Here is a 54287-nt window from a genome sequence, read left to right as displayed (position 1 = left end):
TTGTGCCTCCGGGCCGGTCCGGGCGCTTCGTGCGGGCCCGCGGGTCAGGCGGCGGGCGCCCCGCTGCCCGCGACGATCTCGGGGCGCAGCAGGCCGGCCAGCCGGTCGGCGGGCAACAGGCCCTTCTCCAGGACGAGTTCGGCCACGCCCCGGCCGGTGGCGAGGGCTTCCTTGGCGATGTCGGTGGCGGCCGTGTAGCCGATGTACGGGTTGAGGGCGGTGACCAGCCCGATGGAGTTCTCCACGGCGGCCCGCAGCCGCTCGGTGTTGGCGGTGATGCCGGTGACGCACCGCTCGGCGAGTGTCAGGCAGGCGCTGCGCAGGTGGGTGATGCTCTCCGACAGGGAGTGCAGGATGAGCGGCTCGAAGGCGTTGAGCTGGAGCTGTCCCGCCTCGGCGGCCATGGTGATGGCGACGTCGTTGCCGATGACCTCGAAGGCGACCTGGTTGACGACCTCGGGGATGACCGGGTTGACCTTGCCCGGCATGATCGATGAACCGGCCTGCACCGGCGGCAGGTTGATCTCGGCGAGGCCCGCGCGGGGGCCGGAGGACAGCAGGCGCAGGTCGTTGCAGCTCTTGGAGAGCTTGACCGCGATCCGCTTCAGCACACCGGACATCTGCACGAAGGCGCCGCAGTCCTGGGTGGCCTCGACCAGGTTGGCCGCGGTGACCAGGGGCAGTCCGGTGATCCCGGCGAGGTGCCGGCGGGCGGCCTCGGCGTACCCGGCCGGGGCGTTGAGGCCGGTGCCGATGGCGGTGGCGCCGAGGTTGATCTCGTGGATCAGTTCCACGGCCTCGGCGAGCCGGCTGCGGTCCTCGTCGAGCATCACGGCGAACGCCGAGAACTCCTGGCCGAGGGTCATCGGCACGGCGTCCTGGAGCTGGGTGCGGCCCATCTTCAGCACGTCGCGGAACTCGAAGGCCTTCCCCGCGAAGGCGTCCTGGAGGACGGCCATGGCCTTGAGCAGGCCGCGCACCGCGAACACCGTCGCGATCTTGACGGCGGTGGGGTAGACGTCGTTGGTGGACTGGCCGAGGTTGACGTCCTCGTTGGGGTGCAGGTGCGCGTACTCGCCCTTGCCGTGGCCGAGCAGTTCCAGCGCGCGGTTGGCCACGACCTCGTTGGCGTTCATGTTGGTGGACGTGCCGGCGCCGCCCTGGATGACGTCCACGACGAACTGGTCGTGCAGCCCGCCCGCGCGTATCTCCCGGCAGGCGGCGACGATCGCGGCCGCCTTCCGGGGCTTCAGCAGGCCGAGTTCCTCATTGGCGAGGGCCGCGGCCTCCTTGACGGCGGCCAGGGCGTCGATCAGGTGCGGGTAGGCGGAGATGGGGGTGCCGGTGATGGGGAAGTTCTCCGTCGCGCGCAGGGTGTGGATGCCCCAGTACGCGTCGGCGGGTACGTCGCGGTCGCCGAGCAGGTCGTGCTCGCTTCGGGTGGCGGCGGTCATCGGGGTGCGGCCTCTTTCGGAGGTACGGGGGTGGGGGGTGGGGGTCAGGCGCAGGCCGGCTGCGGGGCCGGGTCCAGTGCCGGTACGGGCCGCACCCGGCCGACCTGCTCCCCGCCGCCGAGCAGCGGCTCGCCCTCGAACGCGGTGAGCAGGGCGGGGTCGACGCCGGCGCGGGCCAGGGCCGCCGCGGCCACCGGTATGCGGGCCCGGTTCGCGCCGTCGGCGATCTTGACAGCGACGGCGCGGCCGTCCGGGAGCGCGGCGACCTGGACGCCCTCGAAGCCGTCCTTGGCGAGCAGGCCCGGTACGGCCCGCATCAGCTCGGCCACGTCCCGGCCGGCGCCGGAGGCCATCTCGGCGTGCTCGCGCATCGCGTCGGCCACCCGGGCGCCGGGGGTGCCGGGCGCGGCGGTGGTGAGGCGGGCGGCGGCGCGGGCGAGGCCGTGCAGCGAGACGGAGAACAGCGGCGCGCCGCAGCCGTCCACGGTCACCCGGGCGATCGGCTGGCCGGTGAGTTCCTCGACCGTGTCCGCGACGGCCCGCTGGAGCGGGTGGGCCGGGTCCAGGTAGTCCGCCAGGGACCAGCCGTTGAGCTTCGCGGTCCACAGCATCGCCGCGTGCTTGCCGGAGCAGTTCTGGGCGAGCCGGGAGGGCTCCCGGCCCGCGCGGACCCAGGCGTCCCGGACGGCCGGGCCGTACGGCATGTCGGGCACGTTGCGCAGGTCGTCCTCGCCGAGGCCGGCGAGTTCGAGGATCCGCCGGGTGCCGTCGAGGTGCCGTTCCTCGCCGGAGTGGCTGGCGGCGGCCAGCGAGAGCAGCGCGCCGTCCAGCGGGAGCCCGGCGCGCAGCATGGCCACGGCCTGGAGGGGCTTGAGGGCCGAGCGGGGGTAGAACGCGGCCTCGGTGTCGCCGAGCTGGAGCTGAACACGGCCGTCCTTGCCGAGGACGACGACCGAGCCGTAGTGGACGCCCTCGACGACCCCGCCGCGCACGAGGTGGGCGACGGGGGCGTGCCGGGGTTCACGGACGGCGGGCGCGGACGCGGTGACGGGAGAGCTGCTGTACATCACTGCCTGAATCGGTGGTCGGAGCGGGAATGCGGGAGGGGCGGAGGGCGGGGAGAGCGGTGCGGAGGGCCGGCGTAACGGCCGGGGGTCACGCGCCGGGTCCGCCGCCGGTGGGCGTGTCCGGGCGTCCGGCGCGCACGATGTCGGTGAGGGTCGTCTCGACGCGGTCGAGGTGGTGGCTCATGGCCTCGACGGCGTCGTGTTCGCTGCCGTCCACCAGCGCCTCGAGGATCGCCCGGTGCTCGCGGTTCGACTGCTCGCGGCGCCCGCCCAGTTCGTTGAGGAAGGCGGACTGGCGGGCCAGCGCGTCGCGGATCTCCTCGATGACCCGGCGGAAGACCGGGTTCTGCGCGGCCTCGGCGACGGCGAGGTGGAAGAGGCTGTCCATCGCGACCCACGCGGTGGTGTCCGTCTCCCGCTCCATGCGGTCGAGCAACCGGCCGAGCCGGTCCAGGTTCTCCGGGGTGCGGCGGACCGCCGCGTAGCCGGCGACCGGGATCTCGACGTGGCGGCGGACCTCGAGCAGGTGGCCGGCCGTGTAGTCGCCGAAGGTGGGTTCGTCGGCGGAGTCCGCGACGACGAAGGTGCCCTTGCCGGTCCGGGAGACCGTCAGGCCCATCGTCTGCAGGGCGCGCAGCGCCTCGCGGAGCACGGGCCGGGAGACCTCGAGCGTGCGGCACAGCTCGGCCTCGGAGGGGAGCTTGTCGCCCACGGCGTACTCGCCTCGTTCGATGGCGCCGCGAAGGTGGCCGAGGACCGCCTCCATGGCGCTGACGCGCCGTGGAACGGGACCACCTGTCTGGCTGTCTGACAGGTTCACGGAGCGATCCTGCGGCCTGCGGGACGGCGCTGTCAAGGCGGGGCCTGCCGGGGGAAACGGACACGGGGCGCGGCGCCCGGGCGGGCTGCCGCACCCCGTGGGTGGCCGGTGACTCCGGTCAGCTGCTGAGCGTGCCGGTGGCGAGGAGGCCGAGGAGCGCCACGCCGATCACGATCCGGTAGATCACGAAGGCGTTGAAGGAGTGCTTGGCGACGAACTTCAGCAGCCAGGCGATGGAGGCGTAGGCGACGACGAAGGACACGATCGTGCCGACGGCCAGCGGGGCGGCGCCCACGCCCGCGCCGAGGGCGTCCTTCAGCTCGTAGATGCCGGCGCCGGTCAGGGCCGGGATGCCGAGGAAGAAGGACAGCCGGGTGGCCGCGACCCGGTCCAGGTCGAGGATGAGCGCGGTGGACATGGTGGCGCCGGAGCGGGAGAAGCCGGGGAAGAGCAGCGCGAGGATCTGCGAGCAGCCGACCAGCATCGCGTCCTTGAAGGAGGTGTCGTCCTCACCGCGCTTGTGCCGGCCCATCTGGTCGGCCGCCCACATCACGCCCGACCCGACGATCAGGGAGCCGGCGACCACCCAGAGCGAGGCGAGCGGGCCTTCGATCAGCGGCTTCGCGGCCAGGCCGACCACGACGATCGGGATGGTCGCGGCGATCACCCACCAGGCGAACTTGTAGTCGTGGTGGTAGCGCTCCTCGGGCTTGGTCAGACCGCGGAACCAGGCGGAGACGATCCGCTTGATGTCCTTGAAGAAGTACACGAGCACGGCCGCGATGGCGCCGACCTGGATGACGGCGGAGAAGCCGACGACGGACTTGTCGTCGACGGGGATGTCCATGAGCCCTTCGGCGATCTTGAGGTGGCCGGTCGACGACACGGGGAGGAATTCGGTCACCCCCTCGACGACTCCGAGGACGACGGCCTGACCGACGGAGATGGCGCTCATGGGATCCAGTTCTGAGAAGAGTTGGTCGACAGTGCTGTAGACGTTCCTACCATGCCCGGTCCGGCGGACCGGTCGCTACGCCCACAGGGCGCCGGCGAGCCACACACCGGCGAAGGCCGCCGCCAAGCCGGCCACCACGCTCGCCGCGGCGTTGGCCGCAGCGTAGAGGGCCGCACCGGCCTCGGTCAGCCTGAGCGTCTCGTAGGAGAACGTCGAGTACGTCGTCAGGGCCCCGCACAGGCCGGTGCCCAGCAGCAACTGAAGGTGCTGACCTGCGGCTCCCGCGGCGGCGGCGCCGGTGAGCAGGCCCAGGACCAGGCAGCCGGTGACGTTCACCACGAAGGTGCCCCACGGGAAGAGCGAGTCGTGCCTGGCCTGGACGGCGCGGTCGGTGAGATAGCGCAGGGGCGCGCCGACCACGGCCCCCGCCACGACCAGCAGCCAGTTCACAACGACCTCTTACCCGTCGGGGCCGTTTCGTCCGGGTCCGCGCCCCGCCCCACGTACCGGATGACCTCGCAGTCCTCCAAGGTCACCAGCCCTTCACCGACCAGTTCGTCGAGCTGCGGCAGGAACGCCCGGATCCGCTCCTCGGTGTCCACGACGACGATCGCGACGGGCAGGTCCTCGCTCACCGACAGCAGCCGGGAGGTGTGGATGCGCGAGGAGGCGCCGAAGCCCTCGACGCCCCGGAAGACGCTGGCCCCGGCGAGGCCGGCGGTGTGTGCGCGGTGCACGATCTCGGAGTAGAGGGGCCGGTGGTACCAGGTGTCGTCCTCGCCGATGTACACGGTCAGCCGCAGGGGCCGGCCGGTGAGGGATGTCATCGCTGCCTCCTGGTGAGCAGGGCACGGGCGGCGGCCGAGGCCGCCCACACCGCCGCGAGGGCCGCGAGCAGGGTGACGGCGAGATACGCGAGAGCGGTGCGCGGGTGCCCGCCGTCGGCCAGCTTCTGGATGTCGACGGCGTAGGTGGAGAAGGTGGTGTAGCCGCCGAGCACACCGGTGCCGAAGAACGGGCGCACCAGGCGGTGGGCGGCCCACACGTCGGTGATCAGCACCATGAACACGCCGATCACGGCGCAGCCGGTGACGTTGGTCCAGAAGGTCGCCCAGGGGAAACCGCCGGGCGGGGTGGGCCAGGCCAGGGTGAGCGCGTAGCGGGCCGTCGCGCCGAGGGCACCGCCGGCGGCGACCACCGCGACAACGGGGGCCTGGGCGCGCCAGGCGGGCCGCCGCCGCGCGGGGCGGGCGCGGAGGCTCTCGGCTTCCGTGGCTGTCATGCTCGTGGATCTCCTGTTCGGCCGGACCACGACGGGTGATCACGGCCGGGCACCAGGGTACCGCCGGGTCATCCGGTGGCCGGAGCCGCGCAGACGGCGACGCCCGGCTCCCAGAAGCTGCCGAGGACCAGCAGGGAACCGGTCACGCAGACACTGGTGACCATGCGGAAGCCGGAGCGGCGACGGCTCAGGTGGTGCACGGTGCGGCCGTGGTCGTCGACCGCCACCACACCGATCGTGCCGCCCGGGCGGAACGGGGCGCGGACGGCGGCCCGGGCGGCGGCGCGGCGGGCGCCCGGCGGGGTGCGGTGCAGCAGGTCGAGCGGGGGGACGCGGGGCCCGGCCAGGGCCACCCAGACCGGGCCGTCCGGCCCCTCGCGCCACATGTTGTCGGGCATGCCCGGCAGGTCCGCGAAGAGTTCGGCCTGTCCGGCGCGTGGCCCGGTGAGGTGGTAGCGGGTGAGCCGGCAGGCGCCGGTCTCGGCGATGATCAGGAAGGTGCCGTCACCGCTCACGGCGAGGCCGTTGGCGAACTGGAGGCCGTCCAGCAGTACTTCGGGGGCGCCGCCGCCGGGCGGGAGGCGGAGCAGCCGGCCGGTGCCGGTGTGCTCCACGATGTCGCCGATCCACTGGTCCAGGGGGTACCGGCGGCTGGAAGCGGTGAAGCAGACGCTGCCGTCGTCCAGCGCGACGGCGTTGCTGCACACCCGCAGCGGCTCCCCCGCCACCGAGTCCGCCAGGACCCGCACGGCGCCGTCCGGGTCGACCCGGAGCAGGCCGCGTTCCGCGTCGCACACCAGCAGGCCGCCGTCGGCGAGCGGTTCCAGACCGAGCGGGCGGCCGCCGGTGTCGGCCAGTGTCTCGACCCGGGCCGTGGGCGGGTCGGCGAGATGACGGATCCGCAGGACGCGGCCGTCCGCCGTCCCGGTCAGGACGTGGCCTTCGGCGTCGGTCACCACGTCCTCGGGGCCGCGGCCGCCGAGGCCGACGTAGTGGAGTGGGACGAGTGCGGTGGTCATACGTCTTCACCAGCCCTTCTCGAACATGCGGGCCACCTCGGCGATACGGATCTCGTCACGCCGGTAGTGGGTGCGGCACCGGATCCGCCGGGTGCGCAGCAGGCCCAGGCAGGCCAGCAGGTCGAGGTGGGCGGCGGCGGTCCGGCGGGGCACGCCCAGTTTGGCGGCCACGGCCCGCGCGGTGACGCCCGTCTCGGCCGGGTCACCGCTGCCGCGCCCGGCCGGGAAGTGCGCCGCCGGGTCCTTGAGCCAGTCAAGGATGGTCTGCCGTACGCGGCCCGAGGGAGTTCCCGTCATCCGTCCCGCCTCCGTCCCCGGCCTCCTCGTGCGCGGTCTTCCCACTCTGGCGCAGCCGGACACGTCCCGTAGGGGACTCGCCGGCCCTTGACCGGTACCGAACGGCCTTTGCCACGACAGGATTTCACGGATACGCGGCGGGGCCCGGCCGTCACTCACGGCCGGGCCCCGTCGGGCGTGGTTCAGGGGTGGATCAGCGGTGGCCGAACCAGGTCATCGAGGACAGCGTCCTGTCGTCGTAGCCCAACAGGGCCTGGTTCTCCCAGCCGTTGCCGGAGGAGGCGTCGGCCGGGTCCCAGCCGTTGCCGGTGACGGCCGTCCAGGTCGCCTCCCAGTAGAAGACGCCGAGGCCGCGGCCGCCCGGCACGACCTCCACGATGCTCGCCACGTCGTTCATCCACTTGGTCTGGCCGGCCACGGTCGCCGGGTAGCCGGGGACCAGCCCGCCGGTGGTGTCGATCTGGTCGGTGAGCGGGTCGTCGCTGTCGAGGCGGAAGGGGTAGGCGGTCTCGGCGACGAACACGGGCTTGCCGTAGCGGGCGGCCGCGTCGTCGAGGGTGGTCTGGAGGTCGGCGAGCGGGCCGTGCCAGGAGCCGTAGTACGACAGCCCGATCGCGTCGAACTTCACGCCCTGGGCGACCGCGTTGTCGAACCACCACTCGGTGCCCGCCCTGTCCCCGCCCTTGGCGAGATGCAGCGCGACGGTCGTCGACGGGCTGACCGCCTTGGCGGCGCCGTAGCCGGAGTCGAGCAGTCCGGCGAGCTGGGGCCAGTTGTCCGTGGAGCCCTCGTTCCACAGCATGCCGCCGTTGATCTCGTTGCCGACCTGGACCATGTCGGCGGTGGTGCCCTGCGCCATCAGGGCGTTCAGCACGTCGTACGTGTGGTTGTACACGTCCGTCTTGAGCTGGGCGTAGGAGTGGCCCGCCCAGGCGGCCGGCTTGGCCTGGGCACCGGGGTCGGCCCAGGTGTCCGAGCAGTGGAAGTCGACGAGCAGTTTCATGCCCCGCGCCTTGATCCGCTTGGCCATGGCCAGTACGCGCGCCTTGTTGTTGCAGCCGTCGGCCGGGTTCACCCAGACCTTCAGCCGTGCGTAGTTCATGCCGTACGACGTGAGTACGGAGAGAGCGTCACCGGCGGTGCCGGAACTCGTCCGGTACACCCCGCCGCCGGCCTCGCTCCCCCCGCGGCGACCGCGGCGACCCCGGCGCTCACCACGATCCGCCAGCCGTGGGACCGGATCAGCAACGAGATGGTGCGGGTGCTGCTCGCCAGATAGGCGGCGAGGACCCGGCCGCGGTGATCCTCCCGACGGAACTGGTCCGCCGCGAGTCGGCCTGAGCCGGCGCTCCGTGGCGCGGACGCGGCGCCCGGCCCCCGGTCGGCGCAACCGGTCAGGATCGGAGAAGCGGCGGCGGGCCCGCCCGTCCTAGCGTGGAGGTCACCGGCGGGGAGCCGTCGGGGCAGCCACCTTCGAGGAGTGAGTTCCATGACCGCCGGCGTGCAGACGATCATCTACCCCGTCAAGGACCTGGAGAAGGCCAAGCCGCTGTTCGCGGCGCTGCTGGGGGTCGAGCCGTACGCGGACGAGCCGTACTACGTCGGCTTCAAGGCCGCCGGGCAGGACGTCGGTCTCGATCCGAACGGGCACGCCAAGGGCATGACCGGACCGGTCCCCTACTGGCACGTCACCGATCTGCGGGAGCGGCTGGCCACGCTGGTGGCGGCCGGCGCCGAGCTGCTGCAGGACGCGCAGGACGTCGGCGGCGGCCGGCTGATCGCGTTCGTCCGGGACGCCGACGGCAACCTGGTGGGCCTGCTCCAGGACCCGGCCGCCTGAACCGCCGCCGGCCCCGACACCCGTACTAGTTGCACACTCAACGATTGGCCGGAACGGTGCTACCGTGCGGGTATGGCAGTCAAGACGGCCGATGCCCGGCTCGAGGAACGGTGGCGGGACATCCTCACCGTGCACGCGCGCACGATGTGCGAGATCGACCGCGCCCTGCATCCGCACGGGCTCGGCGCCAGCGACTTCGAGGTGCTGGACATTCTCGCCGCCGAGTCGCCCGCCGAGGGCGACCAGTGCCGGGTGCAGAACCTGGTCGGACGGGTTCATCTCAGCCAGAGCGCGCTGTCCCGGCTGATCGGCCGGCTGGAGAAGGACGGCCTGGTCGAGCGCTCGGTGTGCGCGGAGGACCGGCGCGGGGTGTGGGTCGCGCTGACCCGCAGAGGCCGCGATCTGCACGCCGAGGTACTGCCGCTGCAGCGGGCCGTGCTGGAGCGGATGCTGGCCGAACGGGCCGGATGACCTCACCCGGAGCTGCGGGGCGCCGTCGCGTGCCCCGCGGCTCCGGCGTGCGCACGGGCCGCTCAGCGGGCCAGCAGGGTGCGCACCCCCTGCGAGGTGAGCGTCAGCCCGTGGGCGGAGCTGCCGTCGATGGCGAGGGAGAGGTCCTCCTCGGGCCACTGGGAGGCCAGGGCGCCGAGCGGTATCAGGCGGTAGCGGGAGATGAACGGCAGCAGCTCGGCCATCGTCCCCTCCGAGGTGAAGACCGGGACGACCGGATCGCCACCGCTCTGTTCGAGGACGGGCAGTGCGACGGTCGAGGCGTCGGCGCCCTCCCCGTCCACCGCCTCGTCCGGCACCGGGACGAGCACCTCGCTGTGCGCGAGGGTGTCCAGGGCGATCTGGTCCTCGGCGTTCACGGCCAGCGCGTCGAGCGCCTGCTGGGCCGGCGTGGGCAGTTGGTCGTCGTGCGCGGGTGTCTCCATGGCAGATCCCCAGGTAGCGGCGGTACGGGCACACGGCCGGGACGGGCCCGGGCGTGCTCCCGCCTCGCGTACCCGGTTCGGCTTCGAGCCATGCGTGCGGATTCCGGGGAGGTGCGGCGGCCGGCCGGTGAGGGCCGACCGGCGGGGCGGGCCGCGCGGCTCAGCGGCCGAACTCCTCCTGGATCGGCGTCCTCGGCTCCTCGCGCAGATGCCGGGCCGGTCCGGGCCTGCCGCCTTCGCGTGCCCGTGCGATCCGCTGTGCGGCCTCGGGGTCGAGGTCCGCGGCGGGGTCAACCCGGACCGACCCGGCGACCTCCTCGCGGTCGGCGTACTGCTCGGACGGCATGCCGCGCAGGGCCCTGACCACTTCTTCCGGCGCGCTCGCGGCACGGGCCGCCGTCACCAGCCGGTCCTTCCCGGCGGGGAAGTCGACGCCCCTGATCGCGGCCAGCACGTCGGGAACGCTGGTGCGTGCCATGGGATCTCCTCCTTCAGGTCTCCTCCGCTCGTTCCGGGTTCCGCCGGCCGGTCCGTTCCGCTCGTCGGTGCCGGTGAGTTCCGCTCGTCGGTGCGTTCTGATCGTCGTCACTCGTCGCCGTCGGAGCCGTCGCGGTCGTTGTCGTCGTCGTCCCGATCGCCCTCGGCCTGCGAGGGGGTGGTGCGCGGCGGTCCGGCCGCCGTCGTGTCGTCGTCGCGTTCGCCCTCGGCCTGCGAGGGGGTCTGCTCGGTCATCCCGGCGCCTCCACACCTGTCGTGTGCCTGTGCGGACATCCCGAGTACCCGCCCGCATCGGATCCCATGACGGGAGAAATCAGGATGAATCCGGCACCACGGGTCGGGGTACCTGGACGGTCCGGCACGGTGTGCGCGCCGGACGACCGTAGAACCCTGCCCACCGCTCTGGAGGAACCATGGCGGGTGTCAGCCCCACCGATCTGCAGAAGGCCCTGTCCGGAGCGGAGTATCCGTGCGACTCCGCCGGGCTCCGGAAGGTCGCCGAGGACAACCACGCGCCGAAGGAGGTCACCGAGCGCCTCGCGCACCTCGGGAAGAGGGAGTTCCAGAATCCCGCCGAGGTGAGCAAGGCCGTCTTCCGCGGCGAGTAGCCGATCGAGTGCGCGCGGCGGCCGGCCTTCCGCTCCGGCCGCCGCGTGGTGTGCCGTCCCGGCCGGGGCGCGGCCGGGGCGCGGTACGCCTCGGCCCGGCGATCGGGGTCACTCCCCGTCGCGCGATGCCGCCCGGAGCCTCTCGAAGGCGGTGGGGCGTGGCCGGTCCCCCATGAAGTCGCTGATGCGCAGGGCGCATTCGCGCGCGGACAGGACGCTGGTGTCCACCTCGACGTCGTGCGGCCCGTGCGCGTGGACGTGCTCGTACTGCAGGGCGGCCAGCCCCGGCTGCCGGTCGCCCCGAGCGCGTTCCCGGCGCTCCAGCTCGGGCAGGGGGCAGCGGACCGCGACCAGGACGGTGTCTTCGGGCACCAGGAGGCCCAGCAGGTCGAGCAACCGCCAGCGGCGGCTGAGCGGATGGTCCACGACGAGGTTGTTGCCGCCCGCCGCCATTCCCGCGACGGCCCGGTGGAAGCCCTTGACGGTGCGGTCGATCTCGGCCGGGAGGTCCGCGCCGGCGACCGGCCGGCCGCCGCGCATGGCGTGGAAGGTGTCGACGGGCATGTGGAACCAGGTGCCGTCGAGCACCTCCAGGAGCGCCCGGGCGATGCTCGACTTGCCCGAGCTGGACGTGCCGTTGAGCAGGACGACCGTGCCCCCGGCCGGTGTGCCGGGGATGCGCGCGTGGTCCGGGTCGGCCGGGTGCGGAGCCGCTTCGGTCGCCATGGGTCGTCCTTCCGTCGGCGAGGGCCCTGAGCCGGGCGAGGCGCCGTGATCATCGCATCCCGGCGTGTACGGCGGCGCGCCCGGCGGCTCGTGCGACGGCCCGCACGGGCGGGCGGGGCCGGGTGCGGCTCGCCCCGGCGGCTCGCGGTGACCTAGTCTTCTGCGCTGGTGACGGCCCGGGCAAGGGGGCCGGTTCTTTGAGGGTTGGTGGCATGGTCGCTGGTCGGGTGGTGCGGTTCGACGGTTCCCGGGGGTACGGGTTCATCGCTCCGGAGGACGGCACCGAGGACGTCTTCCTGCACGTGAACGACCTGCTCATTCCCGAGCAGCAGTTGCGTCCGGGGCTGGTGGTGGAGTTCGAGGTCGAGGAGGGCGATCGGGGCCCGAAGGCCTCGGCGGTGAAGCTGGCCCCGGCGTCCGCCGGCGGGCCGGCGCTGGTCAGGGGCGGGGGCGCGGTGCCCTTCCCGGGCGCCGCCAGGCAGCCGGACGGCGACGACTCGCTGTGCGACGTCCTCACCCCGGACGAGTACCTCCACGAGGTCACCGAGATCCTGCTGGCCACCGCGCCGTCCCTGACCGGGGAGCAGATCCTTCAGGTCCGGCTCGGGCTGCTGCGGTTCGGCAGGAACCACGGGTGGACCGAGGACTGAGACGCCACGATGGCGTGGTTCCCGGCCAGGGCCGGGAACCACGCCACCCCCGTGCGGTCGGCGGCCGATGCAGACCGGCGATCTCGCCCGCCCGCGCACTCCGGTGACCAGGGCGGAGGCCGTGGGCGCCGCCGCCAGCAGCACGGCCACCGGATCGGCGGGCAACACCTCACCGGACACCTTCACCTCCGGCTCGCGTGCCCGGACACGTTCGGCGCAGGAGGCGACGATGTGCTGCGCCATGACCTCCTCGGCGGGACGGCCGGTGCCGAAGGACGGCCGGGCACCCTCGTAGCGCTCCCACAGGGACGCGTGGACCAGGCGCAGCGGCAGCCCGCGCCGCTGCGCCTCGGCCGCCGCCCAGTCGACCGCGAGCAGACTGCAGGCCGAGCCGTCCACGCCACGACCAGCGGGAGTTCCATCGCCGCCACCGCCTTCTCCGTCCGGTTGCGGTCCCCCCTTGCCGTGGTCCCCCGTCCTCTCCCCCGCCGTACCGTCGCCCGGTCGCCGCGCCGCCCGGTCAGGGGCCGGGGGTGATGCGGCGGCCGGTGAGCCGGGTGGGCCGGATCGACACCCACAGCTCGCGTTCACCGCCCGCCCACGGCTCGCCGTACGCGCCCCCGGCGAGACGCCGTGCGGCGTCCGGGTCCGTGACGGCGCGCGCGGGGCCCACGGCGAGCACGCTCCAGCCCTGGCTGAGCGCCTCGTCCAGGTGGTCCACCTCGAAGGCGACGTCCGTGCCCACGGCCGCCGCGGGCACCGAACCCGGCGTGGTCCGGAAGGCGATCGCGTCGTCGACGATCTCGTAGTTGACCGGGACGACCGCGGGCCGGCCGTCGGGCGCCGTCACCGCGACGCGGCCGACGCCGTGGGTGGACAGCAGGGCGCGGCACGCCTCCGGACCGAGGTCCCGCAGGTGCGGGTGGAGCAGCGCGTGGCCCTGGCCGGGTGGCAGGTCGGCGCCTCGGCCGCGCAGTACGGCGACGGTGGTGCCGAGCGCGTCGGCCAGCCTGACGAGGGTGGCGAGCGTCGGGTCGGCGGGATGTTCCTCCAGGTGGGCCAGGTAGTCGGGGGACATGCGGGCGCGGCCCGCCGTCTCCTCCCGGCTCAGCCCCCGGCGCCGGCGTTCGACCGCCACGCGCCGGCCGATGTCGCCGGCCGCCGGGGCGGCGAACTCCGGGGCGCCGAATGCCGGGGCGGCACCGGACACGGCACCGGACGCCTGCGAGGCCTCGTGGCCGGACGGTGGTGTGCCGTGCCCGATGTGGCGGAGGTGCGCGTCGGGCCCGGGGAACACCAGCGACACCTGTTCCGTGTCCGACCAGCGCACGTCGTAGGGCGGTGTGCCGTCCTCGTGGTGGAGTCCGACGATCTCGCCGTCGCGTCGGGCAATGCCGGTCGCCGGGCTTTCCACGACGAGCTGGTCGCCGAGGTGAGCTCGCATGGTCGCCGCCCTTCTCCTCAGATCGATGCCGTTTTCAGGGTTCCGGGGCCGGACCCGGGTGCCCCCATGCCCTGGATGTCCCGTTCGGCGGTGGTCAGCAGCTGCTTGGCGAGGTCGACCATGGCCCGGCCCGCCGCCAGTTCGTCACCGATCTCCGGTACGTTCGCGTCCGCCGGGTGGCAGTGCGCCGCCCCTTCGCCGGTGAGCGCCGCGGTGCCGGTGTCCAGCACCACATGCGCCTTCGTCGTCCCCTCGTCGTCCTCGAAGAGGTGGAGGCGGACCTTCCACTCAGCCGTGTGCGACATCGCTTCTCTCCTCACCTGGATACCGGTCGGTGGGCCGTGGGCCGGAGCGCTCCGCGGGCGGCGGGCCCCGCGCCGGGCGGCCGGGGGCCGGCCGCGGACATCCGCTCCTCGATGCGCCGCCGGACATCGGCGGCGAGCGCGGCGAGGCGGCCGGACACCGTCGCGCGGGGCGCGACCGGGGCGCGGACGCGGCGGGCGGCGGGCGGCAGCCCGTCCAGGTCCGCGGCGAAGCGCGCCCGGCCGTCGTCGAGCGTGGGCCGCCCGCCGGTGCGCCGCCCGCCGGCCATCACGGTCTCCAGCAGCGGTGTGCCGTCGCCCGGCGGCCGCTCGTCGGCGAGGGCGATCACATCGGCGTATCCGGGGCGGCGGAACACCTGCTTGGGGCCGGGCGCCGTCACCTTCGCGGACGACAGCTTCATCACCGGCCGGCCGTCGTACTCCACCATCTTGTAGGCGGAGTCCAGATACGGTGCGTCGGCCGAGACGCCGACGCGGGTGCCTACGGCGAAGACGTCGATCGGGGCCCGGGAGCGCACCAGGTCGTCCACGGCGTACTCGTCGAGCCCGCCGCTGGCGATGATCCGTACATCCGGCAGCCCCGCGTCGTCCAGCAGGGCCCGGGCGCGTACCGCCAGGGCCCGGAGGTCGCCGCTGTCGAGCCGTACGGCCGAACCGGGCCCGCGGTCCAGGTCGCGCAGGACGCGGGCCGCGACGCGGACGCCGGCCTCGGTGTCGTAGGTGTCCACCAGCAGGGTCAGCGGCCCCGGGTGGGTCCGGGCGAAGGCGCGGAACGCCTCCTCCTCGCCGGGGAACGCCTCCACGTAGGAGTGGGCCATGGTGCCCACGGCGGGTGTGCCGGTGGCCGTGGCGGCGGCCACGTTGCTGGTCCCGGCGAAGCCGACCAGCGCGCCGAGCCGGGCGGCCTGGAACCCGGCCTGCGGGCCGTGGGTGCGCCGCAGGGAGAAGTCCACGACCGGGTGTCCGTCCGCCGCGAGCGCGCAGCGCGCGGCCTTCGAGGCGATCAGCGTCTGATGGCTGATCCGGTTCAGCACGTACGTCTCGACGAGCTGCGCCTCGGGCAGGGGCGCGGTCACCTCCAGCAGGGGCTCGCCCGCGAGCACGATCCGCCCCTCCGGCACGGCCCGCACCCGGCCGGTGAACTCCAGTCCCAGCAGGGGCCGCAGTTCGTCCGCCGGCCGGTGCAGCGCGGCGGCGAAGTCCTCGACATCCTCGGGGCCGACGTGCAGGCCGGCGAGGTACTCCAGGGCCGACTCGAGACCCGCGGCGACCAGGAAGCCGCGCTCGGGGGGCAGGTCGCGGACGAACAGGCTGAACGTCGCGGGGCCCGCCATGCCCTCCCGCAGGTAGGAAAGGGCCATGGTGACCTCGTACAGGTCGGTGGTCGTCGCCTCGGACATCGGCGTCGCCTCCTCGGCTCCCCCTGTCGTCCCACGATCGGACGGCGCCGGCCCTCGCTCACAGGGCCGAACGGCCCTGCCGTGCCGGCGTCCGGCCCCCGGCGGCCGGACGCCGGGGCAACTCCCGGCCGCCGGCCCCGGTCAGGTCACCGGCCCCGGTCAGGTCCGGGGCACGACCACGACCGGGCACGGCGCGTGGTGGAGCATCGCGTGGCCGGTCAGGCCCAGTTGGAGACCGGGGTGCCCATGCCGCCGCGGAGCGCCGACGATCAGCAGGTCCGCGCCGGACGCGGCGGCGAGCAGTTCCCGGCGGGCCGGCCCCTCGATCACCCTGCGGGTCACCGGGACGTCGCCGTAACGGTCCGTCAGTCCGCGCAGTGCGTCATCGAGCACCTGGGGCGGCGGGCGCCGGTGGGCCTCCAGGGCCCACGAGGGAGCCTGCGCCGTGGCGTGCGCGTCGTGCGGCGCTGTCCAGGCGTGCACCGCCACCAGCCCGCACCGCCGCACCTGCGCCTCACGGAAGGCGAACGCCACCGCCGTGGCACTGCCCTCCCCGTTCTCGACGCCGACGACGACGCTGCCGAACCTGGCCTCCCGGTGTTCGGCGGCGCCGCGCACCACGACGACCGGGCACTCCGCCCGGGCCGCCACGGCCAGGCCGACGGACCCCAGGAGCATCGCGTCGAGGTCCCCGAGTCCCCTGGAGCCGAGGACCAGGGCGAAGGCGTCGTGTCCCTTGCCGACCAGTGCGGTGGCCGGGTCGGCGTGCAGCACCTCACTGGTCAGCGGCACCGTGGGGGCGTCCCGCCGGACACGCTCCGTGGCGGCGCCGATCGGACCGGCGGCGTCCAGGTCCCCCGCCGTCGCGTGCACCAGGTGCAGCGGCACGCCGTGCCGGGCCGCCTCGCCGGCGGCCCAGTCCACCGCCGCCAGGCTCGCCTCGGAGCCGTCGAGGCCGACCACCAGGGGAATCGTCACCGCCGTCGTCTCCTCTCGGGCCGGCCCCGTCCGAGCCGGCGGACCCGGTCACCCGGGTCTCCAGCTTCGTACCTGACGGGTGCGGCCGCCACGCGGCCGTACGAGGGGGCCGGCCGGTCCCCGGCGGGGGTCTCACGGCCCTGGTCGTCACGGGCGGGACGCGGTGTCCTGGAGTTGAGCCGAGGGCCACGAGGAGACACGGTGAAGCGGAGCGAAACGCGCACCGTGCGATCAGGGCCCGCGAGAAGCGGGCGGCCCCGGCTCCACACGCGCCTGAGGCAGTGCCGGGAGGAACACCGAGCTACCCGGAGGTGTGTCATGACGAACCCGGTCGTCGTCGGAGTGGACGGATCGCCGTCGAGCCTGGACGCGGTCGAGGCCGCGGCCCGTGAGGCGGGGCTGCGGGGCGCGGAGCTGCGTCTCGTGCACGCCTTCGGCTGGCCTTCGATGCATCTGCCGCCCGGCGGGCCCCCGTGGAATCCCGCGGCGGCGGGACTGCGCGAGATGGTGGACGGCACCCTGATGAAGGCCGAGGAGCGGGCCCGCGAGGCCGTACCGGAGCTGGCGGTCACCCGCGAAGTGGCCGTCGGTGAGCCGCTGATGGTGCTGGAGATCGAGTCGCACACCGCCTCGCTCGTCGTGGTCGGCAGCCGCGGACTGGGCGGGTTCGGCGGTCTGCTGCTCGGCTCCACCGGCGTGCACCTGGCCGCGCACGGCCGCTGCCCGGTGCTGGTGGTCCGCGGCAGGCCCGATCCGGAGGGTCCCGTGCTGCTCGCGTGCGACGGCTCACCGGCGGGCGAGGCCGCCGTCGGCCTCGCCTTCGCGGAGGCGTCGCTGCGCGGCGCGGACCTGCTGGCGCTGCGGGTGTGGAACGCCTGGAGCGAGGGCGCCGACGAGCCCGCCGTCCATCCGCTGGACGTGGTGGTGGACGCCGAGCGGCTCCAGGCCACGGAGGAGCGGGCGCTGGAGGAGACTCTGCGCCCGTGGCGGGAGCGGCATCCGGAGGTCGTGGTGGAGCGGCGCGTGGTGCGGTCCCGGGTGCGTCCGGCGCTGATCGAGGCCAGCGGCGAGGCGCTGCTGCTCGTCGCCGGTGCCCGCGGCCGCGGCGGCTTCACGGGCCTGCTCCTGGGCTCGGTGAGCCAGGCCCTGCTGCACCACGCGCACTGTCCGGTCGCCGTGGTGCGGGGCACGGGGTCCTGACCCCTGGCCCGGCGCTCCGGACCCAGGAGATTCGAGCAGCCGCGCGAGGGCCGGCGCCGGCGCGGGTCAGCGCCTCGCGGCCCTGGGGGCGTCGCCGGTGTCCTCGCGCAGGACGGCGAGCCGGCGGCGGTACTCCTCCTCGTCGATCTCGCCGCGGGCGAAGCGCTCGGCGAGGAGATGCTCGGCCGCGGGGCCCATGGGCCGGGTTCCGGTGGGGGCACCGCCCCCGCCCGGCCGGGCCAGGGCGCGGTACAGCAGCACGCCGAGGGCGATGATCAGGGCCCAGAAGAGCAGCATGCCGACGGACATGGCGAACCAGACCCACCCGGCATTGTGGTCGTACCAGAACATCACGGCGACTCACTTCCTGGAGGGCACCGGCACAGGCGCTCCGGTGCGCGGGGTCCGACCTGTCTGTGTCCACCGTCCCGCGCGCCCGACGGCACGTCATGAGCCGATGAGGCCCGTCCGCAGGGCCGTTGGACCCTCATCGGGCCGCGTGCCCGTCCCGGCCGGCGAGGACGTCGTCTCCGGTGTCCGCGACACCGTGCCGCCGGCCGGGCTCGAGCGGCTGGACCCGCCTTCGTACCGCCGTCTGCGCGATCACGCGCGGCCCGAGCGGCGCGCACTGGTCGAGGACATGATCCTCGCGTCGTCGGACGCCGCGCGCGAGCGGGCGCCGGCCGCTCTGCTGCCGCTCCAGCGACGGGACTTCGCGGGCATCCTGGAGGCGATGGACGGACTGCCCGTCACCATCCGGCCGCTCGACCCTCCGCTGCACGAGTTCCCTCCGGACCGCACGGCCCTGGCCGTGCGCGTCGCGGCCGCGGAGGCGGCGGGCGGTGGGCGGTGGGCGGCCCGGCGGATTCCCGCGACGCGGAACCGCTGGCGGCGGTGAACCGGATGCACGAGGAGAACCCCATGCTCGGCCTGCGCGGCGTACGGCACGGGTTACCGCGTCCGGTACGCCGCGGTTCGGTTCAGGAGGCCTCGGGTACGACGGCCACCGGGCAGGCCGCGTGGTGCAGGACGCCGTGGACGACCCGGCCGAGGTGGAGCCCGAACGGGCCGTGCCGGTGCCGGGCGCCGACGACGAGCAGACCGGCCTCGTGGGAGGCGGCGACCAGGACGTCCCGGGCGTGCCCCTCGACGGCCCGGCGGGTCACCTCCAGGCCGGCCGGGACCTCCGCGAGGGCCTCCTCGACCGCCTCGGCGGCCCGCTGCTCCTCGAACCGGGCGGGCTCACGGGCGATCAGCGGGTGCGCGGTGGTCGCGTGCGCGGGGTGCCGCCACGCCCGTACGGCCTCCAGGGGCACCCGGCGCAGCACCGCCTCCTCGGCCGCGAAGCGGGCGGCGGCCGAGACCGTCGGCTTCTCACCGACGCCGAGGACGACGGGGCCGCGCGGCGCCGAACCGGCCCGGTTGTCGTGACTGCCGCGCAGCACGATCACCGGGCAGTGCGCCCGCCCGGCGACGGTGAGGCTCACGGAGCCGAGGAGCGCCTCGGTCACCCCGCTGCGGCCGCGGCAGCCCAGCACGACCGCGAGGGCGGTGCGGCTCTCCCGCACCAGCCCGTCCTCCGGCTCCTCGCCCAGTACGTCGGTGCCGACCGGCACTCCGGGACGGCGGCGCTCGGCGCGGAGCCGGGCGGTGCCGACCACGTCCTGCGCCATCACCTCCTCCTTCGGTCTGTCCAGCTCCTGGGCGAGCAGGGCGCCCTCGTACCGGTCCCAGAGCGAGGCGTACACCAGGCGCAGCGGCGCATCGCGCAGGGCCGCCTCGTCGGCCGCCCAGTCGACGGCCCGCAGGCTCGGTCCGGATCCGTCGACGCCGACGACGATCGGCAGGTCCATGGGGCTCTCCTTCGGTCGAGGGTCAGGTGTGCGGGACGACGGCCACGGGGGCCTCGACGTGGTGCAGCACGGCGTGGGTGACGTGGCCGATACGGGCGCCGAGGGGGCCGGTGCGGACCCGGCGGCCGACGACGACCAGGGCGGCGTCGCGGGAGGCGCCGACGAGGACCCGCGCGGCGCTGCCGCACCGGCTCGCCTCGATCACCTGGGCGTCCGGGAACTTCTGCCGCCAGGGACGCAGCAGCTCGGTCAGGACGGTGGCCTGCCCGCGCGCGTGCGAGGCGTGCGTGCCGGCGTCGCCCTGGAGGGGGTGCACGGAGCCGTGCGGCTCGTACCAGCCGTGCACGACCCGCAGGGCGGTGTCCCGGCACGCGGCGGCGTCGAAGGCGAACTCCAGCAGCGTGTCGTCCGGCGCGCCGGTGTCGAGGCCGAGGACGACCGGCCGGAAGGGCCCGCCGGCCGACGGTACGCCCGCCGAGTCCGGCCGGTGCTCGTCGGCGGCCTGCTCACCGGCCCGGACCAGCACAACCGGACGCTCGGCGCGGGCGATGACGGCCAGGCTGACCGAGCCGAGCAGGAACCCGCCGACGGTGCCGAGCCCGTGGGAGCCCAGCACCATCAGCTCTGCGGTGTCGGCCGCCTCGGTCAGGGCCTCGGCCCGGTTGCCGGTGAGCTGGTCGGTGACCACCTCGGCACCCGGGTGGCGCAGCCGGACGCCCTCGGCCGCCTCGCGCGGGACGCCGCCGGTGCCTTCGGCGGAGCCTGGCTCCCTGACGTTGACGATCTTCAGCGGCAGCCGGCGCAGCAGGGCTTCGCGGGCCGCCCATTCGACGGCGGCCCGGCTCTCGGGCGAGCCGTCGAGGCCCGCGGTGATGGTTCGGGTCATGGTCTCCACCTCCGGGGACTGGGGGGCGGTTCGGGCGGTGGGTGTGGGCCCCGCCGGGCTCCGCGTCCGGGGCCCGGCACCCGTGACCGGGCGCTGGGTCAGTCCGCGCGGAGGAGGTTCTTCACCTCGACCACGTCGGTGATCCGCTCGACCTCGGCCAGCAGCCGGGCCCCGGTCGCCGGTGAAACCTCCCCCGCCAGCTCGACGATGCCGTCGTGGACGGTCACGTCCACGGCTCCGCGGTCGTGCGGGGAGCAGACGGCCCGGATCCTGGTCTCCACCTCAGCCTGGATTCCGGCGTCGTCCCTGATCAGGGTCTGCAGCAGGGCGTCCCGGCCGACCGCGCCGACCAGCCGGCCCTCGTGGTCGGCGACCGGCAGCCGCTTCAGCCGGGACAGCGCGGCGAGCCAGGCGGCCTCGGCGACGGTGGTACCCGGCAGCACCGTGATCGCGGGGCTGGTCATCAGGTCGGCCGCCGTCTCGCCGCGGGCCTTGCCGTGCAGGCGCCGTTCCCGGAGCCTGCCGATGGGTCCGGGGCGGTGGCCGGAGGCCTCGAACGCCACCTTGGCCAGCAGATCCGACTCCGAGACGACGCCCAGCACACGGTCCTCCCCGTCCACGACCGGGAGGGCGCCGACCTGTTCGCGCGCGAGCAGCCGGGCGATCTCCCGGTAGGGCAGGTCGTCCCGCACGGACGCGGAGGGCACGTCCATCACGTCCCGCACCAGCGCCGGACCGGCGCCGTGCCGCGGCACGGACGGCCGCGTGGGCGGGGCGGCCCGGGAAGCCGGCCGGGTGGTCTCGCCCGACGGGGGCTCCTCGCCGCCGGCGTGCCAGGCCGCGGCGGCGGCCACGGCGCCCAGGTACCGGACGAGCATGTCCTGCCGGGCGTTCTCACCGGGGCTCCGGGAACGGCCGGGCTGGGTGCGCCGGGCCTCCGCCCCCGTGGAGAAGTTCTCGTGCCTGTTCACGGTGGCCTCCGCGCTCCGTCGGGTTGCCTGTGGTCCCAGTGTCACCGCGCTCCGGTGCTCGCCGCCTAGAGTCGAACGGCCCTGGTGGAGCGGCGTGACGGCCCTATCCGGTGCGGGCCCGGGCGGGGACGGCGAAACTGGATGAGCAGCCGACCGGCAGGAGGCCGGGAGATGAGCCTGCGGGATTTCCTTGAGCGGTTCCGTCCCACCGGTACGCCGGGAGCGGCCGCCGTCGGCGTACCAGCCGACCGGGCGGCGGAACGGGCCGCGGAACTGGAACCCGCGCCGGCCCGGCTGACGGATTCAGCGGGAGGCCGCCCGGATCCGCACGGCGGCGGACGAGGCCGCGGAGGCCCTGTGGCGGAACGCCGCGCGGGAGGCGGAGCGGGTCGTGGCGGACGCGCGGAAGCGGGCGCCGGAGGTACGGCGGCGAGCCGCGGCGCCCGTCATCGAGGACGCGCGGCGGGAGGGCCGAAGCGGTGCGCGCCGCCGGTGAACGGGCCGCCCAGGCGGTCCGGGAGCGGGCCCGCGCGCGCATGCCCGAACTGGTGGACCGGACGGTGGCCGACGCCCCGCGCCCGGCGACCGGGGCGGGCGGGACCCCCATGAGCACCGCATGGGCCGCCGCAACGATCAGGGCCCGAGCCCTCGCCCACGCCGCGCCGGCACCACCGGGACCCGAAAACTCGCGGCCACCGCCGGCCTCGACGACGCCCTGCGGGAACCGGCCGTGACGCCGTACGGGAAGCACGCGGTGCTCGCCAGGCCCTTCTTGCGGGTCCCCGGGTGCTTTCCGCCGGCTGCGCCGGAAGCGGAGGGCCCCTGGCACTGGCAGTCCGGCCGTACCGGGACTTCCATGGAAGGAGCGGTGGTTCTCCCCCGTGCCACCGCGGCGAGGAGGCGAGGACGATGAACGTGCTGCCCCGGCCCCCGGTCCCGGCCACCGCGGAGGGAGGCGGCCATGGCGGGCGCCGCTGACCGCAGGCCGGTCGTGGTGGGCGTCGATCCGGACCCGGACCGGCGGACGGCGCTGGCGTGGGCGGCCGACGAGGCGGTCCGGCGGCGGGTCCCGCTGCGCCCGGTGCACGTGGAGGGGGTGCCGACCAGGGGCACCCGGGAGCCGGATGTCCCGTCGTCCTGGGAGCAGTGGAACGACACGCTGCACCGGGCCGGCAAGCAGGTGCTCGACGACGCCGTGGACTTCGTCACCGCGCGGTGCCCGGACGCCGTCGTCGATCCGCTGCTCGCGGAGGGCGACCCGGTGTGGGTGCTGCGCGAACAGAGCCGCGACGCCACGTCGGTGGTCCTGGGCTCGCGGCATCTGAACCGGACGCGGGAGGTCTTCGGCTCGGCGGCCGTCGCCCTGCCGGTGGCGGCCCACGCGCACTGCCCGGTGGTCGTCGTGCCCGAGCCGGAGCACGTCACGCAGGAGCCCGCGTACTTCGTCGTCGGCGTCGACGGCAGCGAGCGTTCCGCCGCCGCCGTCGACCTGGCGTTCGAGGAGGCCGCGCTGCGCGGGGCCCAGTTGCGGGCGCTGTACGTCTGGCAGCCGGGGCCGCTGCGGATCTTCGACGAGTACGCGGCGCAGCAGGAGTGCCGTCGGCTGCTCTCCGAGACGGTGTCCGGCCGCCGGGCCCGCTACCCGGAGGTGGACCTGCGTCACGAACTGCTGACCGGGCATCCCGTGCGGGCGCTCGCCGACGCCTCGGCGCACGCGCTGGGCCTGGTGGTGGGTACCCGGGGGCATGGCGGCTTCACGGGCATGATGCTGGGCTCGGTCAGTCAGGGTCTGCTGCGCCACGCCCGCTGCCCCGTCCTGGTGGTTCCGTCGCCGCCGGCGTGAACCGGGGCGTACCGGGCCGCGGAGGAGCGCGGTCCCCGACGTCCCGCCGGCCGGCACGGCACAGCGGCCCGCGAAGGAGCGCGGGCGAGTGAACACGGTCCGCCGCACACTCCCGGGAGGAACAGTGAGCAAGCGTGCCCGAAACCTGCCGCGGATCGAGTCCGAGCGCTGCGGCGCCCGGCTGCCGTCCCGCGGAACCGTACGTTCCAAGACCGCACGTTCCAAGACCGTACGTTCCAAGGCCGTGCGCGCCAAGGACGGCCGCGTCACCCGGGCGCCCCGGGGCGCTGCGGGTGAGTGGATGCTGCTGCCCGGCGGCACGTGGCGGCACGTCCGGACGATCCGCGTGCCGAGCCTGTTCGGCTGAGGGCGCCGGCCGCCCGCCGGGAACCCCGGGCTGCCGTGCGGCTCCCCCGGCCCGTCGGGCATCCTGGGGGTGAGTCGGCGAGACGGTGAGGGGAGCCGTGGTGGACGAGCGCGCGCAGGACGGGCGTGAGTCGGAGGCGTTGGGAATGTCCCCGCAGTTGCGTCTGGACGCGCTGCTGGACGATCTCCAGACCCAGGTGGCGCAGGTACGGGGAGCACGGGACCGGGTGCACACCCTGCTCGAAGCCGTCCTGGCCGTCGGTTCGGACCTGGACCTGGAAGTGGTGCTGCGCCGCATCGTGGAGTCGGCCGTCACCCTGGTCGACGCCCAGTACGGCGCGCTCGGCGTGCTGGGTGACGAGGGCACGATCAAGCAGTTCGTCACGGTCGGCATGGACGAGGAGACCATCGCCCGGATCGGGCACTATCCGCGCGGCGAGGGCATCCTGGGCCTGCTCATCCGGCACCCGGAGCCGCTGCGGCTGGCGGACCTGCACCGGCACGCGGCGTCCGTGGGCTTCCCGGCCGGGCACCCGCCGATGAGCAGCTTCCTCGGCGCCCCCGTCCGGGTCCGGGAGCAGATCTTCGGCAATCTTTACCTGACCAACAAGCGCAGCGGGGTGGAGTTCGACACCGACGACGAGGCGGTGCTGCGCACCCTGGCGGCGGCGGCCGGCGTGGCGATCGACAACGCCCGGCTGTACGAGGACGCGCAGCGCCGGCAGCGGTGGCTGGCGGCCAGCAACGACCTGACCCGCAGCCTGCTGTCCGGTGCCGAGCCGGGGGCGGTGCTGGAGTCCTTCACCGAGAAGGTGCGGGAGGTGGCGGGCGCGGCGCTGGTCACCCTCGCGGTGCCGGTCGGCGACCGCGGTGAGCTGGTCGTCGAGGCGGCCTCGGGCGCGGGGGCCGACAAGGTCCGCGGCCTGGTGCTGCCCCCTTCGGCACTGGCCGCCAAGGTCTTCACCTCGGGCGAGACGATCACCAGTGACGCGCTGAGCGCCGACCCGCGCGCGGAGGGCGGCAGCGCCTCGGTGGTGGAACTCGGGCCGGCCTTCTTCGTGCCGCTCGGCACCCCGGAGCACATCCGCGGGGTGCTGCAGGTGGCGAACCTGCCCGGCGGTGCCCTCTTCGCCGACGCCGTGAGCGACATGGTCACCGGGTTCGGCAGCCAGGCCGCGCTGGCCCTGGACGTCGCCGAGCACCGGCGGGACGCCGAGCGGATGGTGGTCCTCGACGACCGCGACCGGATCGCCCGGGACCTGCACGACCTCGTCATCCAGCGGCTGTTCGCGGGGGCGCTGTCGCTGCAGTCGACCCTGGGCCGGGTCTCCGACCGGCCGCGGGTGAGCGAGCGGATCCAGCGGGTGGTGGACGACCTGGACGACACCATCAAGATCATCCGCTCCACCATCTACGCCCTGCGCGAGGGCGACCAGGCGCGACGCGGCAGCGGGCTGCGCGCCCAGCTCGTCGCGGCCACCGAACGGGCCACCGAATCGCTCGGCTTCGCGCCGGCGCTGCGCATGACCGGGCTGCTGGACACCGTCGTCTCCGCCGAGCAGGGCGAGCAGGTGCTCGCCGTGCTCGGCGAGGCGCTGTCCAACGCGGCCCGGCACGCGCACGCCACGTCGGTCGACGTCGGGGTCGAGGTCACGGACGCCGCCCTGCGGCTGCGGGTGGCCGACAACGGCCGCGGCATCGATCCGGCGGTCACCCGGCGCAGCGGTCTGGCCAATCTGCGCCGGCGCGCCGAGGAGATGAACGGCACGTTCACCCTGTCCGCGAACGAGCCGAGCGGCACGGTCGTCGAGTGGACCGTGCCGCCGGTTCCCTGACCGTCCGGGCCGCTCAGCCGTCCCAGGTCCAGTCGGCCACCTCGGGCATGTCCGTCCCGTGCTCGCGGATCCACACGTGGTGGCGCTGGCGGGCGTCCTCCATGTGCTGGCGTACGGCCGCCGCGCGCACCGCCAGTCCGGGGACGCGGTCGATGACGTCCATGACCAGGCGGTAGCGGTCCAGGTCGTTGCTGATCACCATGTCGAACGGCGTGGTCGTGGTGCCGATCTCCTTGTAGCCGCGCACGTGCAGGTTGCGGTGACCGGTGCGCCGGTAGGCCAGGCGGTGGATCAGCCACGGGTAGCCGTGGTAGGCGAAGATCACCGGCTTGTCCGGGGTGAACAGCCCGTCGTACTCGAAGTCGGTCATCCCGTGCGGGTGTTCCTCCTTGGGCAGCAGCCGCGCGATGTCCACCACGTTGACCACGCGCACGGCCAGCTCGGGCAGGTGCCGGCGCAGCAGCTGGGCGGCGGCCAGCACCTCCTGGGTGGGCACGTCGCCGGCGCAGGCCAGCACCACGTCCGGGTCCCGTGACCCGTCCTCGGTGCCCGCCCACTCCCAGACGCCGGCGCCGCGCGCGCAGTGCACGCTCGCCTGCTCCATCGGCAGCCAGTCGAAGCAGGGCTGCTTGCCGGCGACGATGACGTTGACGTAGTCGCGGCTGCGCAGGGCGTGGTCGGCCACGGACAGCAGGGTGTTGGCGTCCGGCGGGAAGTAGACCCGGACCGCCTCGGGGCTCTTGTTGAGGATGTGGTCGACGAAGCCGGGGTCCTGGTGCGAGAACCCGTTGTGGTCCTGGCGCCACACGTGTGAGGTCAGCAGGTAGTTGAGGGAGGCGATGGGGGCCCGCCAGGACAGCCGGCGGGTGGTGCGCAGCCACTTGATGTGCTGGTTGACCATCGAGTCGACGATGTGGACGAAGGCCTCGTAGCAGGAGAACAGTCCGTGCCGGCCGGTGAGGAGGTAGCCCTCCAGCCAGCCCTGGCAGGTGTGTTCGGACAGGATCTCCATCACCCGGCCGTGCCGGTCGAGGTGTTCGTCCACGTCGAGGGTCTCGGCCTGCCAGGCCTTGCCGCTGGCCGCGTACACCGCCTGCAGGCGGTTGGAGGCGGTCTCGTCCGGGCCGACGAGGCGGAAGTCGCGGCGCTCGGTGGTGGCCCGCATGACCTCCTCGAGCAGGTCGCCGAGGACACGGGTCGGTTCGTGCAGCGTGGCGCCGGGCTTGTCGACGGCGACGGCGTACCGCTCCAGCGGCGGCAGCGGCAGCTCACGCGCCAGCAGGCCGCCGTTGGCGTGCGGGGTGGCCCCGAGCCGGCGGGTTCCCGCGGGCACGCAGGCCAGGACCTCGGGCCGCGGGGCGCCCCGCTCGTCGAAGAGCTCCTCGGGCCGGTACGAACGCAGCCACCGCTCCAGTTGCCGCAGGTGCTCGGGGTTGTCCCGGACGGCTGCCAGCGGAACCTGGTGTGCGCGCCAGGTGCCCTCCACGGGCACTCCGTCGACCTCGGCCGGACCGGTCCAGCCCTTCGGGGTGCGCAGCACGATCACCGGCCAGCGGGGCCGTTCGGTGGCGCCGTCCTCGCGGGCGGCGCGCTGGGCGCCGGCGATGCGGTCGAGGGCGGTGTCCATGGCGGCGGCCATGGCACGGTGGACGGCGGCCGGGTCGTCACCGGTGACATGGAGCGGGTCGTGGCCGTAGCCCCTCAGCAGGTCGTCGAGTTCGGCCTCGGGGAGCCGGGCGAGCACGGTCGGATTGGCGATCTTGTAGCCGTTGAGGTGCAGGACCGGCAGGACGGCGCCGTCGTGGACCGGGTCGAGGAACTTGTTGGAGTGCCAGGAGGCGGCGAGCGGTCCGGTCTCCGCCTCGCCGTCGCCGATGACACAGGCGACGACGAGGTCCGGGTTGTCGAGCGCGGCGCCGTAGGCGTGGGAGAGCGCGTAGCCGAGTTCGCCGCCCTCGTGGATCGAGCCGGGGGTCTCCGGGGCCACGTGGCTGGGCACCCCGCCGGGGAACGAGAACTGCTTGAAGAGCCGCGCCATGCCGGCCGCGTCCCGGGTGATGTCGGGGTACGTCTCGGAGTAGGAGCCCTCCAGCCAGGAGTTGGCGAGCACGGCCGGTCCGCCGTGGCCGGGGCCCCAGACGCACAGGGCGTTCAGGTCGCGGGCCCTGATGACGCGGTTGAGGTGGGTGTGCACCAGGTTGAGGCCGGGTGAGGTGCCCCAGTGGCCGAGCAGCCGGGGCTTGACGTGCTCCGGGCGCAGCGGTTCGGTCAGCAGCGGGTTGGCCATGAGGTAGATCTGGCCGGCGGACAGGTAGTTCGCGGCCCGCCAGTGGGCGTCCAGCGACCGCAGTTCCTCCTGGCCGAGGCGGTCGGACGCCTGCTGGGTGTCGACGGACATCGGGGGTTCCTTTCCGTACTGGCGGTTCAGGGACGTGGGTTCCCGGGACGGGTCGTCATCCGATGCGTTCCCAGCCGCGGCGGGGCGCACGGGTGCCGAGGCGGGTGTCGCGGCTGCGGTAGACGATGTAGGGGCGGGTGAGATAGCCGACCGGCGCGGTGAGCACGTGGACCAGGCGGGTGAAGGGCCAGAACGCGAACAGCAGCAGCGCGCTGATCGCGTGCAGCTTGTACAGCAGGGGCGCGCCGGCCATGAGGTCGCCGTCCGGTTGCAGGTAGAAGACCGAGCGGAACCAGACGGAGATGGTCTCGCGGTAGTTGTAGCCGCCGCCGGCGATGTTGGCGTCGACGGTGGCGGACAGGCCCAGCACGATGGTCGCGGCGAGCGAGACGTACATGGCCTTGTCGTTGCGGGTGGTGGCGGAGAACACCGGGCCGACCGTGCGGCGCCGGTAGATGAGGATGGCCAGTCCGCCCAGTGTGCACACCCCGGCGACGGTGCCGAGGGCGACAGCCATCACGTGGTACGAGGTCTCCGAGACGCCGGCTGCCGCCGTCCAGCTCTCCGGCAGGACCAGGCCGATGACGTGACCGACGAGCACGATCAGGATGCCGAAGTGGAAGAGCGGGCTGCCGATGCGCAGCAGCCGGTTCTCGTACAGCTCCGAGGAGCGGGTGGTCCAGCCGAACTTGTCGTAGCGGTAGCGCCAGACGTGGCCGAGCACGAAGAAGGCCAGGCAGACGTAGGGCAGGATCACCCACAGCACGATGCCGCCGGGTCCGGCCCCGGCGGCCGTGGTGAGGGTCGGCGTGCCGGACGGCACGGCTGCGGTCATCGCGGGCCTCCTGCGGGATCGGGCATGAACGGCGCGGGCGTGTAGGGGGCGAGCCCGACCTCCTCCTCGGGCGGCCCCTCGGCGGCGAGCCGGGCGACCGCGTCCCTGTCGTCGCCCTTGAGCGGCGGCAGGGTGGCGGAGACGGACTCCAGCACCCACGCCCAGGGCGAGTCCTCGGAGCGCAGGGCCAGACGCAGCAGTTCGAGTCCGGCGCGGTGCTCGGTGAGCAGCCGGTGCCCGGCGGCCGGGTCGGTGCCGGCGAACTCCAGTACGACGGCGAGGTGGTCGGGCAGTTCGTCCTCGGCCAGGCGCAGGCCGGCGGCGGCGTAGGCCTGTTTGAGGCGGAGCAGGGCGATACCGCGCCTGCGGGTGTCGCCGTGGGCGTAGTACGTGAGGTACGGGCAGCAGCGCCTGCGGTGGTCGAAGGTGGCGACGTAGGCGGTGGCCAGTTCGGCGGCCGGTGTGCGTCCGGCGTAGTCGGCGAACGCGAGGAGCGGGTCGCGGACCCGGCCGGGCAGGGCGGCGGCGGCCCGGCGGGCCAGGTCCAGGCGCTGCTCCTGCTGCTCGTCGGGGTAGGCCAGGAGCAGGGACTGCGCCTGCCAGGCGTACGGGTGCCAGGGCTCGGTGCGGGCCGCCGGCCGGAGTTTCCGCTTCATGGCCTGGGCTCGACCTCCCCACCGGTGTCGCTGCCGGCGCCGCTGGTGCCTCCTGAGCCCGGTGGCGGGAACAGGCCGGGCGGGGAGCCCTTGCCGTCCCAGTTGAGGAGGTTGACGCGGGTGTCCTTGTCGACGGGGGCGGCCGGGGTGTCGGAGGTCTGCCGGTCGCGCAGGGCCCGGTAGTTCTCCACGGCGATGGGTGCCGCGCCCCCGGAGGTCTCGCCGAAGGGGCCGCTGCCTCCCATGCCGGGGCCGCCCTCGTAGTCCAGGCTGCACTCGGTGGCCAGTTCCTCCAGCTTGTGCGCCTGTTCGGCGTGGGCGGGCGGGATGACGTAGCGCTCGTCGTACTTGGCCAGCGCCAGCAGCCGGTACATGTCGTACATCTGCTCCTCGCCCATGCCGACCCCTTCGGGGATGGCGGCGTCCGGTTCCCGGCCGAGGTTGATGTCGCGCATGTAGGAGCGCATGGCGGCGAGCCGGCGCAGTACGGCGTCGACGGGGGCCGGGTCGCCGGCGGTGAAGAGCTGCGCGAGGTAGTCGACGGGGATGCGCAGCGCGTCGACGGCGGCGAACAGGTTGCGGTGGTCCTCGGCGTCGTGTCCGGTCTCGCGGACGGCGTCGACGACCGGGGAGAGCGGGGGCACGTACCAGACCATGGGCAGGGTGCGGTACTCCGGGTGCAGCGGGAGGGCCACCTTATACTTGTCGATCAGGGCGTGCACCGGGGAGCGCTGGGCGGCCTCGATCCAGTCCCGGGGGATGCCCGACCGCTCCGCGGCGGCGATGACCTGGGGGTCCTCCGGGTCGAGGAAGACGGAGCGCTGCGCCTCGTAGAGGTCGGTGTCGTCCGGGGCGGAGGCGGCCTCCAGGACCCTGTCGGCGTCGTAGAGGACCAGGCCGATGTACCGGAGCCGGCCGACGCAGGTCTCGGAGCAGACGGTGGGCAGTCCGACCTCGACGCGCGGGAAGCAGAAGGTGCACTTCTCGGCCTTGCCGGTGCGGTGGTTGAAGTAGACCTTCTTGTACGGGCATCCGGTCACGCACATCCGCCAGCCCCGGCAGCGGTCCTGGTCGACGAGGACGATGCCGTCCTCCTCGCGCTTGTAGATCGCACCGGAGGGGCAGGAGGCCGCGCAGGAGGGGTTGAGGCAGTGCTCGCAGATGCGCGGCAGATAGAACATGAAGGTCTGCTCGAACTCCAGCTTGATCTTCTCGGCGACCTCGCCCAGCAGGACGTCCTTCTCGCCGTGCTGGGCCGAACCGCCGAGGTCGTCGTCCCAGTTGGCCGACCAGGAGATCTTCATGTCCTTGCCGGTGATCAGGGACTTGGGGCGGGCCACGGGGGTGTGGTCCTGCAGCGGGGCGTTGGTCAGCGTCTCGTAGTCGTAGGTCCAGGGCTGGTAGTAGTCGTCCAGGGACGGCAGCACGGGGTTGGAGAAGATGGTGATCAGCTTCTTGAACCGGCCGCCCGCCTTCAGCGAGAGCCGGCCGCGCTTGTTCAGCTCCCAGCCGCCGCGCCACCGCTCCTGGTCCTCGTAGCGCCGGGGGTAGCCCTGGCCGGGGCGGGTCTCGACGTTGTTGAACCACACGTACTCGACGCCGGTGCGATTGGTCCACGCCTGTTTGCAGGTGACCGAGCAGGTGTGGCAGCCGATGCACTTGTCGAGGTTCATCACCATCGCCATCTGGCCCATGACGCGTCCGATGGTGGCTTCGCCGCGAGGCATGTCAGTACTCCACCTCCTGGTCGGCGCGGCGGCGGACGACCGTCACCTCGTCGCGTTGGTTGCCGGTGGGGCCCAGGTAGTTGAAGGCATAGGAGAGCTGGGCGTAGCCGCCGATCAGATGGCTGGGCTTGACCAGCAGGCGGGTCAGGGAGTTGTGGATGCCGCCGCGGCGGCCGGTGGTCTCGGTGCGGGGCACGTCGATCAGGCGGTCCTGCGCGTGGTGCATGTAGACGGTGCCCTCGGGCATCCGGTGGGAGACGACGGCGCGGGCGGCGACGACGCCATTGCGGTTGACCGCCTCGATCCAGTCGTTGTCCCGTACGCCGATCTTCTCGGCGTCCCGCGTGCTCATCCAGATGGTGGGGCCGCCGCGGGACAGCGACAGCATGAACAGGTTGTCCTGGTACTCGGAGTGGATGGACCACTTGTTGTGCGGGGTGAGGTAGCGCACCGTCACGCCGAGTTCTCCGGTGTCCCCGAGCCGCGGCTCGCCGAACAGCGTGTGCATGTTCAACGGGGGCCGGTAGACGGGGAGTTGTTCACCGAGCGCCGTCATCCAGTCATGGTCGAGGAAGAAGTGCTGGCGGCCGGTGAGGGTGTGCCAGGGCTTGCCGCGCTCGACGTTCACGGTGAACGCGGAGTAGCGGCGCCCACCGGTCTCGGAGCCGGACCACTCGGGGCTGGTGATGACGGGCACGGGGGCCGCCTGGGTGTCGGCGAAGGTGATCCGCTTGCCCTCGTGCTCGGCGGCCAGGTCGGCGAGCCGGGCACCGGTGCGGGCCTCCAGGGTGTGGAAACCCTGGGCGGCCAGATGCCCGTTGGTGGTGCCGGACAGGGCGAGGATCGCCTCGCAGGCGTGCACGTCCCGGGCGAGCGCGGGCCGCCCGTCCGCCACTCCCCCGCGCACGGTGCCGTTCTTGTGCCGCAGGTAGTTGAGTTCGCGCTCCACCTTGAAGGTGACGCCCTTGGTGGTGGCGCCGAGGGAGTCGAGGAGGGGACCGATCGCGGTCATCTTCTCGGCGACGGCGCCGTAGTCCCGTTCCACGGTGACGAGTCTCGGCATGGTGCGGCCGGGCACGGGCTCGCACTCGCCGGCCCTCCAGTCCCGGACCCGGCCGTGCGGGTTGGCGAGTTCGTCCGGGGTGTCGTGCAGCAGCGGGGCGGCGATCACGTCTTTGCGCACGCCGAGGTGGGTCGCGGCGAGCCGGCTGAAGGCGCGGGCGAGGGTGTTGAAGGCGTCCCAGTCGGTGCGGGTCTGCCAGGGCGGGGCGATCGCGGGGTTGAAGGCGTGCACGTAGGGGTGCATGTCGGTGCTGGACAGGTCGTGCTTCTCGTACCAGGTGGCGGCCGGGAGCACCACGTCGGAGAAGACGGTGGTGCTGGTCATCCGGAAGTCCAGGGTGAGCAGCAGGTCCAGCTTGCCGGTGGGGGCCTCCTCCCGCCACACCACGTCCCGGGGGCGGGCGCCGGGCGGCGCCTCCGTGGCGCTCACCGAGGAGTCGGTGCCCAGCAGGTGCTTGAGGAAGTACTCGTTACCCTTGGCGGAGGAGCCGAGCAGGTTGGCCCGCCAGATCGTCAGCACGCGCGGGAAGTTCTCCGGCGCGTCGGGATCCTCGCCGGCGAACGTGAGCCGTCCGGCCCTGAGGTCGTCCACCACGTGGTCGGCGACCGGGCGGCCGGCCGCCTCGGCCTCGTCGGCGAGGTCGAGCGGGTTGCGGCCGAAGGTCGGGTACGAGGGCATCCAGCCCATCCGGGCCGAGGCGGCGATCACGTCCGCGGTGGTCATCCCGGCGAAGGGGCCGCCGGCGCCGGCCGCGGCGAGGGTGTCGGCGGAGAACGGGTCGTAGCGGTACTGGTCGCTGTGCAGGTACCAGTACGCCGTCTGGATCATCGTCCGCGCGGGCCGGTTCCAGTCGGCGGCGGTGGCCAGCGCCGAGTAGCCGGTGATGGGGCGGACCTTCTCCTGGCCGACGTAGTGCGCCCAGCCGCCGCCGTTGACGCCCTGGCATCCGGTGAGGGTGGTCAGGGTGAGGAAGGCGCGGTAGATGGTGTCGGAATGGAACCAGTGGTTGGTGCCCGCCCCCATGATGATCATCGAACGGCCGCGTGACTCCTCGGCGTTGGCGGCGAACTCCCGGGCGATGCGGGCCGCCCGCGCGGCGTCCACGCCGGTGATCGCGGCCTGCCAGGCGGGAGTGTACGGCTCGGTGGCGTCGTCGTAGGAGGCGGGCCAGCGGCCGGGCAGGCCCGGGCGGGACACCCCGTACTGGGCGAGCAGCAGGTCGTAGACCGTGGTCACCAGCCGGCCGGCGATCCGCCGGACCGGGACGCCGCGCGTGAGCACGCCGGCGCTGCCGTCGGGGGCGTCGAAGCGGGGCAGTTCGACCGCGACCGGCGGCTCGTCGCCGCCGTCGGCCGTCAGAAGGGGGTCGACGTCGCCGAGGTCCAGGTTCCACCGGCCGGTCCCGCTCTCGCCGAACCGGTCGCCCAGGGTGCCGTTCGGAACGACGGGGACGCCGTCGGCGTCCAGCAGCACCGTGCGGAACTCGGCGTGCTCCGCGGCCGCGTGCGCTCCGCCCAGATCGGCGGCGGTCAGGAACTTCCCCGGCGTGTAGCTGCCGCTGCCCGGTTCGCGCTCGTCGAGGGCGACCAGGAACGGCAGGTCGGTGAACCGCTTGACGTAGCCGTCGAAGTGCGGGGTGCGGCGGTCGGCGAAGAACTCCTTGAGCACCACATGGCCCATGGCCATCGCCAGGGCGCCGTCGGTGCCGGGCTGGGCGGCCAGCCACTCGTCGGCGAACTTCACGTTGTCGGCGTAGTCCGGGGAGACGGCGACGACCTTCTGGCCTCGGTATCGGGCCTCGGCCATCCAGTGCGCGTCGGGGGTCCGGGTCACCGGCAGGTTGGAGCCCCACATGATCAGGTAGCCGGCGTCCCACCAGTCCCCCGACTCGGGTACGTCCGTCTGGTCGCCGAAGACCTGCGGGGAGGCGACCGGCAGGTCGGCGTACCAGTCGTAGAAGGAGAGCATCACGCCGCCGAGCAGCGAGTAGAAGCGGGCCCCGGCGGCGTGCGAGACCATCGACATCGCCGGGATCGGCGAGAACCCGGCCAGCCGGTCGGGGCCGTACTCCTTGATGGTGTGCACGTGGGCGGCGGCGACCATCTCCACCGCCTCGTCCCAACTCGCCCGCACCAGACCGCCCTTGCCGCGCACGGACTTGTAGCGGCGGGAGCGCTCGGGGTCGGAGACGATGTCCGCCCAGGCCGCGACGGGGTCGCCGAGCCGGGCCTTGGCCTCGCGGTACATCTGCAGCAGCACACCGCGCACGTACGGGTAGCGGACCCGGGTCGGCGAGTAGGTGTACCAGGAGAAGGCGGCGCCGCGCGGGCAGCCCCGCGGCTCGTACTCCGGGCGGTCGGGACCGACCGAGGGGTAGTCGGTCTGCTGGGCCTCCCAGGTGATGATGCCGTCCTTGACGTACACCTTCCAGGAGCAGGAGCCGGTGCAGTTCACTCCGTGGGTGGAGCGGACCACCTTGTCGTGCGACCAGCGGTCGCGGTAGAAGTCGTCGGCCTGCCGGCCGCCCTCGCGGTGCAGGGTGCGCAGGTCCTCGGAGACCTCCGCCCGGGTGAAGTACCGCCGGGAGCGCACCAGCGCGTCCGACAGCGGGCCGTCCAGGCCCGGGGGCCCCGGCCTGCGCCTTCCGTCCGGTGCCGGCTCCGTCTCCGTGGCCACCGCTTCGCCCCTTCCCGGGCCTGACGGCCCTTCGGATGCTCGTCTCGGTCCCTGTCCCAGGGAACGCCCTCGCACGTGTTGCCACAATTCCCGGCACCGACACGTCACGCCGATACCCCTGCGCGGACCGGCCGGCCCGGTGCGGAGCCGGGTCAGGTGGACGGCTGCGGCTGCGGCATACGGGTGCCGACCCGGGCGCGCACCGCCTCGACGGCCTCCCACTGATCGGTGTCCAGGTGGGCCAGCGCGGCCGGGAAGACACCGTCCTGCTCCTTGAGGATGTGGTCGCGCAGCAGGTTCAGCACCTCGATCAGCCGTTCCGGCCAGGCGGGGTCGGCCGGTGTCCCCCCGGCGGCCTCGCGCAGTACGGTCTCGATGCGGCGGTGCTCGTCCTCCAGTGCGGCCAACTGCTCCGGGAAGTCACCGGCCAGCGCGGGGAACAGTCCGTGTTCCTCGACCTCGGTGTGCGGGCCCAGCACATCGGCGATCGTCCGGGCGGCCTGCGCCATCCGCGTGACGTCCCCGTCCCGGTGGGCGTCGCGCACCCGGCTGATCAGGCCGACCACCGTCTCGTGCTCCAGGGTGAGCTCGTCGATGGACTCCAGCGCCTGGCAGCCGCAGTACTCGCACATCTCGCGGTTCTCCTCGTCGTCAGTGGGCCCGGGCGGCCGGTGCCGGGGCACGCCGGCCGAGGGCGTGGCGCACACCGGTGCCGGTGAAGGTGAGAGCGGCGGCGGCCACGACCGCCAGCAGGGCCAGACCGATGGCGTACGAGCCGTAGGCGCCGTACAGCGAGCCCATGACCAGCGGCGGAATGAATCCTCCGAGGCCGCCGGCGGCGCCGACGACACCGGTGACCGAGCCGACCATGTTCGCCGGGGCCAGCAGGGCGACCAGGGCGAACACGGCGCCGCTGGCGGCGCCGAGCGCGGCGGCCATCGCGAGGAACGCGATCGTGCCGGCCGGCGCCAGGGCCGGGGTGAACGACTGGGCGAGCGCTCCGGCGAGCACCAGGGCCAGTGCCCCGGCCAGCACCCGCACCGGGCCGACGCGGTCGGACAGCCAGCCGCCCACCGGGCGCATCGCGACCGCCAGCAGCACGAAGCCCGCCATCCGGTTGGCCGCGTCGGCCTGGGTCAGGCCGTAGCCGGTCCTCAGGTAGGTGGGCAGGTAGACGGAGAAGGCGACGTAGCCGCCGAAGGCCACCGCGTACAGCGCGGAGGCCTGCCAGGTGACGGGCAGCTTCAGGGTGGCGGCCAGGCGGCGGGCCAGCGGTTCGGTGGGCACCGGGCGCCCGGGGGCGTCGCGAAGCACCAGGGCGGCCACCACCGCGTAGAGGGCCAGCACACCTGCGGTGATCAGGAACGGGTTCGCCATGCCGTGCGCCTTGACCAGGTTGACCGTGGTCAGCGCGCTGATCGCGGTGCCGCCCATGCCGGCGCCGAAGACACCGATGGCCAGACCGCGCCGCTCCGGGGGGAACCAGGCGTTCACGAAGGGCACGCCCACGGCGAACGCGGTGCCGCCGATACCGAGGAAGAACCCTCCGGCCAGCAGCGCGGCCAGCGAGGAGTGCCCGGCCAGACCCAGGTAGAGCACCGGCAGGATGGTGGCCGCCGAGACCAGCGGGAACATCACGCGCCCGCCGAACCGGTCGGTCAGCGCGCCCACCGGGACGCGTCCCAGCGAGCCGACCACCACCGGCACCGCCACCAGCAGCGACTGCTGGAACGAGCTGAGGTCCAGGCTGTCCTTGAACCGCGGGCCGAGCGGGCTCAGCAGGGCCCAGGCCCAGAAGTTGACGGCGAAGCCGACCGTGGCCAGTGCCAGCATCAGCCACGCCCGGCCGGACACGGTCGCGGTCCGTTCCGGCCGCTCGCTCCGCTTCCTCGACGGCTGAAGCATGCCGTCCCCCTTCGTATGCGCAGTCGTACGGCCGGCTGATCGCACCGGCCTCCGGTCTCTCGGCCGCTCGGTGCGCGCAAATGGCCTGCTCCCAACTATCCGCGTCCGGCTCCCCCGGAAGAGGGGGCCGAACGGCCCCTGCGGCCGGCCCGTCGGTCCCCCGCTGCCGGCCGTCCGGCGGGCGGCTCAGGCGGGCGGCTCAGGCGGGCGGCTCAGGCGGGCGGCTCAGGTGGCGGGTGGCCCGGGGGTCCCGGCAGGAACACCCGGTGGTGCTCCGCCGGCCCGTCGTCAAGGGCCGTCCGGCCCTAACGATGTCCGGCACCCTGGAGGGACCATGGACGGATGTTCCCCACCGACGGCTTCCGCGTTCTCGGCCGGCAGGAGTGCCTGCGCCTGCTGGCCAAGGTGCCGGTCGGCCGTGTGGTGTACACCCGACGGGCGCTGCCCACGGCGCTGCCGGTCAACTTCTCCGTGGACACGGACTCCGCCGTCGTGCTGCGCACAGCGGCGGGCTCGGACCTCGTCCGGGCGATCGACGGGGTCGTGGTGGCCTTCGAGGCCGACGACTTCGACGCCGGCGCCCGGTCCGGGTGGAGTGTGGTCGTCACGGGTCGCGCCTCGGTGGTGACCGGGCCCGCCGAGCTCGAACGGCTGTCACGCACCGGTCCGCGCTCCTGGGTGGTCACGCACGACGGCGTCTTCGTCCGCATCGAGGCCGAGCTGGTCACCGGCCGGGAGCTGACGGGCAGCCCGGGCGCCCACTGAGGCGGGGCGGTCCCGGCGGCGGGCCGCCGGGACCGGGGCCGGGCTCAGTCCTCGCCGTGGGCCAGCCACAGGTCGGGGCCGAAGACCTCGTAGCGGATACGGCGGGCGGCGACGCCGGCGCCGAGCAGCTGGGCGCGTACGGAGCGCATGAAGGGGAGCGAGCCGCACAGGTAGACGTCGGCGTCGGCGGGCAGGCCGAGACCGCCGAGGTCCATGAGCCCCGAGTGCGCCCCGGGCTCCGTCCGCGCGTCGTGCTCGTACCAGAAGTCGGCGCGTGCGTCCGGCAGTCGGTCCACCAGGCGCCGGGTGTCGGCCCGCAGGGCGTGGTCGGCCGGGCTGCGGTCGGCGTGCAGGACCCTGACCGGGCGCGTCGAACCGGTGGCGGCGAGATGTTCGAGCATGCCGACCATCGGGGTGCAGCCGATGCCGGCGGAGACCAGCACGAGCGGGGTGCCGGCGTCGTCGAGGACCACGTCCCCGAAGGGGGCCGACAGGGTGAGTTCGTCGCCTGCCCGCACGGTGCGGTGGAGCCGGCTGGAGACCTCGCCCTCGGGGGCGTCGGCCAGGCCCGCCACCCGCTTGACGGTGATGCGCCGCAGCCGGTCACCGGGGGCGCCCGACAGGCTGTACTGGCGGGTCTGGCGGACGCCGTCGGGCATCCGCACCCGGACGCTGACGTACTGGCCGGCCCGGGCCGCGGGCAGCGGGCGGTCGTCGGCCGGGCGCAGCAGGAAGGAGGCCACGTCGGGGGTCTCCTCCCGTCGCTCCACCACGGTCCACTGCCGCCACGGGTCGCGCGGGTCCACCTGCGCCTCCTGGTAGAGCCTGGCCTCCTGGGCGATGAGCGCGCCGGCCATCAGCCAGTACACCTCGTCCCAGGCGCCGAACACCTCCGGGGTGACCGCCTCGCCGAGGACGTCGCCGATGGCACCGAACAGGTACTTGTGCACGATCGTGTACTGGTCGGCCGTCACACCGAGCGCGGCGTGCTTGTGGGCGATGCGCGCCAGCATCGCGTCGGGCCGGGTGTCGGGGGCGGCCAGCAGAGCCTGGGCGAAGGCCGCGATGGATCCGGCGAGCGCCTTGCGCTGTTCGCCGTTGGCCTGGTTCCCGCGGTTGAACAGGCCGTCCAGCAGCTCGGGTTGCTCGGCGAACATGGTGCCGTAGAACCGCGCCGTGATCTCGTCCAGGGCACCGCCGACAGCGGGCAGGGTGGCACGGACGACGGCGGCCGACTCGGGCGAAAGCATGGAATTCCTCCGGGGATGAGGCCCCTGTGCGGGCACTTGGGGACGGCGCTCACCGTCTCGGCCGGGATCCGGGTTGGCGGATCGGACCGGCGTGCCGATCATCTCGGCGGGGCCGTCGCGGCGCATGGGGCCGAACCGCCCTGTGCGCAGGGCCGGTAGGTCCGGTTAGGGCGGCCGGACGGCACCCGGTGGCGAGTGGAGCGGCGGGACGGGCGGTGCGGCGGCGCCGGTGCAAGGGGCATGACGGGCAGGGGGCTTGGCCGTCCGGGCGGCCCGGCCGTCGCGGGGCTTCGCTGTCACGGTACGGCAGTCACGGGACTTGTGCGGCTCGCGGCGCGGCTGTCGCGTGAGTTCAGGGTCACGCGGCCCCGCCACAACGGGACTTCGGCGTCCTGCAGCCCCGTCGTCACGGGACTTCGCCGCCCTGCAGCCCGGCCACCCGTGGCGTCGCCGTCACGCGGCACTTTGCCGTCAGGGGGCCCGGCCGTCGCGGGACTTCACCATCACGCGGCCCGACCGACAAGGGACTTCACCGTCACCCCGCTCAGCCATACCCCGCCGTCGCCGTCACGCGGCCCAGCCGGCACGGGGCCAAGCCGGCACGGGGTCAAGCCGTCCGGACGACGTCCAGCACCTCTCGTACGGGACGCCGGGGAGTGGCCGGGCCGAAGGGGCCGTAGCCCAGCCGCAGCACCATCTGGACGTGGCCCCGGCCGACGACCGGATCGCGGACCAGCAGACGCAGGTCCGGGCTCTCCAGCGCGTGGGAGGTCAGGGAGGTGGCGAGGCCCGCGAGGGTGGCCTCCAGCAGGACGCGTTCCAGTGCCTGGCCCGCGCGCAGCCAGTCGGCGGGGGCGTCACCGGGGGTGCTCAGCAGGGCGAGATGCGGGTTGTGCTCGAAGGCGGTGGTGCCGCGGTCGGCCACCGGCCGGCGTCCGGCGAAGTCCCGCAGCGGGGCGCGGCCGTCCCGCATCCGGGGCCCGAAGGCGTACTCGGGCACGCCGTCGGTGGCGACGTCCGCCTCGGGTCCGAGCCGGGTCCAGCGCCGCAGGTCCTCCATGCCCTCGGGGCGCACGGCGTCCCGGCTCTCCGCGTCGTGGACCAGGTCGAGCACGGTCTCCACGTGCCAGGGGCCGGGGAAGAGCAGCTCGGCCCCCTCGCGCGCGGCCGCGGTCCGCAGGGCGGCCCGGGCGTCCTCGGGGAGGTCCTTCTCGTCGAAGGGGTGCCGGCTGGTGTGCCGGCGGCGGATCGCCGGGTGCAGCCGCGCCAGGTCGTCCTCGTCCGGTACGGCACGGCCCGGCGCCGGGGCCGGCCGGACGGCGGCGAGCAGCAGCGGCTCCGCCGGATCGGGCATCAGCCGTACCTCCGGGGCGAGTCCGGCGTGCGCGGCGGCGACGCGCAGGTTGAACAGCGCGGCACCGCAGCCGATGTACAGCGCCCGGTTGCCGGGGTCCGAGCGGGGCATGGCCCGGTCGAGATCGGGGCGCAACTCGAGCACGCCCTCGTCCTCCAGCAGGCGGAAGCGCCAGGGCTGCGCGTTGTGCATGGACGGGGCGACCACGGCTTCCGCGACCAGTGCGGCCGCGGCCTTCGCGTCGAGCTGCTGCGGGTCCATCACGCCCTCCTCGCCGATCGGGCCGTCTCGGCTCCCCGTCTCCAGTATCCGGCCGGGCACTGCCGCGGGCCCTGCGTTGCCCGGTGTGTCTCAGGCCGTACCGGGACGGGCGAGCACGTTCTCGCCGGAGCGGCCGGCGACGTAGTCCTCGATGTTGGTCACGGTGGTCCGGGCGATCTGGCCGACGGCGTCCCTGGTGAAGTACGCCTGGTGGGAGGTGACCAGGACGTTGCTGAAGGTCATCAGCCTGGCCAGGCGTTCGTCGGTCATCACCTCCAGCGACTTGTCCAGGAAGAACACACCGGCCTCCTCCTCGTACACGTCGAGGCCGACACCGCTCAGCCGGCCCGCGCGCAGTGTCTCCAGCAGGGCGTCGGTGTCCACCAGGCCGCCGCGGCTGGAGTTGACCAGAAGGGCGTCGTCCTTCATCAGTGCCAGGGACTTGGCGTCGACGAGGTGGTGCGTGGCGGGCAGCAGCGGGACGTGCAGGCTGACCAGGTCCGCCTCGGTGAACAGCCGCTCGCGCGAGACGTACTCCATGCCGAGGGCGAGGCAGTCGGGGTTCTCGGTGACGTCCCAGCCCAGCAGCCGCATGCCGAACCCGTGGGCGATCCGGGCGAACGCGGCGCCGATCTTCCCGGTGCCCACCACCCCGGCCGTGCGGCCGCGCAGGTCGCGGCCCATGAGCCCGTCGAGCCGGAAGTCGAAGTCCCGGGTGCGCTGGGCGGCCCGGACGATCCGGCGGTCGACCGCCAGGGCCAGGGTCCAGGCGAACTCGGCCACCGCGTACGGCGAGTAGTACGAGACCCGGGCCACGGTCAGCCCGAGTTCCCTCGCGGCCGTCAGGTCTATGTTGTTGTACCCGGTGGAGCGCTGGGCGATCATCCGGGTGCCGCCCTCGGCGAGGGAGCGCAGCACCCCGGCGTCCAGGGTGTCGTTGACGCTGCTGAGCACGATCTCGTGCCCGACGGCGGTCGGCGCCGTGTCCCGGTCCAGGAACAGCCGCAGGCAGCGCAGCTCGTGACGGCCGGTGAACGCGCTGTCGAACGCCTCCCTCAGCAGCGGCTCCTCGTCGGCCAGGACGCCATACGCAACGATCTCCACGTGTTCTCCTCGGTCGCATCCGGCGATCACCCCTCCACCGTAGGACGGCACCGCCCCGGACGAGAGGGCCGACCGGGCCGGGAGGCGGGGCCCATCGTCCCCGGACGCCACGTCAGCTTGCCTGCCCCGGCGCCCCGTCGCCCCGTCAGCGGGCCGTCAGCTCGGCCGCGATCCCGGCCGCCCATGTCTCGATCGCGGGGAAGTCCCGGAAGTCGCCGCCCTTGCCGCCGCGGAGGATCATCCCGGCGATCCTGCCCTTGGCGCCCTCCTCCAGGCATCCACCGAACGTGATGTGCTCCCTGGCGTCGATCCGGTCCATGGCGCGCCGCACTCCGGCCTCGGGCGGGATGTCGCGCTCCGAGGCGGAGGGGTCGAGCGGCCCGCTGCTGAAGAACCACACCGGGCGCCCGGTCAGGGCCCGGCGGTGACGGCGCACGAACCGGCGCGCGTCCTTCTGCCAGCGCCCGGCGTACAGGGCGCCGCCGACCACCACGGCGTCGTACGCGGTGACGCCCGGCACCGACCCGGCGGGCCGCGCCTCGGCCGCGAGCCCCGCCTCGCGCAGCACCCCGGCGACGGTCTCCGCGATGCGCGCCGTCGATCCGTTGGTCGAACCGTAGGCCACCAGAACCCTGCCGGTCATGGCGGTCCACCTCCTCTCGCCGAGGTGCGGCCGGTCTCCGGCCCCACCGTGGTCCGTCCGCGGTTCCGCCTCAGCGGAGCCGGCGCAGATAGGCGTCCTGGGCATCGCGCGGGACCAGGCGCACCCGCGCGTCGAGCACGGAGACCCGGTCGGGGGTCGCGAGCACGGGGTTGAAGTCGGCCTCGGCGAGCTGCGGCGCTCCAGGCGTCCCGATGTCTCGAGCATCCAGCGGTTCGGGCGCCGCTCCCATGGGCTGTCCGGGCATGGCACGGGGCCGAACGTCCCCGGTCCGCCGGCCGGGACGGGACGGCGGCCGGGCGCCGGGGGCGGCAAGCGATGGCGGACGCCCGCCGGTGTGCCGTGGGCGACGAGCGGTGGCGGACGGTCTCCGGCGGAAAGTACGGTGGCGTCCTGGTGTCCGGCCCCCGGCGTGTGCGACCGGGCGGGCCGGCGGGCGGTGGTGGAGGCGGCATGGCCGGTAAGAAGGCGGCGAAGCTGCCGCGCGAGGTGTACGAGCGGGAACTGCTGCGCCTGCAGAACGAGTTGGTGAAACTGCAGGAGTGGGTGCGGGCCGAGGGCGCCCGGCTGGTCGTGGTCTTCGAGGGCCGGGACGCGGCGGGCAAGGGCGGCACCATCAAGCGGGTCGCCGAGCATCTCAATCCCCGGGTCGCCCGGATCGCGGCGCTGCCGACGCCGACCGAGCGCGAGCGCACGCAGTGGTACTTCCAGCGGTACGTGGAGCATCTGCCGGCGGCCGGGGAGATCGTGCTGTTCGACCGGTCCTGGTACAACCGGGCCGGGGTCGAGCATGTGATGGGCTTCTGCACCAAGGAGGAGCACCAGCTCTTCCTGCGCCAGTGCCCGATCTTCGAGCGGATGCTGGTGGAGGACGGGATCCTGCTGCGCAAGTACTGGTTCTCGGTGAGCGACACGGAGCAGCAGGAGCGTTTCCGGCGCCGGCTGGAGGATCCGCTGCGGCAGTGGAAGCTGTCCCCGATGGACCTGGAGTCGATCACGCACTGGGAGGCCTACTCCCGGGCCAAGGACGAGATGCTGGTCCACACCGACATCACCGAGGCGCCGTGGTTCGTCGTGGAGAGCGACGACAAGCGGCGGGCACGACTGAACATGATCGCCCACCTGCTCGCCTCCGTCCCCTACCACGAGGTGCCGCCACAGGTGCTGCGGCTGCCGCCGCGGCCGCCGTCGACCGGCTACGAGCGTCCGCCGCGCGATCTGCAGACCTACGTGCCCGATCACGCCGCCGGCCTCTGAAGCGGCCGTTCGCGCCGCCGTGGGCCCGCCCCGCACGACGGCCGCCGCCCCCTCGCGGGGTGCGGCGGCGGCCGGGTGGGCGCAGCCGTGTGTCAGTCGTGCGCCACGACGGCGACGGGGGCGGCGGCGTGGTGCAGGACGGCGTGGGCGACGGTGCCGATGTGGGCGCCGAACGGAGAGCGGCGGACGCGCCGGCCGATCACGACCAGGGAGGCGTCCTGCGAGGCCTCGGCCAGCAGGAGCGAGGGGCTGATCCAGCGGGACTCCGTGACGACCTCGACGCCGGGGTGCTTCTGCCGCCAGGGCCGCAGGGCCTCGTCCAGCGCGGCGGCGTGGCTCCGCGCCACCGTCGTGGTGACCTCGGGGTCCATGGCCATGCCGTAGGAGTAGTAGTACGCCGGCGGGTTCCAGGCGTGCACCACCCGCAGCGGCACCGAGCCGCGCTCGGCGGCCTCGAACGCGAACTCGATCGGGGCCGCGTCCGGCGTGCTGACGTCCAGTCCCAGCACGACGGGGCCCGCCGGGTCGCCCGCCGCGCCCGTGCCGTGCTCGCCGGCGGCCTGCTCACCGGCGCGGACCAGGACCACGGGCCGCTCGCTGTGCGCCACGACGGACTGTCCCACCGAGCCGACCAGGAAGCCGCCGAGTCCGCTGAGGCCGCGCGAGCCGAGCACGAGCAGTTCGGCCTCGCCGGCCGCGGCGGTCAGGAGTTCGGCCGGCTGTCCGGTGAGCTGCTCGGTGCTCACCTCGAGCCCGGGGTGGTCCGACCGCAGGGCGTCCGCGGCCTCACCGAGGATCCGCTCGGTCCAGTGCTGATGGGTGCCGGCGCCCAGCAGCGGAGCCTCGGCCATGGGCTCCGGCACCGGCTGCCAGACCTGGACCAGCTTCACCGCCAGGCCGCGCGACAGCGCCTCACGGGCGGCCCACTCCGCGGCGGCACGGCTCTCGGCCGAACCGTCGATGCCTACGGTGATGGTGCGGGACATGATCTCCACCTCTCGGGGACGGGGGGACGCCGTCGCGGCGTCGTCTTCAAGGGGGTTGTGCGACGCGGGAGCCGCTGGTTGTGCCGGGGGGGGCGTGCGTGCGGGAGCCGGCCGGTGGCCGGGGCGGCCTCGCGAGGGGGCCGTCCCGGCACGGGGGCCGGCGCAGCCAGGTGTGGTCGCGGACGACGGGGAGCCGGGCCCACAGCCGGCCCAGGCCCCAGGTGGTGCCCGCGCCCGCGGCCGCCACGGCGATCAGCGCCACCGCGTAGATCACGTGGTAGTCGGCGAACGGGTTGGCCGACATGCTCGGCGAGCCGTCCGACAACTGCTTGGCCGACGGCCACTCGGCCAGCCCCACATCAGCGCCATCATCGCCGTCCCGGCCGGCGCCGCCGGCCGCAGCGCCACCCCCGCCGTCACAGCCGCCCCGATGCCCAGCAGACCGAGCATGAACAGCACCGCGCGGTGTGCGTGACGGCGCGTGCCGACACGCCGGATCCGGCGGCGAGGGAGCGGGCCCAGTGCCGGCGGAGGGCCGACAGATGGAGGCCCGGGCTCCGGTGAGAGCGCTCGTGCACGGCCATGGCGGTGGTCCCTTCGGGGATGTCCGGGTCGTCGTTTCCTGACGACAGCCACTCTGGCCGGGTGCGTGGCCCCGCGCCGGATGCCGAAGGTCTCCCTCCGTGGGCCGAACGTCCCTGTCCTCGGGGGATGTTGTGCGGTCAGCGCCCCTCCCGCCCCCGTTTGTCCTGGATCTGGGTTGCGATGACGGCGGCCTGGATACGGCGCTCCACGCCGAGTTTGGCGAGCAGCCGGGAGATGTGGTTCTTCACCGTCTTCTCGGCGAGGTACAGCCGCTGCCCGATCTGGCGGTTCGTCAGTCCTTCGCCGATGAGGGCCAGGATCTCCCGTTCGCGGTCGGTCAGGCCGGGCAGCTCGTCGGGCTCCTCCTGCTGCCGCGGGCCGCCGCGCAGCCGGGCCATCAGCCTGGCGGTGGCGCTCGGGTCGAGCAGGGACTGACCGCGGGCCACGGTGCGTACGGCGGACACCAGGTCCGAGCCCTGGATCTGCTTGAGGACGTAGCCGGAGGCGCCCGCCATGATCGAGTCGAGCAGGGCTTCCTCGTCGTCGAACGAGGTCAGCATGAGACAGGCCAGCTCGGGCATGCGCGAGCGCAGTTCCCGGCACACGCTCACGCCGTCGCCGTCGGGCAGCCGGACGTCCAGCACCGCGACCTGCGGGCGCAGTGCGGGGACCCGCACCAGCGCCTGCTCCACGGTGCCGGCCTCACCGATCACCTCGATGTCCGGCTCGTCGCTCAGCAGGTCGCGCACGCCACGCCGTACCACCTCGTGGTCGTCCAGCAGGAAGACCCGGATCGGGCTGCCCTGCTCGCCGTCCGTCATTGACCGCTCCTCGTCCGTGCTCTCCCCGGCCGCCGGCGGGTACCGGCGGCCTTCCTACCGGATCCTTGCCCCGTCCGGGCCGGACAGCCAGGGCCGAACGGCCCTGGTGTGCGCGACGCCGTGGGATCGCGGTGACGGGTCCGTGCCCGGCGTGGCCTCCCGCCGGGTACCCAGGACGGGCGGCCGGTCACGTGCCGGAGAAGAGCGAGCACGGCCCGTGCGCCGTGCGTCAGACGGAGAGATGCACGCCGTACATCGACCGGCCGCCGACCAGCTCGCGGCCGGTGACCAGCTCCGGCTCGATGCGCACGAAGACCTCCTCGGGCGAGGGCGCCCAGGAACGCGGGCCGATCCGGTCCAGGCGCTCCACCTCGGCCGGGTCCGTGACGACCCCGGCCCGCCCGGTGACGACGACACTCCACCCGGACTGCTCGTCGGCGTCGACCGCGTCCGCCTCGAAGGCCACGACGGAGCCGTCGACCGCGCGGGCCATCTCCGAGGCGGCCGAGGTGCGCAGCAGCACCGCCCCGTCGTCGTCGAGGCGGAAGTTCACCGGTACGACGGCGGGCAGGGCCTGGCGGGTGTGCACGATCCGGCCGACGGGCGCCGTGGCCAGCAGGCGCATGCACTCGTGACGGCCGAGTTCGCGGAAACCATCGTTCGGGTACATCGGACCGCCCGTCTTTCGCCTGGTCGACCGGTTTCGTCTGGTGGACCGGATCACGCTCCATGCTGGGCCGGGTCCGGGCCGCGGTGCGAGGGACCACCGGTCCCTCCGGCCCCGGAGAACGGCCCGTGACCGCACGGCTCGCCGGGAGGGCCGGGCGGCCCAACGGCGCCGCCCGGAAGTGCCCCGGTCGGCCCAGCGTCCGCACCTGGCCGGCCCATGCCACGGCACCGCCCGGGCTGCGACCTTCTGAGTGTGACGACGAAGAGGCGGGGACAGATGCGCGAGGGCGGCCTCATGAACGGCGGGCGCGGGCGGACGAGGGTCCCGCTGTGGCGGTGGCGGAGCAATCCGCTCCGGCGCCGCGACGACGTGGTCGAGGCGTGGTTCCTGCTCGCCGTGTGGGCGCTCGTCGTGGTGGGCGGCACGCTCGCCGGCCTGGTGACCGCCCAGGCCGCCGGGCGGTCCTTCGACCGGCAGCGGGCCGAGCGGACACCGGTCCGGGCCGTGCTGCTCGCGGACGCCCCGCGCACGGCGATCGCGGGCACGGGCAACGACCTGACCTCGGCGCGGGTCCGCTGGACGGCCCCGGACGGCACCCCGCACAGCGGCAGCACGCTGGTGTCCGGCGGGCAGCGGGCCGGTTCCGCGGTGCGGGTCTGGCTCGACGCCCGGGCCGAGCCGAGCAGCGCGCCGCTGACCTCCGGCGAGGCGTCCGCCGAGTCGGCGCTGCTGGGCGTCTCGGCCGCGCTCGCCCTGACCGGCGCGGCGTTCGGCGTCCGGTGCGCCGGACGGTGGTGGCTCGACCGGCGGCGCATCGAGGAGTGGGACCGGGAGTGGGCCCTGCTCGGTCCGCGGTGGGGCCACAAGACCGGCTGACCGGCGACATCACCTGCGCACGTGCGCCTGCGCCGCACGGTCGTGCGGCCTCTGCGGCATGACGGTCCGTGAGGACGGGATCTTCCGTACCCGGAATCCCTCCGTCAGCAAGTCCGCTGTAAGTAGGCTGATATACATGAAGGCACTTTTGTTGTCTGGTGGCTCAGGTACCCGTTTGCGCCCCATAACCCATACCTCGGCGAAGCAGCTCGTACCCGTCGCGAACAAACCGGTGCTGTTCTACGGCCTGGAGGCGATCGCCGGAGCCGGCATCACCGAGGTCGGGATCATCGTCGGGGACACGGCGGAGGAGATCCGGGAGGCGGTCGGCGACGGTTCCGCGTTCGGGCTCGCCGTCACCTACATCCCGCAGGAGGCCCCGCTGGGCCTGGCCCACGCGGTGCTGATCGCCCGTGAGTTCCTGGGCGACGACGACTTCGTGATGTACCTCGGCGACAACTTCGTCGTCGGCGGCATCACGGACCTGGTCGCCGCCTTCCGCGCCGAGCGGCCCCAGGCCCAGATCCTGCTGACGCGGGTACCGGACCCGACCGCGTTCGGCGTGGCCGAACTCGACGCGGCGGGGCGGGTGGTCGGCCTGGAGGAGAAGCCGAAGCATCCCAAGAGCGAACTGGCCCTGGTGGGTGTGTATCTGTTCACCCCGGCGATCCATGAGGCCGTGCGCTCCATCGAGCCCTCCTGGCGCGGTGAGCTGGAGATCACGCACGCCATCCAGTGGCTGATCGACGCCGGACGCGACGTGCGCTCCACGACGATCTCCGGGTACTGGAAGGACACCGGGAACGTCACCGACATGCTCGAGGTCAACCGCTCGGTGCTGGAGACCCTGGAGCGCCGGATCGACGGCACCGTCGACGACGACAGCGAGATCATCGGACGGGTGCGGATCGAGCCCGGGGCGAAGGTGACCGGCAGCCGGATCGTGGGCCCGGTGGCCATCGGCGCCAACACCGTGATCACCGACTCCTACATCGGCCCCTTCACCTCGATCGCCGGGGACTGCCGGATCGAGGACAGCGAGATCGAGTACTCGATCGTGCTGCGCGACTCCTCGGTGAGCGGCGTCCGGCGGGTGGAGGCCTCGCTCATCGGCCGCAACGTCGAAGTGACCCCCTCCCCCCGCAAGCCCGCCGCCCACCGGTTCGTCCTCGGCGACCACAGCAAGGTGCAGATCTCGTCATGACGACCGGCACACCGGTGACCGGCCACAACGGCCGTACCGAACACGAGAGGAGACCGACCCGGTGAACACGAGGATCCAGCCCACCGCCCAGGTGGACGAGTCGGCCGCGATCGGCGACGGCACGACGGTCTGGGATCTCGCCCAGATACGGGAGGACGCGGCGCTGGGCAGCGGCTGCATCGTGGGCCGGGGGGCGTACGTCGGCCCCGGGGTGCGCATCGGCGACCACGTGAAGCTCCAGAACTACGCCCTGGTCTACGAACCCGCGGTGCTGGGCGACGGGGTGTTCGTCGGCCCCGCGGCGGTGCTCACCAACGACCACTTCCCGCGCTCCGTGGACCCGCGGGGCCGGCTGAAGCGCGGCGGCGACTGGGAGGCCGTGGCCGTGGTGGTGGGCGAGGGGGCGTCGCTGGGGGCCCGTTCGGTGTGTGTGGCGCCGGTGTGCGTGGGCCGCTGGGCCCTGGTGGCGGCGGGCGCCGTGGTGACCCGGGACGTGCCGGACTTCGCGCTGGTGGCGGGCGTGCCCGCGCACCGGGTCGGCTGGGTCGGCCGGGCCGGCGTCCGGCTGGTGGAGCGGGAGGGCGAGCCGGGTTGCTGGGAGTGCCCCGAGACCGGCGAGCGGTACGACGAGAAGGACGGCGAACTCGTCCCGCGCGCATGAGGAGTTGATCGGGCGAAGTACCGGTCCCGATTCTCCCAAAACACCGTTCGTCGAACATGTGCAGGCATAACATGTGTGCGAAGTGTGCAGACCCAGCACAGGGAGCACACGATTCGGCATGGCCCGGGGGGGTTTCGGAGTGGGGGACATCTGTGCCTGAAGCGAGGAGCGGCGGCCGCTCCGGCGCCTGACATCCGCATCGCCTTCACACGCCCGGCCGTTCACGCCGCGGCGATCTCAAGTCTGCGCGAAAACAGGACCCACAGGGGGGTTGGTGTGTCCGAACGATGACCATCACACGTCTGGCGGCGCTCGGCCGTGAGGAGCCGGCGCTGCTCACGCTCGCCCAACGACTGCTCACGGTCGCCGAGTCGGGGCTTCCGTCGATGCTGCTTCCCGGCAAGGAGGCCTTCGCCTTCACCATGGCCGGGCACAGGTCGCCCGGCGGCTCCTGGAAGCTGGAGCGGCGCGGGACCAGCGCCCGGTACGCGGCCATCACCGCGCTCGGAGTGCGGTTCCTGCCCGAGGACCGCCAGCGCGCGGTGCTCGGCGGCCGCAGCGCCCAGGAGTTCACCGGTCTGCTGATCGAGTCACTGCCCGCGGTGACCAACCTCGGTGACGCGGCGCTCATCACCTGGGCCGCCGCCGACACCGGGCATCCCAAGCTGTCCGACGCCCTCGACCGGATGCGCGCCCTGGACGAGGAGGGCCGGCCGCAGTACACCGTCGAGGCGGCCTGGGTGCTGTCCGCCCTCGCGGCGGCGCACGGCACAATCGACGTGGAGGGGCCCCTCACCGCGGCCCGCGACCGTCTGCTGCGGGCCCGGATCGGGAACAGCCCGCTGTTCCCGCACGCCACCGGCCCCGGCCTGGTGCCCTGGTACCGGGCGCATGTGAGCTGCTTCGCCGACCAGACGTACCCGCTGCAGGCCCTGGCCCGGGCGCACGCCTGCGGCGACGGGGACGGCGATCCGGAGGCCCTGGCCGCGGCCGAGGCCTGCGCCGCGCGCATCTGCGAGCTGCAGGGCGACGGCGGGCAGTGGTGGTGGCACTACGACGCGCGCACCGGCGGCGTCGTGGAGGGCTACCCGGTCTACAGCGTCCACCAGCACGCGATGGCGCCGACCGCCCTGTTCGATCTCGCCGACGCCGGCGGCACCGACTTCGCGGCGTCGGTCCGCAAGGGCCTCGGCTGGATGACGGAGGTGCCCGAACTGGCCGGACACCCGGAGAAACAGGAGCCGTTGATCCTCGACGAGCTCGGCGTCACCTGGCGCAAGGTCTTCCGGGGCGACCCGAGGAAAGCCGTACGCGCCGCCCGGGGCCTGGGCAGCCGGGTCGCTCCTAACCTCCGGCTGAAGCCCCTGGACCGGGTGTACCGCCCGGTCTCGGTGGACCGCGAATGCCGGCCGTACGAGTTCGGCTGGATGCTCCACGCCTGGCAGGGAGGCCGCGTATGAGCGGGCGTCAGTCCCTTTTCGGGGTCGAACTGGACCCGCTGACCATGGACGAGACCGTAGGGCGCTGCCTGGCCGCGGTCCGGGAGGACCGACAGCTCGAGATCGGCGTGGTCAACGCGGCGAAGCTGGTGAACATGCGGCGGGACAAGCGGCTCGCCGAGGCCGTCGCCGGCTGCGATCTCGTCCTCGCCGACGGACAGGCCGTGGTCTGGGCCGGCCGGCTCCTGCGCGCCCCGCTGCCGGAACGGGTGGCCGGTATCGACCTGTTCCTGCGGCTGCTGGCCGAGGCGGAGTCGGCGGGCATGTCCGTCTACTTCCTCGGCGCCCGCCAGGAGGTGCTGGAGCGGATGCTGGGCGAGGTGGCCGGCCGCTTCCCCGGCCTGCAGGTGGCCGGCAGCCGGAACGGCTACTTCGACGACTCCGAACAGCGGGCCGTAGCGGACGCCATCGCCCGCAGCGGCGCGCAGATGCTGTTCCTCGGCATGACCTCGCCCAAGAAGGAGATCTTCACCGCCGCGTACGGCGAGCGCACCGGCGCGCGCGTGGTGCACGGGGTCGGCGGCTCCTTCGACATCCTGGCCGGCGTCACCCGGCGGGCCCCGGTGTCCTGGCAGCGCTGGGGCGTCGAGTGGCTCTACCGGGCGCTGCAGGAGCCGCGCCGGCTGGGCCGGCGCTATCTCACCACCAATGCTGCCTTCGTCCTCATGACGGCGCGCGAGTTCATCCGGCTCACCCCGTCGCCCGCCTCCGCGAACAGGAGTCACTGATGCGCGTCGTCGTGGTCGGACAGGGATATGTCGGCCTGCCACTGGCCGTCCGGGCCGCCGAGGTCGGTCACGAGGTGATCGGCTACGACGTGGACTCCCGGCGGATCAAGAGCCTCGCCGCCGGTGAGTCGTTCGTCGAGGACGTCTCCTCGGAGCGGATCCGCGCCGCACTGGACAACGGCACCTACCGCCCCAGCGACGCGGCCCGGGACTGCGGCGGCTTCGACGTCGCCGTGGTCACCGTGCCGACGCCGCTGCACGAGGGCACTCCCGACCTGCGGTACATCAAGGAGTCGGCGGTCACCCTCGCCCGCTATCTGCGGCCCGGTGCCACCGTCGTCCTGGAGTCGACCACCTATCCCGGCACCACCCAGGAGCTGTTCGCCCCGATCCTGGAGGACGGCTCGGGCCTGACCGCGGGCCCCGACTTCCACCTCGGCTACAGCCCGGAGCGGATCGACCCCGGAAACGCCGTCTGGGGCTTCAAGGAGACCCCCAAGGTGGTGTCCGGCGTCGACGCGGCCTCACTGGAGGCCGTGCGGGACTTCTACGGGCAGCTCGTCGACACCACCGTGCCGGTGCGCTCGCCCAAGGAGGCGGAGCTCGCCAAGTTGCTGGAGAACACCTTCCGGCACGTCAACATCGCGCTGGTCAACGAGATCGCGATGTTCGCCCACCACCTGGACATCGACGTCTGGCAGGCCATCGACGCCGCCTCCACCAAGCCCTTCGGCTTCATGAAGTTCACGCCCGGGCCGGGCGTCGGCGGCCACTGCCTGCCCATCGACCCCTCGTACCTGTCCTGGCGGGTGCAGCGCGAACTCGGCCAGAGCTTCCGCTTCGTGGAACTGGCCAACGACATCAACAACCACATGCCCGAGTACGTGGCCCGGCGCATCAGCGACCTGTTCAACGAAAGACGCCGGTCCGTGAACGGCTCGAACATCCTGCTGCTGGGCCTGGCGTACAAGAAGAACACCGGTGACGCCCGCGAGTCGCCCGCCCTGCGCATCTCCCAGCTGCTGCTCGACATGGGGGCCCAGGTCAAGGCGGCGGACCCGCACGTGGTCGAGAGCCTGCCGGTGGACACCCGGCTGGTGCGGGTCGAACCGGTGCCGGAGGAGCTGGCCGCCGCCGACGTGGTGGTTCTGCTCACCGACCACGACAGCTTCGACTACGAACTCATCGCCCAACACGCCCGCTTCGTCCTCGACTGCCGCCGCCGGCTGTCGGCCGGGCCCACGATCGAGGTGCTCTGAACCATGCCCCGCATCGTCTGCGTCGCCGGTGCGCGACCCAACTACATGAAGATCAAGCCGGTGATGGACGCGCTGGAACGCCGGGGCGCCGAGGTGATCCTGGTCCACACCGGCCAGCACTACGACCCGGCCATGAACGAGGTGTTCTTCACCGACCTCGGCATCCGGCCGCCCGACCACTTCCTCGGGGTCGGCTCCGGCAGCCACGCCGAGCAGACCGGACGCGTGATGACCGCGTTCGAACCGCTGCTCGGCGAACTGTCCCCGGACGTCGTCGTCGTGGTCGGCGACATCAACTCGACCCTGGCCTGCGCCCTGGTCACCGCCAAGGCGGGCCCGCTGCTGGCCCATGTCGAGGCCGGACTGCGCAGCCGTGACTGGAGCATGCCGGAGGAGGTCAACCGGGTCGCCACCGACCGGGTCAGCGACTATCTGCTGGCCCCCTCCCCCGACGCCGCCGGGAACCTGCGCGCCGAGGGGTACCGGGAGGACCAGATCCACCTGGTCGGCAACGTCATGATCGACACACTGCTGGCCAACCTGGAACGGGCCCGCGCCTCGGACGTCCTCGACCGGTACGGCCTGGCCAGGGGGGAGTACGGTCTGGTCACCCTGCACCGGCCCGCCAACGTGGACGACCCCGAGGTCCTCGCCGGGCTCCTGAAGGCCCTGGGCGAGATCGCCGGCCGCTGCCCGCTGCTGCTGCCCGTGCACCCGCGCGCCGCCGAACGGCTGGCCGGCATCGGCGTCCCCGGGGGCATCCGGCTGGTGCCGCCCGCCGGGTACCTGGACTTCATCGCCCTGCAGGACTCGGCCCGCCTCGTGCTGACCGACTCGGGCGGCGTGCAGGAGGAGACCACCGCGCTGGGCGTGCCCTGCGTGACCCTGCGGGACAACACCGAACGGCCCGTCACCGTGGAGCAGGGCACCAATGTGCTGGCGGGCCGCGACCCGGCGCGCATCGTCTCCACCGTCAACCGCGTGCTGGACGATCCCCCCGGGCCGCGCCGGCCCGAGCTGTGGGACGGCCTGGCGAGCGACCGCATCGCCGACGTGCTGCTGGAGGGAGGCACCGCGAGCAGCCGGCCGAGGCCCACCGACCAAACACCCGCCAAATGATCCGCTCGCAACATATGCTCATCGGGGGTCGGGGCGTGAGGGGGGACCACCATGGATCTCGCTGAGATCTTCCGGGTCATGCGCAGGCGCTGGTACGTCCTGCTGCCCGGACTGCTGCTGACCGCCGTGCTGGCGGTCGGCGTGGCACTGGTGGTTCCGGTCACCTACCAGTCGCAGAGCACGGTGGCCCTTCTGAACTCCCAGAAGGCCACCGTGGCCTACGACGGCAATCCGTTCCTCAGCACCCAGACCTCGCTCACCGGCATGGCCGACAGCCTGGCCCGCAACCTCAACTCCGACGGCTCCCAGCGGGAACTCAAGTCCCGTGGCGCCGAGGGCACGATCGAGGCCAAGATCGCCGACAACGCGCAGGGGCCGCTGATGTGGCTCACCGTCACCGGCACCGACAGGGCGGCCGTCCTGGACTCGGACCGCATCCTGACGGCGTATGCCAAGGAGCGGCTGGACCAGTTCCAGAAGCAGCAGTCGGTCGCCCCGAAGGCCATGATCCGCATGACCACGATCGTGCCCCCGCAGAACCCGGTGGCGCAGACCAAGACGCGGCTGGAGTACCTGGTCATGGCCGGGGGCCTGGGCCTGGTGCTGAGCATGGGCGCCGCCTTCTACGTGGAGGCGCGCCGCCGGCCGCGGCCGCAGGCGCACGCGGTGGAACCCGCGCGTCCGGCCGCCGCCTCCGGTCCGCCCGCCGCCGGGCCC

The 54287-nt window shown here is 73.6% G+C and carries 55 protein-coding genes and 5 pseudogenes (2 of these 60 only partly in view); 20 read left to right on the top strand and 40 right to left on the bottom strand.

Going from position 1 to position 54287, the window contains the following annotated elements; translation table 11 throughout:
• From AB0924_RS19905 to AB0924_RS19855, 11 genes and pseudogenes are all read right to left on the bottom strand, one after another.
• Position 1 carries a 1-nt sliver of a glutaminase gene (locus tag AB0924_RS19905; protein ID WP_358929442.1) on the bottom strand. The gene continues 938 nt to the left of window position 1, outside the view, so just 1 of its 939 coding nucleotides falls inside the window; its start codon straddles the left edge of the window (only 1 of its three bases is visible, at position 1); the stop codon falls past the left edge of the window.
• A gap of 43 nt (positions 2–44) precedes the next feature.
• On the bottom strand, positions 45–1454 hold the full coding sequence (aspA, locus tag AB0924_RS19900) for an aspartate ammonia-lyase (RefSeq protein ID WP_358929440.1): 1410 nt from the start codon (positions 1452–1454) through the stop codon (positions 45–47).
• Between the two features lie 44 nt (positions 1455–1498).
• Positions 1499–2521 (bottom strand): asparaginase, encoded by a 1023-nt coding sequence (locus AB0924_RS19895; protein ID WP_366912048.1) that lies wholly within the window; start codon positions 2519–2521, stop codon positions 1499–1501.
• An 88-nt stretch (positions 2522–2609) separates the two neighbouring features.
• A complete protein-coding gene (locus AB0924_RS19890) occupies positions 2610–3287 on the bottom strand; it encodes a FadR/GntR family transcriptional regulator (RefSeq protein ID WP_358929469.1) in 678 nt (225 codons plus the stop codon).
• A gap of 172 nt (positions 3288–3459) precedes the next feature.
• Positions 3460–4296: an undecaprenyl-diphosphate phosphatase gene (locus AB0924_RS19885; RefSeq protein ID WP_358929436.1), complete on the bottom strand. Its 837-nt coding sequence runs from the start codon at positions 4294–4296 to the stop codon at positions 3460–3462.
• A gap of 75 nt (positions 4297–4371) precedes the next feature.
• Positions 4372–4746: a fluoride efflux transporter CrcB gene (gene crcB / locus AB0924_RS19880; RefSeq protein WP_358929434.1), complete on the bottom strand. Its 375-nt coding sequence runs from the start codon at positions 4744–4746 to the stop codon at positions 4372–4374.
• Positions 4743–5123, bottom strand: a complete 381-nt coding sequence (locus tag AB0924_RS19875) for a DUF190 domain-containing protein (RefSeq protein WP_366912047.1) — start codon at positions 5121–5123, stop codon at positions 4743–4745. Before AB0924_RS19875 ends, crcB begins: the two co-directional genes overlap by 4 nt.
• Positions 5120–5578, bottom strand: a complete 459-nt coding sequence (locus AB0924_RS19870) for a CrcB family protein (RefSeq protein WP_358929430.1) — start codon at positions 5576–5578, stop codon at positions 5120–5122. The genes AB0924_RS19875 and AB0924_RS19870 overlap by 4 nt, the downstream gene beginning before the upstream one ends.
• 68 nt (positions 5579–5646) lie before the next feature.
• Positions 5647–6597: an SMP-30/gluconolactonase/LRE family protein gene (locus tag AB0924_RS19865; RefSeq protein ID WP_358929428.1), complete on the bottom strand. Its 951-nt coding sequence runs from the start codon at positions 6595–6597 to the stop codon at positions 5647–5649.
• 6 nt (positions 6598–6603) lie between these two features.
• Positions 6604–6894, bottom strand: a complete 291-nt coding sequence (locus tag AB0924_RS19860) for an ArsR family transcriptional regulator (RefSeq protein ID WP_366912046.1) — start codon at positions 6892–6894, stop codon at positions 6604–6606.
• Between the two features lie 193 nt (positions 6895–7087).
• Positions 7088–8074 (bottom strand): annotated as a pseudogene (locus tag AB0924_RS19855) (arabinogalactan endo-1,4-beta-galactosidase); the annotation flags it as partial.
• Positions 8075–8080: 6 nt separating this feature from the next.
• Here AB0924_RS19855 and AB0924_RS19850 point away from each other — a divergent pair.
• The 3 genes and pseudogenes from AB0924_RS19850 to AB0924_RS19840 form a co-directional block, all read left to right on the top strand.
• A pseudogene (locus tag AB0924_RS19850) lies at positions 8081–8235 on the top strand (substrate-binding domain-containing protein); the annotation flags it as partial.
• A gap of 148 nt (positions 8236–8383) precedes the next feature.
• Positions 8384–8734, top strand: coding sequence for a VOC family protein (locus tag AB0924_RS19845; protein ID WP_366912045.1), 351 nt, complete (start codon positions 8384–8386; stop codon positions 8732–8734).
• A gap of 72 nt (positions 8735–8806) precedes the next feature.
• Positions 8807–9205 carry a MarR family transcriptional regulator gene (locus tag AB0924_RS19840; RefSeq protein ID WP_358929422.1) on the top strand — a complete coding sequence of 133 codons (399 nt, stop codon included), beginning with the start codon at positions 8807–8809 and terminating at the stop codon, positions 9203–9205.
• Positions 9206–9267: 62 nt separating this feature from the next.
• Here AB0924_RS19840 and AB0924_RS19835 read toward each other — a convergent pair whose 3' ends face one another.
• The 3 genes from AB0924_RS19835 to AB0924_RS19825 form a co-directional block, all read right to left on the bottom strand.
• Positions 9268–9669 carry an SseB family protein gene (locus AB0924_RS19835; RefSeq protein ID WP_358929420.1) on the bottom strand — a complete coding sequence of 134 codons (402 nt, stop codon included), beginning with the start codon at positions 9667–9669 and terminating at the stop codon, positions 9268–9270.
• A gap of 160 nt (positions 9670–9829) precedes the next feature.
• The gene (locus AB0924_RS19830) at positions 9830–10147 is read right to left on the bottom strand and encodes a DUF2795 domain-containing protein (protein ID WP_358929418.1); all 318 of its coding nucleotides are present in this window, start codon (positions 10145–10147) and stop codon (positions 9830–9832) included.
• Between the two features lie 107 nt (positions 10148–10254).
• A complete protein-coding gene (locus AB0924_RS19825; protein WP_358929416.1) occupies positions 10255–10401 on the bottom strand; it encodes a hypothetical protein in 147 nt (48 codons plus the stop codon).
• 179 nt (positions 10402–10580) lie between these two features.
• Between AB0924_RS19825 and AB0924_RS19820 the strand changes: the two genes are divergently transcribed.
• A complete protein-coding gene (locus AB0924_RS19820) occupies positions 10581–10775 on the top strand; it encodes a DUF2795 domain-containing protein (RefSeq protein WP_358929414.1) in 195 nt (64 codons plus the stop codon).
• Between the two features lie 108 nt (positions 10776–10883).
• Here the strand turns inward: AB0924_RS19820 and AB0924_RS19815 are convergent, their stop codons facing one another.
• Positions 10884–11501, bottom strand: coding sequence for an AAA family ATPase (locus AB0924_RS19815; RefSeq protein ID WP_366912044.1), 618 nt, complete (start codon positions 11499–11501; stop codon positions 10884–10886).
• A 212-nt stretch (positions 11502–11713) separates the two neighbouring features.
• Between AB0924_RS19815 and AB0924_RS19810 the strand changes: the two genes are divergently transcribed.
• A complete protein-coding gene (locus tag AB0924_RS19810; protein WP_358929410.1) occupies positions 11714–12151 on the top strand; it encodes a cold shock domain-containing protein in 438 nt (145 codons plus the stop codon).
• An 87-nt stretch (positions 12152–12238) separates the two neighbouring features.
• Here the strand turns inward: AB0924_RS19810 and AB0924_RS19805 are convergent.
• The 5 genes and pseudogenes from AB0924_RS19805 to AB0924_RS19785 form a co-directional block, all read right to left on the bottom strand.
• Positions 12239–12573: pseudogene (locus AB0924_RS19805) on the bottom strand (universal stress protein); the annotation flags it as partial.
• 98 nt (positions 12574–12671) lie between these two features.
• Complete coding sequence (locus AB0924_RS19800) at positions 12672–13595, bottom strand: pyridoxamine 5'-phosphate oxidase family protein (protein WP_366912043.1); 924 nt, start codon at positions 13593–13595, stop codon at positions 12672–12674.
• A gap of 17 nt (positions 13596–13612) precedes the next feature.
• Positions 13613–13900 (bottom strand): DUF1876 domain-containing protein, encoded by a 288-nt coding sequence (locus AB0924_RS19795; RefSeq protein ID WP_358929404.1) that lies wholly within the window; start codon positions 13898–13900, stop codon positions 13613–13615.
• An 11-nt stretch (positions 13901–13911) separates the two neighbouring features.
• On the bottom strand, positions 13912–15318 hold the full coding sequence (locus AB0924_RS19790) for a nicotinate phosphoribosyltransferase (protein WP_358929402.1): 1407 nt from the start codon (positions 15316–15318) through the stop codon (positions 13912–13914).
• Positions 15319–15477: 159 nt separating this feature from the next.
• Positions 15478–16296 carry a universal stress protein gene (locus tag AB0924_RS19785; protein WP_366912042.1) on the bottom strand — a complete coding sequence of 273 codons (819 nt, stop codon included), beginning with the start codon at positions 16294–16296 and terminating at the stop codon, positions 15478–15480.
• A gap of 318 nt (positions 16297–16614) precedes the next feature.
• Here AB0924_RS19785 and AB0924_RS19780 point away from each other — a divergent pair, with 318 nt between their 5' ends.
• A complete protein-coding gene (locus AB0924_RS19780; RefSeq protein WP_366912041.1) occupies positions 16615–17496 on the top strand; it encodes a universal stress protein in 882 nt (293 codons plus the stop codon).
• A gap of 66 nt (positions 17497–17562) precedes the next feature.
• On the opposite strand, the gene AB0924_RS19775 is transcribed toward AB0924_RS19780, so the two are convergent.
• Entirely contained in the window at positions 17563–17847 is a 285-nt protein-coding gene (locus AB0924_RS19775; protein WP_358929467.1) for an SHOCT domain-containing protein, read from the bottom strand.
• A gap of 265 nt (positions 17848–18112) precedes the next feature.
• Between AB0924_RS19775 and AB0924_RS19770 the strand changes: the two are divergent.
• Positions 18113–18450, top strand: a pseudogene (locus AB0924_RS19770) (putative PEP-binding protein); the annotation flags it as partial.
• A 26-nt stretch (positions 18451–18476) separates the two neighbouring features.
• Here the strand turns inward: AB0924_RS19770 and AB0924_RS19765 are convergent.
• The 3 genes from AB0924_RS19765 to AB0924_RS19755 all read right to left on the bottom strand — a co-directional run bounded on the left by AB0924_RS19765 (position 18477) and on the right by AB0924_RS19755 (position 21206).
• A complete protein-coding gene (locus AB0924_RS19765; protein WP_366912040.1) occupies positions 18477–19349 on the bottom strand; it encodes a universal stress protein in 873 nt (290 codons plus the stop codon).
• A gap of 22 nt (positions 19350–19371) precedes the next feature.
• Positions 19372–20235, bottom strand: coding sequence for a universal stress protein (locus tag AB0924_RS19760; protein ID WP_358929394.1), 864 nt, complete (start codon positions 20233–20235; stop codon positions 19372–19374).
• Positions 20236–20333: 98 nt separating this feature from the next.
• Entirely contained in the window at positions 20334–21206 is an 873-nt protein-coding gene (locus tag AB0924_RS19755) for a CBS domain-containing protein (protein ID WP_358929392.1), read from the bottom strand.
• 961 nt (positions 21207–22167) lie between these two features.
• Between AB0924_RS19755 and AB0924_RS19750 the strand changes: the two genes are divergently transcribed.
• The 3 genes from AB0924_RS19750 (at position 22168) to AB0924_RS19740 (ending at position 25250) form a co-directional block, all read left to right on the top strand.
• The gene (locus AB0924_RS19750; RefSeq protein ID WP_358929388.1) at positions 22168–23049 is read left to right on the top strand and encodes a universal stress protein; all 882 of its coding nucleotides are present in this window, start codon (positions 22168–22170) and stop codon (positions 23047–23049) included.
• A gap of 124 nt (positions 23050–23173) precedes the next feature.
• A complete protein-coding gene (locus AB0924_RS19745) occupies positions 23174–23416 on the top strand; it encodes a hypothetical protein (RefSeq protein ID WP_366912037.1) in 243 nt (80 codons plus the stop codon).
• Positions 23417–23516: 100 nt separating this feature from the next.
• A complete protein-coding gene (locus AB0924_RS19740; RefSeq protein WP_366912036.1) occupies positions 23517–25250 on the top strand; it encodes a GAF domain-containing sensor histidine kinase in 1734 nt (577 codons plus the stop codon).
• A gap of 13 nt (positions 25251–25263) precedes the next feature.
• Here the strand turns inward: AB0924_RS19740 and AB0924_RS19735 are convergent, their stop codons facing one another.
• The 7 genes from AB0924_RS19735 to AB0924_RS19705 all read right to left on the bottom strand — a co-directional run bounded on the left by AB0924_RS19735 (position 25264) and on the right by AB0924_RS19705 (position 36510).
• Entirely contained in the window at positions 25264–27648 is a 2385-nt protein-coding gene (locus AB0924_RS19735) for a phosphoketolase family protein (RefSeq protein ID WP_366912035.1), read from the bottom strand.
• A 55-nt stretch (positions 27649–27703) separates the two neighbouring features.
• The gene (gene narI, locus AB0924_RS19730; RefSeq protein WP_366912034.1) at positions 27704–28483 is read right to left on the bottom strand and encodes a respiratory nitrate reductase subunit gamma; all 780 of its coding nucleotides are present in this window, start codon (positions 28481–28483) and stop codon (positions 27704–27706) included.
• The gene (narJ, locus tag AB0924_RS19725; RefSeq protein WP_366912033.1) at positions 28480–29139 is read right to left on the bottom strand and encodes a nitrate reductase molybdenum cofactor assembly chaperone; all 660 of its coding nucleotides are present in this window, start codon (positions 29137–29139) and stop codon (positions 28480–28482) included. Before narJ ends, narI begins: the two co-directional genes overlap by 4 nt.
• Positions 29136–30866, bottom strand: coding sequence for a nitrate reductase subunit beta (gene narH / locus AB0924_RS19720; RefSeq protein WP_366912032.1), 1731 nt, complete (start codon positions 30864–30866; stop codon positions 29136–29138). The genes narJ and narH overlap by 4 nt, the downstream gene beginning before the upstream one ends.
• Before the next feature lies 1 nt (position 30867).
• A complete protein-coding gene (locus AB0924_RS19715) occupies positions 30868–34548 on the bottom strand; it encodes a nitrate reductase subunit alpha (RefSeq protein WP_366912083.1) in 3681 nt (1226 codons plus the stop codon).
• Positions 34549–34757: 209 nt separating this feature from the next.
• Positions 34758–35237: a hemerythrin domain-containing protein gene (locus tag AB0924_RS19710; RefSeq protein ID WP_358929374.1), complete on the bottom strand. Its 480-nt coding sequence runs from the start codon at positions 35235–35237 to the stop codon at positions 34758–34760.
• Positions 35238–35256: 19 nt separating this feature from the next.
• Positions 35257–36510, bottom strand: a complete 1254-nt coding sequence (locus AB0924_RS19705; protein WP_358929372.1) for an MFS transporter — start codon at positions 36508–36510, stop codon at positions 35257–35259.
• A gap of 342 nt (positions 36511–36852) precedes the next feature.
• On the opposite strand from AB0924_RS19705, the gene AB0924_RS19700 reads away from it, so the two are divergent.
• Positions 36853–37275, top strand: a complete 423-nt coding sequence (locus AB0924_RS19700) for a pyridoxamine 5'-phosphate oxidase family protein (RefSeq protein ID WP_358929370.1) — start codon at positions 36853–36855, stop codon at positions 37273–37275.
• Between the two features lie 44 nt (positions 37276–37319).
• On the opposite strand, the gene AB0924_RS19695 is transcribed toward AB0924_RS19700, so the two are convergent.
• From AB0924_RS19695 to AB0924_RS19675, 5 genes are all read right to left on the bottom strand, one after another.
• A complete protein-coding gene (locus AB0924_RS19695) occupies positions 37320–38525 on the bottom strand; it encodes a globin domain-containing protein (protein WP_358929367.1) in 1206 nt (401 codons plus the stop codon).
• A gap of 607 nt (positions 38526–39132) precedes the next feature.
• A complete protein-coding gene (locus tag AB0924_RS19690; RefSeq protein WP_358929365.1) occupies positions 39133–40140 on the bottom strand; it encodes a nitroreductase in 1008 nt (335 codons plus the stop codon).
• Between the two features lie 90 nt (positions 40141–40230).
• Positions 40231–41244, bottom strand: coding sequence for a 2-hydroxyacid dehydrogenase (locus AB0924_RS19685; RefSeq protein WP_358929363.1), 1014 nt, complete (start codon positions 41242–41244; stop codon positions 40231–40233).
• Positions 41245–41389: 145 nt separating this feature from the next.
• Positions 41390–41887 carry a flavodoxin domain-containing protein gene (locus AB0924_RS19680; protein WP_358929361.1) on the bottom strand — a complete coding sequence of 166 codons (498 nt, stop codon included), beginning with the start codon at positions 41885–41887 and terminating at the stop codon, positions 41390–41392.
• A 70-nt stretch (positions 41888–41957) separates the two neighbouring features.
• Positions 41958–42152 (bottom strand): hypothetical protein, encoded by a 195-nt coding sequence (locus AB0924_RS19675; RefSeq protein WP_358929359.1) that lies wholly within the window; start codon positions 42150–42152, stop codon positions 41958–41960.
• A 206-nt stretch (positions 42153–42358) separates the two neighbouring features.
• On the opposite strand from AB0924_RS19675, the gene ppk2 reads away from it, so the two are divergent.
• Positions 42359–43162 carry a polyphosphate kinase 2 gene (ppk2, locus tag AB0924_RS19670; RefSeq protein ID WP_358929357.1) on the top strand — a complete coding sequence of 268 codons (804 nt, stop codon included), beginning with the start codon at positions 42359–42361 and terminating at the stop codon, positions 43160–43162.
• Positions 43163–43254: 92 nt separating this feature from the next.
• On the opposite strand, the gene AB0924_RS19665 is transcribed toward ppk2, so the two are convergent.
• The 4 genes and pseudogenes from AB0924_RS19665 to AB0924_RS19650 form a co-directional block, all read right to left on the bottom strand.
• A complete protein-coding gene (locus AB0924_RS19665) occupies positions 43255–44148 on the bottom strand; it encodes a universal stress protein (protein ID WP_358929355.1) in 894 nt (297 codons plus the stop codon).
• Between the two features lie 160 nt (positions 44149–44308).
• Positions 44309–44604, bottom strand: a pseudogene (locus AB0924_RS19660) (hypothetical protein); the annotation flags it as partial.
• Between the two features lie 266 nt (positions 44605–44870).
• Positions 44871–45554, bottom strand: coding sequence for a response regulator transcription factor (locus AB0924_RS19655; RefSeq protein WP_358929353.1), 684 nt, complete (start codon positions 45552–45554; stop codon positions 44871–44873).
• A gap of 229 nt (positions 45555–45783) precedes the next feature.
• Entirely contained in the window at positions 45784–46224 is a 441-nt protein-coding gene (locus AB0924_RS19650; RefSeq protein WP_358929351.1) for a pyridoxamine 5'-phosphate oxidase family protein, read from the bottom strand.
• A 252-nt stretch (positions 46225–46476) separates the two neighbouring features.
• Between AB0924_RS19650 and AB0924_RS19645 the strand changes: the two genes are divergently transcribed.
• The 8 genes from AB0924_RS19645 to AB0924_RS19610 form a co-directional block, all read left to right on the top strand.
• The gene (locus AB0924_RS19645; RefSeq protein WP_358929349.1) at positions 46477–47100 is read left to right on the top strand and encodes a hypothetical protein; all 624 of its coding nucleotides are present in this window, start codon (positions 46477–46479) and stop codon (positions 47098–47100) included.
• A gap of 136 nt (positions 47101–47236) precedes the next feature.
• The gene (locus AB0924_RS19640; protein WP_358929347.1) at positions 47237–48304 is read left to right on the top strand and encodes a glucose-1-phosphate thymidylyltransferase; all 1068 of its coding nucleotides are present in this window, start codon (positions 47237–47239) and stop codon (positions 48302–48304) included.
• A gap of 61 nt (positions 48305–48365) precedes the next feature.
• A complete protein-coding gene (locus tag AB0924_RS19635; RefSeq protein ID WP_358929345.1) occupies positions 48366–48965 on the top strand; it encodes an acyltransferase in 600 nt (199 codons plus the stop codon).
• A gap of 287 nt (positions 48966–49252) precedes the next feature.
• Complete coding sequence (locus AB0924_RS19630; protein ID WP_366912031.1) at positions 49253–50425, top strand: hypothetical protein; 1173 nt, start codon at positions 49253–49255, stop codon at positions 50423–50425.
• Entirely contained in the window at positions 50422–51192 is a 771-nt protein-coding gene (locus AB0924_RS19625) for a WecB/TagA/CpsF family glycosyltransferase (protein WP_358929341.1), read from the top strand. Before AB0924_RS19630 ends, AB0924_RS19625 begins: the two co-directional genes overlap by 4 nt.
• Positions 51192–52451, top strand: a complete 1260-nt coding sequence (locus AB0924_RS19620; protein WP_366912030.1) for a nucleotide sugar dehydrogenase — start codon at positions 51192–51194, stop codon at positions 52449–52451. The genes AB0924_RS19625 and AB0924_RS19620 overlap by 1 nt, the downstream gene beginning before the upstream one ends.
• A 3-nt stretch (positions 52452–52454) precedes the next feature.
• Positions 52455–53570 carry a UDP-N-acetylglucosamine 2-epimerase (non-hydrolyzing) gene (gene wecB / locus AB0924_RS19615; RefSeq protein ID WP_358929336.1) on the top strand — a complete coding sequence of 372 codons (1116 nt, stop codon included), beginning with the start codon at positions 52455–52457 and terminating at the stop codon, positions 53568–53570.
• A gap of 51 nt (positions 53571–53621) precedes the next feature.
• Positions 53622–54287, top strand: partial view of a Wzz/FepE/Etk N-terminal domain-containing protein gene (locus AB0924_RS19610; RefSeq protein WP_366912029.1) — the 5' portion only. 207 nt of this gene lie beyond the right edge of the window; only the first 666 of its 873 coding nucleotides appear in the window; its start codon is at positions 53622–53624; its stop codon lies beyond the right edge, outside the window.

Source organism: Streptomyces sp. NPDC047869, from assembly GCF_040704065.1.
Taxonomy (GTDB): Bacteria; Actinomycetota; Actinomycetes; order Streptomycetales; family Streptomycetaceae; genus Streptomyces.
This window is presented reverse-complemented; position numbering and strand designations above follow the sequence as displayed.

What these genes read in the sequence shown, in the direction of transcription:
- aspA (WP_358929440.1), bottom strand. Translation starts at nt 1,454, where the DNA reads ATGACCGCCGCCACCCGAAGCGAGCACGACCTGCTCGGCGACCGCGAC.
- AB0924_RS19895 (WP_366912048.1), bottom strand. Translation starts at nt 2,521, where the DNA reads ATGTACAGCAGCTCTCCCGTCACCGCGTCCGCGCCCGCCGTCCGTGAA.
- AB0924_RS19890 (WP_358929469.1), bottom strand. Translation starts at nt 3,287, where the DNA reads ATGGAGGCGGTCCTCGGCCACCTTCGCGGCGCCATCGAACGAGGCGAG.
- AB0924_RS19885 (WP_358929436.1), bottom strand. Translation starts at nt 4,296, where the DNA reads ATGAGCGCCATCTCCGTCGGTCAGGCCGTCGTCCTCGGAGTCGTCGAG.
- AB0924_RS19875 (WP_366912047.1), bottom strand. Translation starts at nt 5,123, where the DNA reads ATGACATCCCTCACCGGCCGGCCCCTGCGGCTGACCGTGTACATCGGC.
- AB0924_RS19870 (WP_358929430.1), bottom strand. Translation starts at nt 5,578, where the DNA reads ATGACAGCCACGGAAGCCGAGAGCCTCCGCGCCCGCCCCGCGCGGCGG.
- AB0924_RS19865 (WP_358929428.1), bottom strand. Translation starts at nt 6,597, where the DNA reads ATGACCACCGCACTCGTCCCACTCCACTACGTCGGCCTCGGCGGCCGC.
- AB0924_RS19860 (WP_366912046.1), bottom strand. Translation starts at nt 6,894, where the DNA reads ATGACGGGAACTCCCTCGGGCCGCGTACGGCAGACCATCCTTGACTGG.
- AB0924_RS19845 (WP_366912045.1), top strand. Translation starts at nt 8,384, where the DNA reads ATGACCGCCGGCGTGCAGACGATCATCTACCCCGTCAAGGACCTGGAG.
- AB0924_RS19840 (WP_358929422.1), top strand. Translation starts at nt 8,807, where the DNA reads ATGGCAGTCAAGACGGCCGATGCCCGGCTCGAGGAACGGTGGCGGGAC.
- AB0924_RS19835 (WP_358929420.1), bottom strand. Translation starts at nt 9,669, where the DNA reads ATGGAGACACCCGCGCACGACGACCAACTGCCCACGCCGGCCCAGCAG.
- AB0924_RS19830 (WP_358929418.1), bottom strand. Translation starts at nt 10,147, where the DNA reads ATGGCACGCACCAGCGTTCCCGACGTGCTGGCCGCGATCAGGGGCGTC.
- AB0924_RS19825 (WP_358929416.1), bottom strand. Translation starts at nt 10,401, where the DNA reads ATGACCGAGCAGACCCCCTCGCAGGCCGAGGGCGAACGCGACGACGAC.
- AB0924_RS19820 (WP_358929414.1), top strand. Translation starts at nt 10,581, where the DNA reads ATGGCGGGTGTCAGCCCCACCGATCTGCAGAAGGCCCTGTCCGGAGCG.
- AB0924_RS19815 (WP_366912044.1), bottom strand. Translation starts at nt 11,501, where the DNA reads ATGGCGACCGAAGCGGCTCCGCACCCGGCCGACCCGGACCACGCGCGC.
- AB0924_RS19810 (WP_358929410.1), top strand. Translation starts at nt 11,714, where the DNA reads ATGGTCGCTGGTCGGGTGGTGCGGTTCGACGGTTCCCGGGGGTACGGG.
- AB0924_RS19800 (WP_366912043.1), bottom strand. Translation starts at nt 13,595, where the DNA reads ATGCGAGCTCACCTCGGCGACCAGCTCGTCGTGGAAAGCCCGGCGACC.
- AB0924_RS19795 (WP_358929404.1), bottom strand. Translation starts at nt 13,900, where the DNA reads ATGTCGCACACGGCTGAGTGGAAGGTCCGCCTCCACCTCTTCGAGGAC.
- AB0924_RS19790 (WP_358929402.1), bottom strand. Translation starts at nt 15,318, where the DNA reads ATGTCCGAGGCGACGACCACCGACCTGTACGAGGTCACCATGGCCCTT.
- AB0924_RS19780 (WP_366912041.1), top strand. Translation starts at nt 16,615, where the DNA reads ATGACGAACCCGGTCGTCGTCGGAGTGGACGGATCGCCGTCGAGCCTG.
- AB0924_RS19775 (WP_358929467.1), bottom strand. Translation starts at nt 17,847, where the DNA reads ATGTTCTGGTACGACCACAATGCCGGGTGGGTCTGGTTCGCCATGTCC.
- AB0924_RS19765 (WP_366912040.1), bottom strand. Translation starts at nt 19,349, where the DNA reads ATGGACCTGCCGATCGTCGTCGGCGTCGACGGATCCGGACCGAGCCTG.
- AB0924_RS19760 (WP_358929394.1), bottom strand. Translation starts at nt 20,235, where the DNA reads ATGACCCGAACCATCACCGCGGGCCTCGACGGCTCGCCCGAGAGCCGG.
- AB0924_RS19750 (WP_358929388.1), top strand. Translation starts at nt 22,168, where the DNA reads ATGGCGGGCGCCGCTGACCGCAGGCCGGTCGTGGTGGGCGTCGATCCG.
- AB0924_RS19735 (WP_366912035.1), bottom strand. Translation starts at nt 27,648, where the DNA reads ATGTCCGTCGACACCCAGCAGGCGTCCGACCGCCTCGGCCAGGAGGAA.
- narI (WP_366912034.1), bottom strand. Translation starts at nt 28,483, where the DNA reads ATGACCGCAGCCGTGCCGTCCGGCACGCCGACCCTCACCACGGCCGCC.
- narJ (WP_366912033.1), bottom strand. Translation starts at nt 29,139, where the DNA reads ATGAAGCGGAAACTCCGGCCGGCGGCCCGCACCGAGCCCTGGCACCCG.
- narH (WP_366912032.1), bottom strand. Translation starts at nt 30,866, where the DNA reads ATGCCTCGCGGCGAAGCCACCATCGGACGCGTCATGGGCCAGATGGCG.
- AB0924_RS19710 (WP_358929374.1), bottom strand. Translation starts at nt 35,237, where the DNA reads ATGTGCGAGTACTGCGGCTGCCAGGCGCTGGAGTCCATCGACGAGCTC.
- AB0924_RS19705 (WP_358929372.1), bottom strand. Translation starts at nt 36,510, where the DNA reads ATGCTTCAGCCGTCGAGGAAGCGGAGCGAGCGGCCGGAACGGACCGCG.
- AB0924_RS19700 (WP_358929370.1), top strand. Translation starts at nt 36,853, where the DNA reads ATGTTCCCCACCGACGGCTTCCGCGTTCTCGGCCGGCAGGAGTGCCTG.
- AB0924_RS19695 (WP_358929367.1), bottom strand. Translation starts at nt 38,525, where the DNA reads ATGCTTTCGCCCGAGTCGGCCGCCGTCGTCCGTGCCACCCTGCCCGCT.
- AB0924_RS19690 (WP_358929365.1), bottom strand. Translation starts at nt 40,140, where the DNA reads ATGGACCCGCAGCAGCTCGACGCGAAGGCCGCGGCCGCACTGGTCGCG.
- AB0924_RS19680 (WP_358929361.1), bottom strand. Translation starts at nt 41,887, where the DNA reads ATGACCGGCAGGGTTCTGGTGGCCTACGGTTCGACCAACGGATCGACG.
- AB0924_RS19675 (WP_358929359.1), bottom strand. Translation starts at nt 42,152, where the DNA reads ATGCCCGGACAGCCCATGGGAGCGGCGCCCGAACCGCTGGATGCTCGA.
- ppk2 (WP_358929357.1), top strand. Translation starts at nt 42,359, where the DNA reads ATGGCCGGTAAGAAGGCGGCGAAGCTGCCGCGCGAGGTGTACGAGCGG.
- AB0924_RS19665 (WP_358929355.1), bottom strand. Translation starts at nt 44,148, where the DNA reads ATGTCCCGCACCATCACCGTAGGCATCGACGGTTCGGCCGAGAGCCGT.
- AB0924_RS19655 (WP_358929353.1), bottom strand. Translation starts at nt 45,554, where the DNA reads ATGACGGACGGCGAGCAGGGCAGCCCGATCCGGGTCTTCCTGCTGGAC.
- AB0924_RS19650 (WP_358929351.1), bottom strand. Translation starts at nt 46,224, where the DNA reads ATGTACCCGAACGATGGTTTCCGCGAACTCGGCCGTCACGAGTGCATG.
- AB0924_RS19640 (WP_358929347.1), top strand. Translation starts at nt 47,237, where the DNA reads ATGAAGGCACTTTTGTTGTCTGGTGGCTCAGGTACCCGTTTGCGCCCC.
- AB0924_RS19630 (WP_366912031.1), top strand. Translation starts at nt 49,253, where the DNA reads ATGACCATCACACGTCTGGCGGCGCTCGGCCGTGAGGAGCCGGCGCTG.
- AB0924_RS19625 (WP_358929341.1), top strand. Translation starts at nt 50,422, where the DNA reads ATGAGCGGGCGTCAGTCCCTTTTCGGGGTCGAACTGGACCCGCTGACC.
- AB0924_RS19620 (WP_366912030.1), top strand. Translation starts at nt 51,192, where the DNA reads ATGCGCGTCGTCGTGGTCGGACAGGGATATGTCGGCCTGCCACTGGCC.
- wecB (WP_358929336.1), top strand. Translation starts at nt 52,455, where the DNA reads ATGCCCCGCATCGTCTGCGTCGCCGGTGCGCGACCCAACTACATGAAG.